Genomic DNA, 55,813 nt, shown 5'->3' with positions numbered 1-55,813 from the left:
TTCCAGCAGGTTCTCCGTCTGGAGCCGGTCCAGCAGGCCGCGCAGCCGGGGCCGTCCCTCGCTCTCGACGAGCTCCTCGTAGGTGGGGCCCTCGCCGGTGCGGGCCTGCTTCAGGCCCCACTGGCCCTTGAAGAGGGCGCCCTCGTCGAGCCAGCTCGCGTACTCCTTGAGCTGGATGCCCTTGATGACGCGGGTGCCGCGGAAGGGCGGCTCGGGGACGGGGTTGTCGGTGGCGACGTCGGAGCGGACGTGCCCCTCCTCGGGGCGCTCCTCCACGGCTGCCGGGGCGGTGGCCCGGACGCGGCGCTGCTTCAGCTCGGGCAGCTTGGCGCCGGGCACGCCCCGCTTGACGCCGATCAGAGCGTCCATCAGCCGCAGGCCCTCGAAGGCGTCGCGGGCGTAGCGGACCTCGCCCTCGTAGATCTCGTGCAGGTCCTGCTCGACGTAGGCCCGGGTCAGGGCGGCGCCGCCGAGGATGACCGGGAAGTTCGCGGCGAGGCCGCGCTGGTTCAGCTCCTCCAGGTTCTCCTTCATGATCACCGTGGACTTGACCAGGAGTCCGGACATGCCGATGACGTCGGCCCGGTGCTCCTCGGCGGCGTCCAGGATCGCGGAGACCGGCTGCTTGATGCCCAGGTTGACGACGTTGTAGCCGTTGTTGGACAGGATGATGTCGACGAGGTTCTTGCCGATGTCGTGCACGTCGCCGCGGACGGTGGCGAGCACGATGGTGCCCTTGCCGGCCTCGTCGGACTTCTCCATGTGCGGTTCGAGGTGGGCGACGGCCGACTTCATGACCTCGGCGGACTGCAGGACGAACGGCAGCTGCATCTGGCCGGAGCCGAACAGTTCGCCGACGACCTTCATGCCGTCCAGCAGGGTCTCGTTGACGATGTCCAGGGCGGGCCGCTCCTGGAGTGCCTCGTCCAGGTCCGCTTCGAGGCCGTTCTTCTCGCCGTCGATGATGCGGCGCTTGAGCCGCTCGTCCAGCGGCAGGGCGGCCAGTTCCTCGGCCTTGCCGGCCTTGAGGGACTTGGCGGTGGCGCCCTCGAAGAGCTGCATGAGCTTCTGCAGCGGGTCGTAGCCCTCGGCGCGGCGGTCGTGGATGAGGTCCAGGGCCGTGCGCACCTCCTCCTCGCTGAAGCGGGCGATGGGGAGGATCTTCGAGGCGTGCACGATGGCCGAGTCCAGGCCCGCCTTGACGCACTCGTCGAGGAAGACGGAGTTCAGCAGGATGCGGGCGGCCGGGTTGAGGCCGAAGGAGATGTTGGACAGGCCGAGCGTGGTCTGCACCTTCGGGTGGCGCCGCTTCAGCTCGCGGATGCCCTCGATGGTGGCGATGCCGTCCTTGCGGGACTCCTCCTGGCCGGTGCAGATGGTGAAGGTCAGACAGTCGACGAGGATGTCCTCCTCGTGGATGCCCCAGTTGCCGGTCAGGTCGGCGATGAGGCGTTCGGCGATCTCGACCTTCTTCTCGGCGGTGCGGGCCTGGCCCTCCTCGTCGATGGTCAGCGCGATCAGGGCCGCGCCGTGCTCCTTGGCGAGCGCCGTGACCTTGGCGAAGCGGGACTCGGGGCCGTCGCCGTCCTCGTAGTTGACCGAGTTGATCACCGCACGGCCGCCGAGCTTCTCCAGACCGGCCTGGATGACGTCGACCTCGGTGGAGTCCAGCACGATCGGCAGGGTGGAGGCGGTGGCGAAGCGGCCGGCGAGTTCCTCCATGTCGGCGACGCCGTCGCGGCCGACGTAGTCCACGCACAGGTCGAGCATGTGCGCGCCCTCGCGGATCTGGTCGCGGGCCATCTCCACGCAGTCGTCCCAGCGGCCCTCCAGCATGGCCTCGCGGAACTTCTTCGAGCCGTTGGCGTTGGTGCGCTCGCCGATGGCCAGGTAGGAGGTGTCCTGCCGGAACGGCACGGACTGGTAGAGGGAGGCCGCGCCCGGCTCGGGCTGCGGGCTGCGCTCGGTGGGCGCCACGTCCCGGACGCGTTCGACGAGCCGGCGCAGGTGCTCGGGGGTGGTGCCGCAGCAGCCGCCGACGAGGGAGAGGCCGTAGTCCTGGACGAAGGTCTGCTGGGCGTCGGCGAGGCCCTCGGGGTCGAGCGGGAAGTGCGCGCCGTCCTTGGTGAGGATCGGCAGGCCGGCGTTCGGCATGCACAGCAGGGGGATGCGCGAGTGGCGCGTCAGGTAGCGCAGGTGCTCGCTCATCTCGGCCGGGCCGGTGGAGCAGTTCAGGCCGATCATGTCGATGCCGAGGGGCTCCAGCGCGGTCAGTGCCGCGCCGATCTCGGAGCCGAGCAGCATGGTGCCGGTGGTCTCGAAGGCCATCGAGCACAGCAGCGGCACCTCGACGCCGGTGGCCTCCATGGCGCGGCGGGCGCCCAGGACGGAGGCTTTCGTCTGGAGCAGGTCCTGGGTGGTCTCCACGAGCAGGGCGTCCGCGCCGCCCGCGAGCAGGCCCTCGGCGTTGGCCTGGTAGCCGTCGCGGATCGTGGCGTAGGTGACGTGGCCGAGCGTGGGCAGCTTCGTGCCGGGGCCGACCGAGCCGAGCACCCAGCGCTGGCGGCCGTCCCGGGCCGCGTACTCGTCGGCCACCTCGCGGGCGATCCGGGCGCCCGTCTCGGACAGCTCGTGCACGCGGTCGGAGATCTCGTACTCGGCGGCGGCGGTGTGGTTGGCGCCGAAGGTGTTGGTCTCCACGCAGTCCACACCGGCGTCGAAGTACTCGGCGTGGACCGAACGGACGATGTCCGGACGCGTCACGTTGAGGATCTCGTTGCAGCCTTCGAGGTTCTCGAAGTCCTCGAGGGTGGGGTCCTGCGCCTGGAGCATGGTGCCCATGGCTCCGTCGGCCACGACCACTCGGGTGGCCAGGGCTTCTCGGAGCGCGGACACACGGGCCCGGCTGTCTGCGGAAGGGGTCGGCGGCAACGCGGCCATTTATGAGGCTCCCTCGGATGCGACGGCTGTCGGCTTTGCGGCTTCCCGGGCACCACGAGGCATCCCGGGGAAGGGCGCACCGCGCCAGCGTAACCGGGAGTGGGCTTGGATGGGCAGCGCGTCCACGGGGCGGACTCCGGTGGCGCCCGGAACGGCCCCACGGCGCCGTTCCGGCCATCGTCCGTACGGCCCGGCGGCGGCTTGCCGGCCACCGTGTGCCGTCATCATGGGCCGACCGTGTGGCGTCATCATGGGCCGACCACGTGCCGTCACCGTGTGCCGTCACCGCCCGCGCGGCCCGGCCGCGCGGTACCGGGCACCGCCGGGGCGCGGCACGACGGCACGCGGCGTGTCGGTCGCCGTGGCCGCGGAGCATGGCGGCGTGTCGGCCATCGCGACGCAACAAATGGCGACCTGCCATTAGCGAGAGGTCGTCATCGACCGGTAGTGTTCGACATTGCCGAACGAGGGCTGTGGTGACCCCTGTCGGCGGTCGAAGGGGACGGAGGCAGTACGGCGATGGCACGGAACATCCAGTCGCTCGAGCGGGCGGCCGCGATGCTGCGGCTGCTGGCGGGCGGCGAGCGGCGGCTCGGCCTGTCCGACATCGCCTCGTCGCTGGGCCTGGCCAAGGGCACCGCCCACGGCATCCTGCGCACTCTTCAGCAGGAGGGCTTCGTCGAGCAGGACGACGCCTCCGGGCGCTACCAGCTGGGCGCCGAGCTGCTGCGCCTGGGCACCACCTACCTCGACGTGCACGAGCTGCGGGCGCGCGCCCTGGTGTGGGCCGACGACCTGGCCCGTTCCAGCGGGGAGAGCGTCTACCTGGGCGTCCTGCACCAGCAGGGCGTGCTGATCGTGCACCACGTCTTCCGGCCCGACGACAGCCGGCAGGTGCTGGAGATCGGGGCCATGCAGCCGCTGCACTCCACGGCCCTGGGCAAGGTGCTGTCCGCCTACGATCCGGTGGCGCACAGCGAGGCCCTGGAGGCCGACCGCAAGGCGTTCACCGACCGGACCGTGTGCGAGCCGGAGGGCTTCGAGCACATCCTCGACGTCACGCGCGCGCGGGGGTACGCGGCGGACGTGGAGGAGACCTGGGAGGGCGTGGCCTCCATCGCCGCCCCCATCCACGACCGGCGGCGGATGCCGGTCGGCTCGGTGGGCATCACGGGCGCCGTGGAGCGCCTGTGCCGGCCCGACGACGAGGCGGCGCTGCGGCCGGAGCTCATCGCGGCGGTACGGGACTGCGCCCGCGCGGTCTCGCGAGACCTGGGCGCCGGGCGGTTCTGAGGGCACACGAGCGGACCGGGACGCCGTACGGCGTTCCGGTCCTCGGCATGTCCGCGCTCACCTGCGGCAAAGATCACTGAGCCCGGCGCGATCAGTAACGATCAGATTTTCGAGTCCACAGCTCTTGACGTGCTTGTAACGCCGAAGCAAGACTCCCGTCCATCGGTCGACATTGTCGAACAGCTACCGGCAATACGCGCTAGAGTGTGACAACGCCAGGCCGGTATCGAACTTCCCTGGACGTAGGACAAAGGAGTCGCGGGTGTCCAGCTCCGACATCTTCATCGGCGAGACCATCGGTACCGCCATACTCATCCTCCTCGGCGGCGGCGTCTGTGCCGCCGTCACGCTGAAGGCCTCCAAGGCCCGCAACGCCGGCTGGCTCGCCATCACCTTCGGGTGGGGCTTCGCGGTGCTCACGGCCGTCTACACCTCGGCGCCGCTCTCCGGTGCCCATCTGAACCCGGCCGTCACCCTCGCTCTCGCGATCAAGGACGGCGACTGGAAGAACGTTCCGGTCTACTGGGCCGGACAGGTCCTCGGCGCCATGATCGGCGCCGCCCTGGTCTGGATCGCCTACTACGGTCAGTTCCACGCCCACCTCACCGACCGCGAGATAGTCGGCGGGCCGGGCGCGCAGGACACGGCCAAGGCCGTCGAGGCCCGGGAGAAGGGCGCCGGTCCCGTGCTGGGCGTCTTCTCCACCGGCCCCGAGGTGCGGGTCGCCTGGCAGAACATCGCCACCGAGGTCATCGGCACCATCGTGCTGGTGCTCGCGGTGCTCACCCAGGGCCTGAACGACAAGGGCAACGGCCTGGGCAACCTGGGCGCCCTGATCACCGCGCTCGTCGTGGTCTCCATCGGCCTCTCCCTCGGCGGCCCCACGGGGTACGCGATCAACCCGGCCCGTGACCTCGGTCCGCGCATCGTGCACGCCCTGCTCCCCCTGCCCAACAAGGGCGGCTCCGACTGGGGCTACGCCTGGGTCCCCGTGGTGGGTCCGCTGATCGGCGGCGCCATCGCGGCGGGCATCTACAACGTCGCATTCGCCTAGGAGACCGATCCTCTCCCTTGAGCGAAACTTCCAGCACGCGCCGTACGTAAAGCCCTTTAAACCCGGAATGACCAGGAGCACACAGTGACCGACGCGCACACCGCCGGCCCCTTCATCGCCGCCATCGACCAGGGCACCACCTCCAGCCGCTGCATCGTCTTCGACCGGGACGGCCGGATCGTCTCCGTCGACCAGAAGGAGCACGAGCAGATCTTCCCGAAGCCGGGCTGGGTCGAGCACAACGCCACCGAGATCTGGACGAACGTCCAGGAGGTCGTCGCCGGAGCCATCGACAAGGCCGGCATCACCCGCGACGACATCAAGGCCATCGGCATCACCAACCAGCGCGAGACGACCGTGCTGTGGGACAAGAACACCGGTGAGCCCGTCCACAACGCCATCGTCTGGCAGGACACCCGCACCGACGCCCTCTGCCGCGAGCTCGGCCGCAACGTCGGCCAGGACCGCTTCCGCCGCGAGACGGGCCTCCCCCTCGCCTCCTACTTCGCCGGCCCCAAGGCCCGCTGGCTGCTCGACAACGTCGACGGCCTGAAGGAGCGCGCCGAGGCGGGCGACATCCTCTTCGGCACCATGGACACCTGGGTCATCTGGAACCTGACCGGTGGTGCCGACGGCGGCAAGCACGTCACCGACGTCACCAACGCCTCGCGCACCATGCTCATGAACCTGCACACCATGCAGTGGGACGAGAAAATCTGCGAGTCCATCGGCGTCCCGCAGCAGATCCTGCCCGAGATCCGCTCCTCCGCGGAGGTCTACGGCGAGATCACCGGCGGAAAGCTGGGCGACCTGCTCGGCGGCATCCCGGTCGCCTCCGCGCTCGGCGACCAGCAGGCGGCCCTGTTCGGCCAGACCTGCTTCGCCGAGGGCGAGACCAAGTCGACCTACGGCACCGGCACCTTCATGGTGATGAACACCGGTGACAAGATCATCAACTCCTACAGCGGCCTGCTGACCACGGTCGGCTACAAGATCGGCGACCAGAAGACGGTCTACGCCCTGGAGGGCTCGATCGCCGTCACCGGTTCGCTGGTGCAGTGGATGCGCGACCAGATGGGCCTGATCTCCACCGCCGCCGAGATCGAGACCCTCGCCCTGTCGGTCGAGGACAACGGCGGCGCCTACTTCGTCCCGGCCTTCTCCGGTCTGTTCGCCCCGTACTGGCGCTCCGACGCCCGCGGCGTGATCGCCGGTCTGACCCGGTACGTCACCAAGGCGCACCTCGCGCGCGCCGTCCTGGAGGCCACCGCCTGGCAGACGCGGGAGATCGCCGACGCCATGACGAAGGACTCCGGCGTGGAGCTGACCGCCCTCAAGGTCGACGGCGGCATGACCTCCAACAACCTGCTGATGCAGACCCTCGCCGACTTCGTGGACGCCCCCGTGGTGCGCCCGATGGTCGCCGAGACCACCTGCCTCGGCGCCGCCTACGCCGCCGGCCTCGCCGTCGGCTTCTGGAACAGCACCGACGACCTGCGCGCCAACTGGCGCCGGGCCGCCGAGTGGACCCCCCGCATGGACGCGGAGACCCGCGCCCGTGAGTACAAGAACTGGCTCAAGGCCGTCGAGCGGACCATGGGCTGGCTCGAGGACGAGGAGTAAGAAACAGCATGACCACCAAGTCCACCCTGCAGTCCGTGCCTGCCCTGGGGACGCACCCGGCCTCCTGCTCGAACCCGAGCCGGGCCGAGACCAGGGAGCAGCTTTCCAAGGCGTCGTACGACCTTCTCGTGATCGGCGGCGGCATCCTGGGCATCTCCACCGCCTGGCACGCCGCGCAGTCCGGCCTCAGGGTGGCTCTGGTGGACGCCGGCGACTTCGCCGGCGCCACGTCCTCCGCCTCCTCCAAGCTCCTCCACGGCGGTCTGCGCTACCTACAGACCGGTGCGGTGAAGCTGGTGGCGGAGAACCACTTCGAGCGCCGTGCGGTCTCCCGTCAGGTGGCCCCCCACCTGGCGAACCCGCTCACGTTCTACCTCCCCGTGTACAAGGGCGGGCCGCACGGCGCGGCGAAGCTCGGCGCGGGCGTCTTCGCCTACTCCGCGCTCTCCGCGTTCGGTGACGGCGTCGGCCACCTCCTGTCCCCCGCCAAGGCGGCGCAGGACGTGCCCGAGCTGCGCACCGAGAACCTCAAGGCCGTGGCCGTCTACGGCGACGACCAGATGAACGACGCCCGCATGGCGCTGATGACGGTCCGCGGGGCCGTCGAGGCGGGCGCCGTCGTCCTCAACCACGCCGAGGTGACGGGCCTGCGCTTCACGCAGGGCCGGGTCACGGGCGCGGAGCTGAAGGACCGCCTGTCCGGCGACGAGTTCGGCGTCAGCGCCCGGCTCGTGCTGAACGCGACCGGCCCGTGGGTCGACCACCTGCGCAAGATGGAGGACCCGAACGCGGCGCCGTCCATCCGCCTGTCGAAGGGCGCGCACCTGGTCCTCAAGCGCACCTCCCCCTGGAAGGCCGCGCTCGCGACCCCGATCGACAAGTACCGCATCACCTTCGCCCTCCCCTGGGAGGACATGCTGCTGCTCGGCACCACCGACGAGGAGTTCGAGGGCGACCCGGCGGACGTCTCCGTCACGGAGAAGGACATAGCCCAGATCCTCGACGAGGCCGCCTTCTCCGTCCGCGACCAGCAGCTGAACCGCGACCTCATCACCTACTCCTTCGCCGGGCTGCGGGTGCTGCCGGGCGGCCCCGGCGACACCTCCAAGGCCAAGCGCGAGACGGTGGTGACCGAGGGCCGGGGCGGCATGCTGTCCGTCGCGGGCGGCAAGTGGACCACGTTCCGCCACATCGGCCGGACGATCATGAAGAAGCTGGAGTCGCTGCCGGGCCACCCGCTGGGCGACGACTTCGAGCCGATCAGCGCGCTGCCGAAGAAGCTGCCCCTGCCCGGCATCGCCAACCCGCGCGCGGTCGCCCACCGGCTGCTCACCGACCGGCCGGCGCCCGGCCCGCGCATGGCGGCGGACACGGCCAGGCACCTGGCCACCCACTACGGTTCGCTGGCCTTCGACATCGCCCGCCTGGCCAACGAGAGCCCCGAACTCGCCGAGCGCGTCCACCCCGACGCCCCGGAGATCTGGGCGCAGGTCGTCTGGGCCCGGGACCACGAGTGGGCCGAGACGCAGGACGACGTGCTGCGCCGCCGCACGACGCTGACGATCCGCGGCCTCGCCACGGACGACGTCCGCGCCAAGGTGCAGGACCTGCTCGACAAGAAGTAGGCCCGGGCACCGGGGACCCCATCCCGGCAGGGGCGGCTCCACGCCGACGGAGCCGCCCCTGCCGCGTTCCCGCGCCCGCATAATGACCTGATACGTCGGAGGTCTTGAGGCACAGGGAGGCCCCCATGGCAGTCACCGACGAGGCGATCGAGAAGATCAAGGGGATGATCGTCTCCGGCGCGCTGCGCCCGGGCGACCGGCTGCCCAAGGAGAGCGAACTCGCCGCCGGCCTCGGGTTGTCGCGCAACTCCCTGCGGGAGGCGGTGCGCGCCCTGTCGCTGATCCGGATCCTCGACGTACGGCAGGGCGACGGCACGTACGTCACCAGCCTCGACCCGCAACTCCTGCTGGAGGCGATGAGCTTCGTCGTCGACTTCCATCGTGACGACACCGTCCTGGAGTTCCTGGCCGTACGCCGCATCCTGGAACCGGCGGCGACCGCCATGGCCGCGCTGCGCATCGGCGAGCAGCAACTGGACGCGCTCGGCGCCCAGCTGGACCGGCTCGGCGACAGCCCGTCCGTGGAGGAGCTGGTCGCCTGCGACCTGGAGTTCCACCGGGGCATCGTGCGCAGTGCGGGCAACTCCGTGCTGTGCTCGCTGCTCGACGGCATCGCGGGCCCCACGACCCGGGCCCGGATCTGGCGCGGCCTCACCCAGGAGGACGCCGTCGCCCGCACCCTGCGCGAGCACCGCGCGATCCTCGCCGCGCTGCGCGACCGGGACGCCGAGGCGGCGCGCTCCTGGGCGACCGTCCACATCGCGAGTGTGGAGCAGTGGCTGCGCTCCTCGCTGTGACCGGGGCCCCGCCGGGACCGCTCGGACCCGTCCGGGGTGTTCGGGGACGGATCGCGGGGCAGTGATGGGGTCACTCCCCCTGCAAGGGGGCTGCGGGCGCCCCCGCGGCACGCCGTAAGGTTGGGTGGTCAAGCGAGGGCACGTCGGAAGGAGGCGCTGGGTGATCGAGCTCGAGGGGGTTCCCGAGCTGGTCGACCCGGTCATGGTGGCCGCGTTCGAGGGCTGGAACGATGCCGGCGACGCCGCCTCCACCGCGGTCGCGCATCTGGACAGGGAATGGAAGGGCGAGGTGTTCGCGGCGCTGGACGCCGAGGACTACTACGACTTCCAGGTCAACCGCCCCACGGTGTTCATGGAAGCGGGCGTCCGCAAGATCACCTGGCCCACGACCAGGCTGTCGGTGGTCCGGGTCGGCGGGGAGAAGCCGCGCGACCTCGTCCTCGTGCGGGGCATCGAACCGTCCATGCGCTGGCGCTCGTTCTGCAACGAACTGCTGGGCTTCGCGCACGAACTGGGCGTGGAACTGGTGGTCGTCCTGGGCGCCCTGCTCGGTGACACCCCGCACACCCGTCCGGTTCCGATCAGCGGCACGACGTCCGACCCGGACCTGGCCCGCCGCATGGACCTGGAGGAGACCAAGTACGAGGGCCCCACGGGCATCGTCGGCGTCCTCCAGGAGGCCTGCACGCACGCGGGCGTCCCGGCCGTCTCGCTGTGGGCGGCGGTGCCGCACTACGTGTCGCAACCGCCGAACCCGAAGGCCACGATGGCCCTGCTGAACCGCCTGGAGGACCTGATCGACGTGCGCATCCCGCTGGGCGAGCTGCCCGAGGACGCGCGCGCCTGGCAGGTCGGCGTGGATCAGCTGGCCGCCGAGGACAGCGAGGTCGCCGAGTACGTCCAGTCGCTGGAGGAGGCCCGGGACACCGCCGAGCTGCCGGAGGCGTCCGGGGAGGCCATCGCCCGGGAGTTCGAGCGCTATCTGCGGCGCCACGACGGCGGCGGCCCGCCCGCGCCCGGCGGTCACGCCACGGCCGACGGCAGCGACAGCACGTCGTACCTGCGGGACAACCCCAGCGGCCGCACCCGCCCGCCGAAGCCCCCGAAGCCGGGCACGGACGACGACGAGTCGTCGGAGGACTGAGGCCACCGCACCCACACGCATCGAGGGGCGTCTCCCGGCCGGGAGACGCCCCTCGGCGTACTTCTCGCCGTGGTTACAGCGCCACGCCCAGCAGCGCGTCCACGGCCCGGGAGACGACCCCGGGTGCGCCGATGTCCGTGCCGCCGCTCCGCTCCTGGAGCTCCACCCAGCGGTCGACCGCGGCGAGCGCGGCGGGGGCGTCCAGGTCGTTCGCGAGGGCCTCGCGGATCTCGTCGACGAGCGCCTCCGCCGGCGGCCCGTCGGGCCGGGACACCGCGGCCCGCCAGCGGCCGAGCCGCGCGACGGCGTCCTGCAGGGCCTGGTCGGTGTACTCCCAGTCGGCGCGGTAGTGGTGGGCGAGCAGCGTGAGCCGGATGGCGGCCGGGTCGACGCCGTCGTGCCGGAGCTTGGAGACGAACACCAGGTTGCCCTTGGACTTGGACATCTTCTCGCCGTCCAGGGCGACCATCCCGGCGTGCACGTACGCCTTGGCCATGGGGAACTCGCCGGTGAGGGCCTGGGCGTGCGAGGCGCCCATCTCGTGGTGCGGGAAGGCGAGATCGGAGCCGCCGCCCTGGATGTCGAAGCCCATGCCCAGGTGGTCGAGGGCGATGGCCACGCACTCGATGTGCCAGCCGGGGCGGCCGCGGCCGAGCGAGCCGCCGTCCCAGCTGGGTTCGCCCTCGCGGGCCGCCATCCACAGCATCGGGTCGAGCGGGTTCTTCTTGCCGGGGCGGTCCGGGTCGCCGCCGCGCTCGGCGGACAGCAGCCGCATCGCCGCGGCGTCGAGGTTCGAGACCTTGCCGAAGTGCGGGTCGGCCTCGACGGAGAAGTAGACGTCCCCCTCCAGTTCGTAGGCCGCGCCGGCGTCCCGGAGCCGCTCGACGAGCGGGACGATCCCGGGTATGGCCTCGACGGCGCCTATGTACTGGCGCGGCGGGAGCATCCGCAGGGCCGTCATGTCCTCGCGGAAGAGGGCCGTCTCCTTCTCGGCGAGCGCGACCCAGTCGACGCCGTCACGCTGCGCCCGCTCCAGGAGCGGATCGTCGACGTCGGTGACGTTCTGGACGTAGTGAACCTGCCGCTTGGTGTCGAGCCACACGCGCTGCACGAGGTCGAACGCGTTGTAGGTCGCCGCGTGACCCAGGTGTGTGGCGTCGTAGGGGGTGATGCCACAGACGTAGATACGGGCGACGGGACCGGGGTCGAGGGTGACGAGGCCGCCGGTCGCGGTGTCGTGGATCCTCAGGTCGCGGCCCTGACCAGGCAGGGCGGGGACCTCGGAAGCGGGCCAGGCATGCATGCCATGAGCCTAACCGGACTGGAGTTTCATCTACGAATGGGAGCGGGCCACACGGCCGAGAAGGCGCTCTTGCGGTGTTCCAGGTGTCTGTGCTGCTACACGGGTGGCCAGGGAATCGCAGGCCATTCCCCGCTCGGCTCCGGGTGGGTCCCCGTGGCGAGCAGGGCGCCGACCCGCGCGCGGGTGGCGTCGATCTCGGCGCCGGTGATCAGCGGTTCGAGCCGCGCGGCGAGCGCCCCGCCCTCGGCGAGGTCCTTCCTGAGGCTCTCCAGCACGTCGGTCGCCTCCTGGGTGAGGGGCTCCCCCGCCCAGCCCCACAGCAGGGTCCGCAGCTTGTTCTCGGCGTTGAACGTGACCCCGTGGTCGATGCCGTACAGCCGCCCGTCACCGGTGGGCAGCAGGTGCCCGCCCTTGCGGTCGGCGTTGTTGATGACGGCGTCGAGGACCGCGAGCCGCCGCAGCCGCTCGTCGTCGGCGTGCACGAGCAGCGCGGTGCGTCCCTCGCCGACCTCGGCGAAGCCGATCGCCTTCCAGCCCGGCTCCGGTTCCTCGCCGTCGACCAGGGCGAGCAGTTCCGCCTCGGGGGTCACCTCGACCCACAGCTGGCACATGCCCTCGCCGTAGGGGCCGTCGCGCAGCACGGTGGGCGGCACCAGGCCCCAGCCGGTCGCCTCGGAGACCGCGTACGCGGCGACCTCGCGCTGGGCCAGCGTCCCGTCGGGGAAGTCCCACAGGGGCCGCTCCCCCGCCACCGGCTTGTAGACGCAGGCCGCGTCCTCGCCGTCGTACGACACGGTGCAGTACAGGGCCGCGTTGGAGGCCTCACGGATGCGTCCGCGTACGGTCAGTTCGCCCCGGGCGAGCAGCTCGGCGGCGTTCGCGGGTGGCGTCACGCTCCGCGGCGGTATCCGTTCTGGCGCGGACATACGTGTCCTTCCGGGTCGAGCGGGAGGCTGCACAGCGGGCACGGCGGCCGTCCGGCGTTGACGACGTCGAGGGCGCGCTTGGCGAAGGCCCTGGCCTGCGCGCCGGTGAGCCGGACCCGCAGCATCGGCGGACCGTTCTCCTCGTCCTGGAGCAGGCGCTCCTCGGCCTCGGCGAGGTCCTCCTCGGATTCCGCGTCGAGCTCCACGAGCGCCTGCGCCTCGACGATCATGAGCTGCTCGTCGCCGTCCCAGGCCAGCGCCATGGTGCCGACCCGGAACTCCTCCTCGATGGGGGTGTCCAGCGGGGCGGTGTCGGTGTCCGAGGGCGCGACCGCGGGGACGTGGGCGCTGCCGCCGCTACGGCGTACGACCTCGTCGAGCAGTTCGTCCATGCGCTCGGCGAGGGCGGCGACCTGGGTCTTCTCCAGAGCCACGCTGGTCACCCGGGAGCCGGCGGAGGCCTGGAGGAAGAACGAACGGCGCCCGGGCAGTCCGACCGTGCCGGCCACGAAACGCTCCGGATGGTCGTAGAGGAACACCTGACGGGACACGTCCTGTCTCCATTGGGATCGTGGGAACCGTGTGACCACGGCACTGCTGCGACCGCTTCACCCTACTGCGGCGAACGATCACGGTGCGCCCGCACCACCCCCGACTTCGGCCTCGCCGCCCGGCGTCTCCTCGCGCGGCACGAGGGACGCGAAGTCACCGGTGTCGCCGAGTCGCACGAGAAACGGCCGCAGCCGGGTGTAGCGGATCGCGGTGATGGAACACGGTTCCACAGAGATCCGCTGGAAGAGGTCGAGGTGAAGTCCGAGGGCGTCCGCGACGAGCGACTTGATGATGTCGCCGTGCGAGCACATCAGGTAGACGGCGTCGGCGCCGTGGTCGCGCTCCACGCGCGCGTTCCATTCGCGTACGGCCTCGGCGGCGCGGGTCTGCATGGAGCGCATCGACTCGCCCCCGGGGAACGTCGCGGCGGAGGGGTGCGCCTGCACCACCTCCATCAGGGGTTCGTCCGTGAGCTCGGCGAGTTTGCGTCCGGACCAGTCGCCGTAGTGGCACTCGCCGATGCGTTCGTCGGTGTGCGGGTTCAGGTGGGGCCGGGCCTCCAGCAGCGGCCGGACGGTCTCCTGACAGCGCTGGAGCGGGCTGGTGACGATTTCGGCGAGGGGCAGTTCGGCCAGCCGCCCGGGGAGCGCGGCGGCCTGTGCGGCGCCGCGCTCGTCGAGGGCGACGCCGGGCGTCCAGCCGGCGAGGAGTCCCTCGGTGTTGGCGGTGGAGCGTCCGTGCCTGACCAGGATCAGCGTGGGCATGCGGTCCAGCGTAGGCGCACGCGCGCGTGCGGTGTCGTTCGAGTGACGGGAGAGTTCGTTCGTGATCGTCGACTGTGCCATCTACCGCGAGGGACAGCGGACGGAAGGGCCCGAGGACCTCTCCGACGCCCTGGGCGAGGCCCGCACGGCGGGCGGGTTCGTGTGGATCGGGCTGCACGAGCCGACGGAGGACGAGTTCGACCATGTGACCCGTGAGTTCGGGCTGCATCCGCTGGCCGTCGAGGACGCCCTGAAGGCACACCAGCGGCCCAAGTTGGAGGTGTACGACGACTCGCTCTTCGTGGTGCTCAAGCCGGTGGCGTACGAGCCGCAGAGCGACACCGTCTCCTCCGGCGAGATCATGATCTTCCTGGGTGACTCGTTCGTGGTGACCGTCCGGCACGGCGAGGGTTCCCCGCTCAAGGCCGTGCGTCAGCGCCTTGAGCAGGAGCCGGAGCTGCTCGGCAAGGGCCCCACGGCCGTGCTGTACGCGGTCGCCGACGCCACCGTCGACCACTACCTGGACGTGGCGACCGAGTTGCAGACGGACCTGGAGGGCCTGGAGGCGGAGGTCTTCTCGCCGGACGGCGGGGGTTCGCGGAACACGGCGTCGCGGATCTACGACTTCAAGCGGCAGGTCCTGGAGTTCCGCCGGGCGACCGGGCCGCTGGCCCCGCCGATGAGCCGGCTGGCGGGCACGGCGTCGACCGGCTTGACCGTGCCGTTCGTGGACGACCGGGCCCGGCCGTTCTTCCGTGACGTCAGCGATCACCTCACGCGCGTGAACGAGTCCGTGGAGAACCTGGACCGGTTGGTGTCGGACATCCTCTCGGCGCATCTCGCGCAGATGAGCGTCCGGCAGAACGACGACATGCGGAAGATCTCCGCGTGGGCGGCCATGGCCGCGATCCCCACGATGTTCGCGGGGATCTACGGCATGAACTTCGAGCACATGCCCGAGCTGCGCTGGGTCTGGTCCTATCCGGCGCTGATCGTCCTGATGGCCGTCCTGGAGATCATGATCTTCCGGCTGTTCAAGCGCCGCGGCTGGTTGTAGGCGGGCCGGTTCAGGCGAACTCGGGTTCCGGGGTCGCGGGACCGCCGAGGGCGTTGCGGCGCCCGGGGGGCGTCAGGGACACCATCCGGCGCCAGCCGACCATGCGTTCGTAGGCGTACAGGGCGTGGATGCCCGCCGCCAGCACGGCCGACTTGGCCCTGGACCAGCCGAGGATGCGGCCCATGTGCGCCATCACGGCGAGACTGACGTCCCGGTAGATCCGGATCTCGGCGAGCGCGCACGCGCGCAGGGTGCGCTGGATGGTCCGGCCGTGGCCCGCGTAGGCGAAGCGCAGCAGCTCCTCGTGGCAGTAGGCGAGGTGGTTGTCCTCGTCGCCCGAGATCTGCTTGACCGCGCGGCCGATGTCGGGGTGGTCGGCGAAGTGCTTGCGCAGCAGGTCCATCTGCTCGGAGGCGCGCTGCTCGGTGACCCTGCTGTGCGAGAGGTAGGTCACGATGTCGTGGACGGTGAGCCGCTCGTCGCGTCGCAGCTGCTCGTGCGCGAGGCCGATGCCGTTCTTCTCCAGGAGCATGGTGTAGTCGGTCTCGGGCGGGACCGGGACGGGGTCGAGGCCGCGCTTCTTCATCAGGGCGTTGAAGATCCGGCCGTGCTTGTCCTCGTCGGCGCCGTGCCGGCTGATCTTGGGGGCGAGTTCTCGCTCGGCCTCGGGCACGAGGGCGGCGATCCGGGCGTTCTCCCAGCCGCCCTGGGACTCACCGCTCGCGGCGATGGAGCAGAACAGGGCGAAGGACTCGTCGTTGTCGAGGATCTCCTGGAACAGACTCTTGGCCGAAAGCATCGTGGGCACCTCTCCCGCGCGCGTGGGCGTACTGCGGCATTCCGCAGGGGTTCCGCGAAGAACGAGTCAAGTGCGGGGTGGAGGGCGCTGCAACAGGTGTGAGGGACAACTCCGCCGAATGGAGGACGCGGGGGCCGCGGGGACCGGGTCGGGCGAAGAGGCCGCTGTGCCGTAACCGCGGGCGGTCCCGGCGCGTTGTTCCGCGTGACGGCCGTGGCGGGGAAGACCCCCGAGCCCCCACCACGGCCGCTGAAACTTCCGGTCGGTTCAGGCGAGCCCGGCGCGCTCCAGGGCCTCCGTGCCGGCCCTGAGGGACGCGAGCCGCTCGTCGAGCGTGAAGCCCGCAGGTGCGAGGGACAGGGTGGTGACCCCGGCCGCGGCGTAGGCCTTCATCCGGTCCGCGATCCGGTCGACGGAGCCGAGCAGGGTCGTCTTGTCGATCAGGTCGTGCGGTACGGCGGCCGCGGCGCCCTGCTTGTCGCCGGAGAGGTACTTGCTCTGGATCTCGGCGGCTTCCCGCTCGTAGCCCATGCGCTGGGCGAGCTGGTTGTAGAAGTTCTGCTTGGGGCTGCCCATGCCGCCGACGTACAGGGCGGTGTAGGGGCGGAAGGTGTCGGCGAGCGCGGTCACGTCCTTGTCGTCGCCGACGGCGAGCGGCAGGGTCGGGCAGACGTCGAATCCGTCGAGGGTCTTGCCGGCCTTCTCGCGCCCGGCGCGCAGGTGCGTGATCGTGGTGTCCTCCAGGTGCTCGGCGGAGGGAAAGATCAGCAGGGCGCCGTCGGCGATCTCGCCGGTCTGCTCGAGGTTCTTCGGGCCGATCGCGGCGATGTACAGCGGGATGTGCTCGCGCTGCGGGTGCACGGTGAGCTTGATGGGCTTGCCCGGGCCGCCGGGCAGGGGCAGCGTCCAGTGCTGCCCCTCGTAGGACAGGCGCTCGCGGGTCATGGCCTTGCGGACGATCTCGACGTACTCGCGGGTGCGGGCGAGCGGCTTGTCGAACTTGACGCCGTACCACCCCTCGGAGACCTGCGGGCCGGAGACGCCGAGGCCGAGGCGGAAGCGGCCGCCGGAGAGGGAGTCGAGGGTGGCGGCGGTCATGGCCGTCATCGCGGGCTGGCGGGCCGGGATCTGGAAGATGGCCGAACCGACGTCGATGCGCTCGGTCTGGGCGGCGACCCAGCTCAGCACGGTGGCGGCGTCGGAGCCGTAGGCCTCGGCGGCCCAGCAGACGGCGTAGCCGAGCCGGTCGGCCTCCTGGGCGACGGCCAGGTTGTCCGCGTCCATTCCGGCACCCCAGTAGCCGAGGTTGATACCGAGCTGCATGCCACATCCCCTTACTGATCAGTAACGTGCCTGTGCGGGCACCCTAGCGCGCGAGCCGGGGAGAGGTACACGGCCCGCGTCGGCACAGTGTCCACGGCGTGATCGAGCTGAAGAAGGTCGGCAACGTGACCCTCGTCGGGGTCGGCGGCGACGCCACGGTCGCGATCCCGTACTCCTACCCTCTCGGCGCGGCAGGCTGCGTCCCGGGCGTCGTGAGCCGGACGGCGGGCGCGAACAAGGGGCTTCAGGTGTCGGACGGCACGTGCTGACCGAGGACGACGGGCCGCGGCCGGGCCTGGGCGACCGACCGGCCACCCCCGGAAATCCGTCGACCGCGGCCACCCACACACAGGTTCTGGCCAGTAATCTCGGCGTTCATGGAGCAGAGGCATCTCGGCCGCACCGGCCTTCGTGTGTCCCGCATCGGGCTCGGCACCCTGACCTGGGGTCGGGACACCGACGAGCACGACGCCGCGGACCTGATGAAGACCTTCTGGGAAGCGGGCGGAACCCTCGTCGACACCGCGGACGTGTACGGGGACGGCGAGGCCGAGTATCTGCTCGGCAGGCTCATGGAAGGCCTGGTCCCTCGCCGGGACCTGGTCGTGTCGACCAAGGCCGGCAGTGTGCCGGACCCCGACCGCCGCTTCGACGGCTCCCGCGGCCATCTGCTCTCCGCGCTGGACGCCTCGCTCTCCCGGCTCGGCACGGACTACGTCGACCTGTGGCACGTGCACGCCTTCGACCCGGAGACCCCGCTGGAGGAGACCCTCCAGGCGCTCGACCTGGCGGTCTCCAGCGGGCGTGCGCGCTACGCGGCCGTCTCCAACTTCTGTGGCTGGCAGCTGGCCAAGGCCGCGACCTGGCAGCTGGCGGCCCCGGGCGTCCGGACCCGGCTGGCCGGGACGCAGTTGGAGTACTCCCTGCTCCAGCGCGGTGTCGAGCGGGAGGTGCTGCCGGCCGCGATGGACCTGGGGATAGGACTGCTGCCCTCCTCGCCGCTCGGGCGCGGAGTGCTGACGGGCAAGTACCGGGGCGACTCGATGCCGCCGGATTCCCGCGGTGCCTCCGAGCATCTGGCGCCCTTCGTCGCGCCGTACCTCGACGACACGGCGAGCCGCATCGTGGACGCGGTGGCGACCGCGGCCGACGGGCTCGCCGTGACGCCGCTCCAGGTGGCCCTGGCGTGGGTGCGCGACCGGCCCGGTGTCACCGCCCCGATCGTCGGCGCGCGCAACGCGCAGCAGCTCACGGCGGCGTTGTCAGTGGAGACCCTTAGTCTTCCTGACGAGATCTGCCGGGCGCTCGACGATGTGTCGGCGCCCGTGCACCGCTATCCCGATCACGACTGGAGCACGCTGTGAGCACGGAGCCCGAGACCACGGAGGACACCGAGCCGGGGACGCCGGGCGCCGAGGCCACACGGGCCGCAGAGGCCGACAGGACCGGGAGTGGAGGCGGCGACGACGCCGATCCAGGTCGGACGCCGGACACCGTCGGCGGTGACGCGGAGGCCGGGCAGGCGGCCGGGCCGGAGAGCCGTGACGCGGAGGCCGGGCAGGCGGCCGGGTCGGAGAGCCGTGACGCGGAGGCCGGGCAGGCGGCCGGGTCGGAGAGCCGTGACGCGGAGGCCGGGCAGGCGGCCGGAGCGGAGGGCGACGAGCCGGAGGCCGGGCAGGCGGCCGGAGCGGAGGGCGACGAGCCGGAGGCCGGGCAGGCGGCCGGAACGGAGGGCCGCGACGCCGGTGGCGGTACCGCTGACGGCGGGCAGGTCTCCGAGGCGGAGGCGGAGCTTCGGGCGCAGCAGGTCGAGCGGGAGCGCATCGAGCAGCGCAAGGCCGAGAAGAAGGGGCCGATCCGCAGCGGCACCAAGCTGAGCGGCAAGGCCGCCGATCTGCTCGCGGCCGTACGGGCCGTCGAGAGCGGCGAGAAGTCGGGGGCCCCGGTGTTCGAAGAGCCCCGGCCCACACCCCACCGCGCGGCCCCCGAGCCGGAGCGGCGGCCGCAGCCGGTGCCGCCCGAGCCGGTCGCCGCGCGGACGGCACCCGCACCGGAGGCGGTCCAGGCCGTCCGGCGGGTGCTCGGCGAGGGCGGTGCCCCGGAGGCGCTCGCGCCCCAGGTCGCCGCGGCCCTGGGTGAGGGCGCGGACGAGCAGTTGCGCGCCGACCCCTGGCAGTTGCTGCGGATCCCCGGCGTGCGCCCCGAGCAGGCCGACGGTTTCGCGCGGGCACTCCTCGGCGCCGAGTGCGGCCCGGACGACGAACGGCGGGGCCGGGCCGTCACCGGCTGGCTCCTGGAGCAGGCCGCGCTGGCCGGGCACACCGCCCTGGAGATGCCGGCGCTCCTCGCCGCCCTGGCGCAGCGAGGCGTGCCGGCACCCGACGGTGCCGTACAGGAAGCCATCGCGGAGGGCGAGGCCCTGGTCTTCCAGGATGCCCTGGAGGAGACCGGCGCCCCGGCCCGGGCAGACGCGGAGGAGGCGCAGGAGGACGAGGAACGTCCGGTGCGGATCCTGGTGGGTCTGGAGCGGTACGCGCTGGCGGAGGAGAGCCTGGCCGACGGCCTGGCCCGCCTGGTCAACTCGACGCCCAAGCAGGACGGTTCGGCAGCCGACTGGGAGCGGGCCGCCGCGGCCGCCCAGGGGTCCACCGCGGAGCTGATCCGTGCGGTGGCCGGTCAGGGTCTGGTGCTGCACACCGGCGGGGAGGCGTCCCTGGCCGAGCCGGCGGCGCTGCTGGATGCCGCGCGGGCGCTCGGGCTGCGGGCCTGGGCGGCCACGCACGGCCCGATCGGCCGCGCCCGTTTCGCGGCCCTGCTGCGACGCACCGGTGGGCCCGTGGGCGAGTCGGCAGACGCCTCCCGGCAGCCCGGCCCACCCGCCGGGGACGCACCGGACCGGCCCGTGACGGGCGACGGCCCGTCGGACACCGGCCTCCCCGTCGCCACCGTCTCCGGGCTCCTCGCCGGCCGCGAGGGTCCCGGCCGGGACGCGGACGGTGCCCTCGATCTCGATCTGCTCGTCGTGCTCGACGCACCCCAGCTGGACGTCGAGACGGCGGCTCTGCTGACCGAGTCGATGCCGGACGGGGCGCGCCTGGTCCTGTCGGGCGATCCGGCGGTGTTGTGGTCGGTGGGTCCGGGCCGGGTGTTCGCGGATCTGCTCGCGGCGCGGATCTGCCCCCAGGTGGCCTCGCGGCGGCCGGACCCCGGGCCGCTGGGCGAGCTGGTCTCCGGTGTCGGCATCGGCGAGCTGAACCAGGTCGAGGCCCCAGGCAAGGAGATCGTGATCGTGCCGGTGCGGGACGCGGGCGAGGCCGTGCACCGGACGGTGCAGCTCGTCGTGGACTCGGTGCCGCGGGCGATCGGCGTGCCGGCCGCGGAGACGCAGGTGATCACCCCCGGGCACGGCGGGGCCGTGGGGACGCGGGTGCTGAACGCCGCGTTGAAGGAACGGCTCAATCCGGGCCCGGGCCGCTTCGGCGGCTTCGACCCCGGTGACCGGATCGTCTACTCCCCCGTTCCCGGCCGTGCGCTGCCGGGACGTGTGGTGACCGCGGACGCCGAGGGACTGCACCTGTGGTGCGAGGGCGAGACCGCCGTCGTCCCGAAGGAGCGGGTGGAGCAGGCCGTACGGCACGGATGGGCGCTGACCGCGCACCAAGCCGTGGGGAGCCGGTGGCCCGCGGTGGTCGTGGTGCTGCCCGGCGACGCGGCACAGGCGCTCAGCCGGCCCTGGGTGTACACGGCGTTCGGACGGGCCGACCGGCATCTGTCGGTGGTGCACGGGGTGGAGCAGGCGCTGCCCCGTGCCGTGGCCGAGGTTCCGGCGAAGCCGCGCACGACCCGGCTTCCGGTGCTGCTCGCGCCGCAGATCAGCGGCGCCTGCGGGGGGGGGGGGTCAGGAGCCCTGGCCCCTGACCCCCACCCCCGTGGTCGCCGGCGTGTGCGCTCAGCGGCGGTCCGCGTCCAGCGGCTCCAGGTCCTCGTCCTCGTCCAGTCCGCCGGCGAGGGCCCCGCCGAAAACGACGCCTTCCTCGCCGTCGTCGTCCTCGTCGTCCTCGTCATCGTCGTCGATCTCGTCGTCGATCTCGTCGTCGAAGACGGCGCTGACGTCGAAGCGGCAGACCACCTGCTGCGGGTCGACCTGCTCGAACGGCGCCTCCAGCCACTCGCCGGGATCGGCCGGTTCGTCCGCCGCCGTCACCCAGAGCGTGGAGTCGCCCTCCTCCAGCCCGAACTCCTTGTGCCGGGAGGCGATCTCATCGGGCTCGAACTCCCCGAAGAGCAGCCCGAGTGCCCCGTGCACCGTCCCGGAGGCCGGAGAGCCCTCGTCCCCCTCCGCGGCCTCGATCCGCTCCGCCTGGGCGAGCAGGCGCTGCGGTTCGGCGACGGCGTAGTCACGACGGATCAGCACGCTCAGCGCGTTCGGTTCCTCCGGTCCGGTGTACGGGGGCAGCGCGTCCTCGGCGCCCGGGATCTCGAAGGGTGTGACCTCGTCGTAGCGGTCGTAGAGCAGTTCGTCGTACACCTCTGCGGCCGCGGCCAGCTGGTTGAACGCCTCGTAGACGGCCGGGTCGTCCTCCCCCGACCTGCGTTCGACGGCGGCCAGGTGGCGGTCGAGCGCGGTCTTCACCGCCTCGGCGGCGGCGCGTACCTCGGCAGCGGTGGGCTGCGCAGCATCAGACATAGTGCAGACGCTATCCGTACCGGGGCCCAGCCCGCACAATAGATGCGATGCCGGAATACGAATTTGTCGACGTGTACGTGCCGCGCGGGGTCTCCCGCAAGGAGACGGCACGTCTGCTGACGGACCACGCGGAGTACGGACACTGGGAGTTGTACCGTCTGAGCCTGCTGCGTGACGGCAGCCGCAGGGTGCGGTTGCGCCGACGGATCATCCGCCAGGTGCGGGCCACGTGGTGAGCGACGACGGAGCACGGGAAGACGACCCATGACGGAGCGGGCCCCGCGTCGGCGGGGCCCGCTCCGTTGTGCGGGGGAGGTCAGGCCGAGGCGCGCGCCTTGCGGTAGAGGATCGCGCCCGCGAGCAGCGCGCCGGCGCCGGCCGGCAGGACCAGGCCGAGCGGCAGGTCGCTGCCGGTGCTGGCGAGCTGGGCCTCACCGTCGGGCTGGGTGACGAACTGGCCGCCCGGCTGGTTGCCGTGCGAGGAGCCGCCCGGGGTCTCGCCGGAGGTGGAGGGCGGGGTCCCCGGGGTGCCGGGGTGGCCCGGGGTGCCGGGGTGGCCCGGCACCCCGGGGTTGCCCGGCTCACCAGGGTTGCCCGGGGTACCAGGGTTGCCCGGGTTCTCAGGGTTACCGGGGTTGCCGGGGTGGCCGGGATGACCAGGGCTGCCGGGGTTGCCCGGGCCGCCGGGTCCGCCCGGGGTTTCGTGGCCGCCGCCGGGCGGGGTGCCGTGGTGGCCGCCGCCGTTCGAGCAGTCGTTGCCCGTGCTGGGGTTGCCGACGCCGATGACGTCGACGCTGTTGCCGCAGACGTTCACCGGCACGTGGACCGGCGCCTGGACGTGGTTGCCCGAGCCGACGCCGGGTGAGCCGCCGGCGTGCCCGCCCGCGTGCGAGCCGCCGTGAGCGCCCTGACCGCCGTGACCGCCCTGGCCGCCGTGTTCGCCGTATCCCCCCGACGACGAGCCACCGCCCTTGTTGGCGCAGGAGTTGCCCACCGACGGGTTGAGGACTCCGACGACGTTGACGGTGTTCCCGCACACGTTGACCGGCGCGTACACCGGCGCCTGCACGGAGTTCCCGGACAGCACGCCGGGTGAGCCCGACGCCGCGCCCTGGGCGCCCGAGTCGGCGTGCGCGGAGCCGCCCGCGGCGGCGATCACGCCGGTCGCGGCCGCCACGGTCATCAGACCCTTGCGGGTAGCCTGTCGCATTTACTGAATACCTGCCTTCGACCCTGTCTTGAATTCTTCTCGAATTCCCCGAAAGAAGCGTTCGGTCCCGGAGCGCATGGCACGCGCTCCGGGACCGATGGCTCTGGACTCCCCTCAGTGAGGGGAAAGCATCACTTGTTGATGCAGGTGTTGCCGAAGGCGGGGTTCAGCAGCCCGATCACGGAGACCGTGTTGCCGCAGACGTTCACCGGGACGTGAACGGGCACCTGGACAACGTTGCCGGACAGGACGCCCGGGGAGTGCACGGCGGCACCCTGAGCACCCGAGTCGGCGACGGCCAGGCCCGCGCCCGCGAGAACCAGCCCACCGGTGGCAGCCGCAGCAGCGACGACCTTCTTGATCATTATTCCTCCTAGTTGGCAAAGCGACCCATCTTGCGATCGCATTACCTGTAACGAGGAGGGAGTAATGAGGCTACGAGCTTATGGTCGCATTCACTCTTCCCAGTCGATCCCGCACGCGCGACCGAATATCGCCCGTTGGCGGGGCCGGTTCAGGACAGGTCGATGAAACGGTCGAGCACGCGCACGCCGAACTGCAGGCCCTCCACCGGCACCCGCTCGTCCACGCCGTGGAACATGCCGGCGAAGTCCAGCTCCGGCGGCAGCTTCAGCGGCACGAAGCCGAAGCCCCGGATGCCCAGGTCGTCGAAGGACTTGGCGTCCGTCCCGCCGGAGAGCATGTAGGGGATCGCCTTGGCGGTCGGATCCTCCGCCAGCAGTGCGGACTGCATCGCCCCCACCAGCGCCCCGTCGAAGGTGGTCTCCACGGCCTTGTCGGCGTGCACGTCCTCGCGGCGCACGTTCGGGCCGAGGATCCGGTCGAGGTCGGCGAGGAACTCCTCCTCGTGGCCGGGCAGGAACCGTCCGTCGACGTGCGCGGTCGCCTCGCCGGGGATGACGTTGACCTTGTAACCGGCGCCGAGCTGCGTCGGATTGGCCGTGTTGCTCAGGGTCGCGCCGATGAACTTGGCGATGCCGCCGAGCCTGACGAGGGTCGACTCCATGTCCTCCGGGTCGAGCTCGGTGCCGAGCGCGTCACCGAGCTCGTCGAGGAAGGCGCGGGTGGTCTTGGTGACACGTACCGGGAACTTGTGCCGCCCGAGCCGCGCGACGGCCTCCGACAGCTCGGTGATCGCGTTGTCCCGGTGGATCATCGATCCGTGTCCGGCGGTGCCGGCCACGGTGAGCTTCATCCAGTGCATGCCCTTCTCGGCCGTCTGGATCATGTAGAGCCGCCGCTGCTCGCTGACGGTGAACGAGAACCCGCCCACCTCGCTGATCGCCTCGGTGACGCCCTCGAACAGCTCGGGGTGCTCGCGCACGAGGTGCTTGGCTCCGTAGGTGCCGCCCGCCTCCTCGTCGGCGAGGAAGGCGAGGACGATGTCGCGCGGGGGCTTGCGCCCGCTGCGCAGCCGGTCGCGGACGACCGCCAGGGTCATCGCGTCCATGTCCTTCATGTCGACGGCCCCGCGGCCCCACACGCACCCGTCGGCGACCTCGCCGGAGAAGGGGTGGTGGGTCCAGTCGTCGGCGTTGGCCGGGACGACGTCGGTGTGGCCGTGGATGAGGAGCGCGGGCCGGGAGGGGTCCTCGCCCTCGATCCGGGCCACCGTGGAGGCGCGGCCCGGGTGGGACTCGAAGATCTGGGGGTCGAGCCCGACCTCGGCGAGCTTCTCGGCGACGTACTCGGCCGCCTTGCGCTCACCGGGACCCGAGTGGTCGCCGTAGTTGCTGGTGTCGATCTGGATCAGCTCGCGGCAGAGGTCCACGACCTCGTCCTCGCCGGTGACGCTCCTGGCCGTGTCCGTCTCGCTCACGTGCTTCCTCCCGGTGTCACTGCTGGTGGGTCCCTCTCATCCTCTCTCTCCCCGGTCCGCGCCCCAAGAGCGCTCCCCGCCCGTCACATGCCGTTCACGCCCCGCCGGGGTGCGGACAGGGGGTGATCGGCCACCCCGGAAAGCCTGGTAATGTTTACGTCGTCGCCGCGGGGAGAACCCACGCGACAGACACCTTGTCCGGGTGGCGGAATGGCAGACGCGCTAGCTTGAGGTGCTAGTGCCCTTTATCGGGCGTGGGGGTTCAAGTCCCCCCTCGGACACATGAACTGAGGGCCGTGACCGCGAGGTCACGGCCCTCGGGCGTTTCCGCGAAGAGGTGACCATGACCAGGCGTTCCTGCCCGTGCGGGCTCCCCGAGGCGTACGAGGCGTGCTGCGGCCGGTTCCATTCCGGGGCCACTGCCGCGCCGACCGCCGAGGCGTTGATGCGGTCGCGGTACTGCGCGTTCGTGAAGGGGGACGTGGCGTATCTGCTGCGGACCTGGCACCCGCGGACGCGGCCCGGGCGGCTGGAGCTGGATCCGGGGATGCGGTGGACCGGACTGGAGGTGCTGGGGACGAGCGAGGGGTCCGCGTTCCACACCACCGGCACCGTGGAGTTCCGGGCATCGTACCGGGGCGGGTCGCTGCACGAGCGGAGCCGGTTCGAGCGGGTCGCCGGGGACTGGGTGTACGTCGAAGGGGAGTTTCCGGCGTAGCCGCGCCCCCTGTGACGGCGTCGCGGCTACGGCGCCAGGATGTCGAGTTCCTGGAGGGCTCCGACCGTGATCTCGCGGGTGAGTCGCTCCGCCTGGGCGGAGTCGCCCCCGCGGACCGCCTCGGCGACCTGGACGTGCAGGGTGACGGCGGCCGGGTCGGGGTCCTCGAACATCACGTCGTGCTGGGTGCGGCCGGTCAGGACCTCCGCGACGACGTCGCCGAGGCGGGCGAACATCTCGTTGCCGGAGGCCTCCAGGATGACGCGGTGGAAGGCGACGTCGTGCATCAGGTAGCCCTCCAGCTTGTGGCCGCGTGAGTGGGCGACCATGCCGAGGGCGCATTCGGTGAGCTGGGCGCACTGCTCGGCCGTGGCGTGCCGCGCGGCGAGGCCGGCCGCGACCGGTTCGATCGCCGAGCGCAGCACCGTGAGGGACCGCAGCTGCCGGGGCCGGTCCGCGCCGGCCAGGCGCCAGCGGATGACCTGCGGGTCGTAGACGTTCCACTCGGACTTCGGGCGGACGGTCACGCCGACGCGGCGGCGGGACTCGACCAGGTACATGGACTCCAACACGCGGACGGCCTCGCGCATCACGGAGCGCGACACGTCGAAACGCTGGGCGAGCTCGTCGGTGCGCAGGACACTGCCCGGCGGGTACTCACCCGCCGTGATCTCGGGGCCGAGGGTGTCCAGTACATGGCCGTGCAGCCCCCGGCCCGGTGTGCTCATGCACTCAGCGTACGGGGTAGATCACGGAGACAAAAAGTCAGACTTATTGATGACGACCTCTTGAATTAGTCGTACCTAATGGGTTTCAGTTGCGTCGACATCACGTGTCGACCTCGGACAGCAGACAGTGAGGCAGCGATGAACACCCCCCACGTCGTCGTGGTCATGGGCGTAGCGGGCACCGGCAAGACCACCATCGGTCCCCTGCTCGCGGCCCGGATCGGCGTCCCCTACGCCGAGGGCGACGACTTCCACCCGCAGGCCAACATCGCCAAGATGTCGGCCGGCACCCCGCTCACCGACGAGGACCGCCTGCCGTGGCTCGACGCCATCGGCGCGTGGGCGCACGGCCGGGCGGGGCTCGGTGGGGTGGTCAGCTGCTCGGCGCTGAAGCGGTCGTACCGCGACCGGCTGCGGGCCGCCGCACCCGGCGTGGTCTTCGTGCACCTCGCCGGTGACCGCGCGCTGATCGAGAACCGGATGTCGCACCGGCAGGGGCACTTCATGCCCACGGCGCTGCTCGACTCCCAGTTCGCCACGCTCCAGCCCCTGGAGGCGGACGAGGCGGGCGTCGAGGTGAACGTCTCGGGCAGTCCGGAGGAGATCACCCGACGGGCGGCGCTCGCCCTGGAGGACCTCCCCGACCCCGTGCAGTAGTCCCAGCCGGCCGTTTTCCTCCCCTACTCCCCCAACGCAAAGGGAACCCACACCCGTGACCAGACTCAGCGTCGAGATGCTGGCAGCGGACGCACCCGAGCCGATCACCTCGGCCGGCCACGCCCAGCTGGGCATCGCCGTCCTGGCGGGCATCGCCGTCATCGTCCTGCTCATCACCAAGTTCAAGCTGCACGCGTTCCTGTCCCTGACCATCGGGTCACTGGCGCTCGGGGCAATCGCCGGGGCACCGCTGGACAAGGTGCTCGTCAGTTTCAGCACGGGCCTCGGCACCACCGTCGCAGGGGTCGGCGTGCTGATCGCCCTCGGGGCGATCCTGGGCAAGATGCTCGCCGACTCCGGGGGCGCCGACCAGATCGTCGACACCATCCTGGCCAAGGCCGGCGGGCGGTCGATGCCGTGGGCGATGGTGCTGATCGCCTCCGTGATCGGACTTCCGCTGTTCTTCGAGGTCGGCATCGTGCTGCTGATCCCGGTCGTGCTGATGGTCGCCAAGCGCGGCAACTACTCGCTGATGCGCATCGGCATCCCGGCGCTCGCGGGCCTGTCCGTGATGCACGGCCTGGTGCCGCCGCACCCCGGCCCGCTGGTCGCGATCGACGCCGTCGGGGCCGACCTCGGCGTGACGCTGGCGCTCGGCGTCCTCGTCGCCATACCCACCGTGATCATCGCCGGTCCGGTGTTCTCGAAGTACGCCGCCCGCTGGGTCGACGTGCCCGCCCCCGAGAAGATGATCCCGCAGCGCCCGTCCGAGGAGCTCGACAGGCGTCCCGGCTTCGGTGCCACGCTGTTCACCGTGCTGCTGCCGGTGATCCTCATGCTGGCCAAGGCGCTGGTCGACATCGTCGTGGACGACCCGGAGAACCGGGTGCAGCGCGTCTTCGACGTGATCGGCGCCCCGATGATCGCCCTGCTCACCTCGGTGCTGGTCGGCATCTTCACGCTGCTGCGGCCCGCCGGGTTCTCCAAGGAGCGGATCTCGCCGCTCGTGGAGAAGAGCCTCATGCCGATCGCGGGCATCCTGCTGATCGTCGGTGCGGGCGGCGGTTTCAAGCAGACGCTGATCGACACCGGGGTGGGCCAGATGGTCCTGGACATCTCCGAGGACTGGGCCATCCCCGCGCTGCTGCTGGCCTGGCTGATCGCGGTGGTGATCCGCCTCGCGACGGGTTCGGCCACCGTGGCCACGGTCTCGGCGGCCGGTCTGGTCGCCCCGCTCGCGGCCGACATGTCCACCACGCACGCCGCCCTGCTCGTCCTCGCCATCGGCGCCGGCTCGCTCTTCTTCAGCCATGTCAACGACGCCGGGTTCTGGATGGTGAAGGAGTACTTCGGGCTGAGCGTCGGCCAGAACATCAAGACCTGGTCCGTCATGGAGACGATCATCTCGGTGGTCGCCGGCGGTCTGGTCCTGCTGTTGTCCCTCGTGATCTAGGAGTACGGCGATGACGGCTCATCCCCTCTTCGACATCGGCGGCCGCACCGCGCTGGTGACCGGCTCCAGCCGGGGCATCGGTCTGGCGCTCGCGCGCGGTCTGGCGGAGGCCGGCTGCACGGTCGTGCTGAACGGGCGCGACGAGGGCCGGCTCGCCGAGGCCGCCGCCGGGTTGCCCGGCGACCGGGTGCACACGGCCGCGTTCGACGTCACCGACGGATCATCGGTGGCCTCGGGGGTCGCCGAGATCGAGGAGCGGGTGGGCCCGCTGGACATCCTGGTCAACAACGCGGGCATGCAACTGCGTGCCCCGCTGCTGGACTTCCGGGAGTCCGACTGGCACCGGATCCTGGACACCAACCTGACCAGTGCCTTCCTGGTCGGCCGGGAGGCGGCGCGCCGGATGACGGAACGCGGCCACGGGAAGATCATCAACATCTGCTCGCTGCAGAGCGAGGTGGCCCGCCCCGGGATCGCGCCGTACGCGGCCACCAAGGGCGCGCTGAAGATGCTCACCAAGGGCATGTGCGCGGACTGGGGTCCCTACGGGGTCCAGGTCAACGGGCTGGGGCCGGGCTACATCGAGACCGAGCTGACCCGGCCGCTGGTGGAGGACGAGGAGTTCAGCGCCTGGGTGCGGCGGCGCACCCCGGCCGGGCGCTGGGGGCGTACGCAGGACCTGGTGGGCGGGGTGCTGTTCCTCGCCTCCCCCGCGGCGGACTTCGTCAGCGGGCAGGTGCTGTACGTGGACGGCGGTATGACGAGCGTGCTGTGACCTGCCGGGAGGCTGCGTGATGCGGGGTTGTGTGATCCACGGTCGGCGTGATCTGCGGGTGGTGGAACTGCCGGTGCCGCGGCCGGGACCGGGGCAGGCGCTGGTCGCCGTGCGGTACGGCGGGGTGTGCGGGTCCGATCTGCACTACTGGCGGCACGGCGGGGTCGGTGACTTCCGGCTGCGGGAGCCGATGGTGCTCGGGCACGAGGTCGTGGGGACGGTCGTGGAGTACGGCCCCGGCGCCGCGGGTCCGTCTCCCGGTACCGAGGTCGCCGTGCATCCGGCCACTCCGTGCGGGGTGTGTCCGGAGTGTGCGGCCGGGCGGCGCAACGTCTGTCGCGACACCCGGTACCTGGGGAGCGCGGCGCGTTTTCCGCATGTGCAGGGGGGTTTCGCGGAGCGGGTGGTGGTGCCCGCCGGGCAGGTGCGGGCGCTGCCGGACGGGCTGGAGCTGCGGCGCGCGGCGCTGGCCGAGCCCCTGGCGGTCGCCGTGCACGCGGTGCGGCGGGCCGGGGAGGTGGCGGGGCGGCATGTGCTGGTGACGGGCGCCGGGCCGATCGGGTGCCTGGTGGTCGCGGCGGCGAAGGCGGCGGGTGCCGCGCAGGTGACGGTGTCGGATCTGCTGCCCGAGGCACTGGAGTACGGGCGGATCGCCGGGGCGGGGACGGTGGTGCGCGCCGACGACCCCGATGACGCCGGGTGGCCCGGCGAGGTCGACGTGGCCGTCGAGGCGTCCGGGGTGGCCGCGGGGCTCGACACGTGCCTGCGGCGGGTGCGGCGGGGTGGGGTCGTCGTGCAGCTGGGGATGCTGCCGGCGGGGCACAGTCCGTTCGCCGGGAACCTGGTGGTGAGCCGGGAGGTCGAGCTGCGGGGGGCGTTTCGTTTCGACGGTGAGTTCGATGAGGCGTTGGCTTTGCTGGGTGGGGTGGGGGTGTTCGACGGGCTGATCAGTGCGGTGGTTCCCGTGGGGGAGGCCGAGTCGGCGTTCGCGCTGGCCGCTGATCGGAGTCGGTCCTGCAAGGTGCTGCTGGATTTCGCGGCTTCGTCGTGACGGGTTCGTCGTCGTTGGCGGGTGCGGGTGTGTTGGCGGTGTTCGCGCAGTTCCCCGCGCCCCTGAGGCGAGTGGCTTGGGGTGTGTTGTCTTGTGCGGGTGCGTTGGGGTTGTTCGCGCAGTTCCCCGCGCCCCTGAGGCGAGTGGCTTGGGGTGTGTTGTCCTGTGCGGGTGCGTTGCGGTGTTCGCGCAGTTCCCCGCGCCCCTGAAGGGTTGTGCGGGTGCGTTGCGGTGTTCGCGCAGTTCCCCGCGCCCCTGAAGGGTTGTGCGGGTGCGTTGCGGTGTTCGTGCAGTTCCTCGCGTCGCTGAAGACTCAAGGGCGCCACAAGGGGTGCTCTCGGTCTGCCCACTCTCTGCTCACCCTGCCCGTGCGCATGCCTCTTCTGGATTCCGGGTCTGCCAGGGCCATGCCGATGTGGCCGGCCAGGACGATGCCGATGGTGAGGGCCAGCCAGTCGTGGACGAAGGTGGCGCTGGTGCGCCAGAGCAGGGGGGTGAGGTGGGTGAACCACATCATCAGGCCCGTGGCGAGCATGACCAGCGTGGCGCCGGCGATCCAGGCGGCGTAGAGCTTCTGTCCGGCGTTGAACTTGGCCGCGGGACGCGACGCGGGGCGTTTGTCGCGGTGCAGGGCGGCGCGCAGCCAAGCGCGGTCGTGCGGGCCGAAGCGGTTGAGGCGGCCGAGGTCGGCGCGGAACGCCCGGGAGGCGAGGCCGGCCAGGACGGGGACGGGCAGGGCGAGGCCGGACCACTGGTGCACGGTGACGATCAGGTCGCGGCGGCCGACGAGTTCGGCGAGCTGCGGGACGTAGAGGCAGGCGGCCGTGGCGACGCAGACGCCCATCAGCGCGGCCGTGGTGCGGTGGATCCAGCGCTGTGCGGTGCTGAAGCGCCGGACCTTCGCCATGGTCGGGGGCGTGTCAGCTCGTAGGGTCATCGTCCCGTCCGTTCGAGCGGCCCACCCAGGCGTCGACGTCGTAGCCGCGCTCCTCCCAGTAGCCCGGCCGGACCTCGTCGGTGACGGTGATGCCGGAGAGCCACTTGGCGGACTTGTAGAAGTACATGGGGGCCACGTAGAGGCGGACCGGGCCGCCGTGGGAGTGGCCGAGGTCCTTGTCCTGCATGCGCAGGGCGACCAGGACGTCCGCGCGGCGGGCCTGGGCGAGGGTGAGGCTCTCGCTGTACGTGCCGTCGAAGCAGGTGAAGCGGATGGCCCTGGCCGTGGGGCGGACCCGGGCGGCGTCCAGGATCCGGGACAGGCGTACGCCCTCGAAGGGGGTGTCGGGGACGCGCCAGCCCGTGACGCACTGGACGTCGCGGACCATGCGGGTCTGGGGCAGGGCCCTGAGGTCGTCGAGGGTGTAGGTCGCGGGGCGCTCGACCAGGCCGTCCACGGTGAGGCGGTAACTGCCGGCGTTCTTGCGCGGGACGGACGAGGCGACCGAGTAGTAGCGGAAGCCGCCGCCGTTAGGGAGCAGGCCGGTCAGGCCGGTGGGGTCCTTGTCGGCCGCGCCGCCGAGGAAGCGCTCCAGGCCGCGTTGCAGCGGGGGCGCGGCGACCACGCCCGCGGCACCCAGAGCGAGGGTGCCGAGGAAGACACGGCGGCCGATCGGGGTGCCCCGCTCTTCGGGGTGCTCGTCATTCACACCCGGGTGTACGTCGTCGTTCACGTATTCATTCGAACACCCGCGGTCCCGGTACGACAGGGATCGCGGGTGCCCGTCAGACTTCCGTCACCACTTCTTGGGCGGGGCGCGTCAGGAGGAGGCCGCCTTGTCGAGCTGGAACGCCTCGTTGCCGAGGCCGATCCGGGCGTGCTTCTCGGGGGCACGGGCGCGCAGCACCAGGCCGAGGGCCACGCCGGCGAGCGCGGCGAGGCCGATGATGCCGGGCAGCACCCAGCTCAGTGAGGAGTCGGGGCCGGCGCCGACCAGCACCTCGAAGTCCTTCACCGTGTAGGCGGCGATCACCAGCAGGGCGAGGCCCGCCAGGGCGGAGGTGACCAGCCGCCAGGCCTGGGCGCCGGCGGCGCCGCGGCGGACGAAGAAGACGACGACCGACAGGGACGCCACCGCCATCAGCACGATCACGCCGAGGGCGCCGATGTTGCCGAACCAGGTGAACAGGTGCAGGACGGGTGCGGTGGGGTCGCCGACCGGCTTGTCGTCGGTGATCGCGAAGGCGGCCACGACCAGCACGGCCACGACGGTCTGGAGCAGCGAGCCGGTGCCCGGGGCGCCGCTGCTGCCGCTGGTGCGGCCGAAGGCGGCGGGCAGCAGGCCTTCGCGGCCCATGGCGAAGGCGTAGCGGGCGACGACGTTGTGGAAGCTGAGCAGGGCGGCGAACATGCCGGTGACGAAGAGGACGTGCAACAGGTCCGTGAAGGTGCCGCCGAGGCGGGACTCGGTGAGGAAGAACAGCAGCCCGGCGCTCTGCTTTCGGGCCGCCCCGACGATGGCGCCGGGGCCGGTGGCGACGGTGAGGGCCCAGCTGCTCAGCGCGAAGAAGACGGCGACGCCGCCGACGGCGAGGAACATCACGCGCGGCACCAGGACGTGCGGCCGGCTGGTCTCCTCGGCGTAGACGGGGGCCTGCTCGAAGCCGAGGAACGCGGCGATGCAGAAGCACAGCGCGGTGCCGACACCGGCGCCGGTGAGGGTGTCGGGGTTGAAGGCGTGCAGCGACACGCCCTCCGTGCCGGGGTCGGTCAGGGCCGCGACGTCGAAGATCACGACCAGGAGCACCTCGATGACGAGCAGCACACCGAGGACGCGGGCGTTGACGTCGATCTTGAGCCAGCCGAGCAGTCCGACGGCGAGCGCGGCCACGAGCGCCGGTATCCACCAGGCGATCTCCACATCGGCGTAGGTGGCGAGGAGCCCGGAGACCTCGAAGCCGAAGATGCCGTAGATGCCGACCTGGAGCGCGTTGTAGGCGACGAGGGCCACCAGCGCCGCGCCCGCGCCCGCGGTGGCGCCGAGACCGCGGGATATGTAGGCGTAGAAGGCGCCCGCGTTGTGGACGTGGCGGCTCATCTCGGCGTATCCGACGCTGAAGAGGATCAGGACGACGCCGAGAAGGACGAAGAGCAGCGGCTGGCCGACGATGCCCATCACCGCGTATGTGGTGGGCATGACACCCGCGACGACCATGAGGGGGGCGGTCGCCGCGAGGACGGAAAGGAGCAGTCCGCCGGTGCCGAGCCGGTCGGCCCGCAGGGCGCGCTCCTGCCCCTTGAACGTACTGATGCCGCCGGGGGCGGACGGGCTCGTTCTCGAACTGTCGGTGGTCATCGGGGGAGCGTCCTCACTGTCGGGGCGGGGGGTCAGGCCGTGCCGAGCGCGGCGGCGCGGGCGGCGGTGAAGGCGGTGTGCGGGTCCCGGTCCGGGTACGACCAGGGAGCAGGTGTGGCGTACCGGCCGATCCGGTGGAAGAGGGCGGCGGCCTCGGCGCCCCGCCCCTCGCAGAACTTGGCGTGGGCGAGGAAGTTCAGGTCGATCAGCCGCCGGGGGTGCCCCTCCAGCTCCCACTCCAGCCACCAGTCGAAGGCGGCCTTCATGACCTGCCGGGCGCGGCGGCCCGCCCAGTGGCCGGAGGCCGCCGGGTCGGCCGTCTCGTGCCCGGCGGCGGCCAGCACGCGGTAGCGCTCGGCGTGCGCGATCACCGGCAGGATCGCGAGCGGTGAGTCGGCGGGTGCCTGTTCGGCGGCCCAGTTGGCGAAGTCGTAGACCTCGTGCAGCGGGTCCGGGCCGGCCTCGGTGCGGCGGCCGGCGAGCCGGGCGACCATCAGATGGTGGGCGTGGTGGTGGTCGGAGTACCGGCCGCGGACCGCCTCGAAGCCGCGGACGGCGTCCTGGTCGCCGCCGAGCGCGCACTCCAGCATGAGCAGGCCGAGCCAGGGAGTGGGGTCGGCGGGGGCCAGGTCCGCGGCGGTCCGGCACGCCTCACGGGCGCGGTCGGGCTTGGCCTTGCCGTGCAGGGCGCGCCTGACCTGGGCGAGCGCGAGCAGGACGGAGGCGTCGGCGGACTCGGGTTCGGCGAGCAGCCACTCCCGGGCCCACGCGGCGCAGGAGGGCTCGCGGGCGAGGACGGTGACCCGGTGGCCGCGCCGGTCCCAGTCGTCCCCGGTGTGCACCAGCAGGGAACGGGCGTTCTGCCAGCGGCCCTGCGCCAGTGCGGCACGCGCGGTCATGAGGTCCGCGTCGTCGAGGGCCTCGTCGAAGGCGTGCGCCGCACGTCTGCGGCCACGGCCGAGGGGAGGCGGGGGTGGGGGCACCGCGGGACTTCCTCACGCGCTCTTCTGGTGTTTCGGCTCACGGCGGCAGAGGAGCGCGTGTGTGCGCTTCGCCATGAACTGATCACACACAGCCAACCCTCAGCCAACGGTTGCCGTCAAGAGCCGTAGGTGCCTTACACGCGTCAACTGGCGTGAATCGTGAGGGGCTTGTGATGCACGAGGCCTGTGGGGCCGGCGTGAATGGCATCCGTTTTATCCGTTACGTCCAATGTGATGCAGGTCATAGCGCGGCCCGGAGCCGCCCCTCACGATGGCATGACGTACGGGCGCGCCGGGTGGCGCCGGCCGGTACAGTCGGCCCCTACGCAACCGTGACCCGACCTGACGATCGAGGTACACCGCGTGTCGGTTCTAGTTCTGGCGCTCGCCCTGGGTGCCGCCTGCTGTCTCGGCTTCGGCTTCGTGCTGCAGCAGAACGCGGCCCAGCGGGCACCGTTGAGCGACTTCCTCTCCTTCCGCCTGCTGATCGACCTCGTGAAGGTGCCCCGCTGGCTCGGCGGCATCGCGCTGATGGTGGTCGGCATGGGGCTGGGCGCGGCCGCCCTGGGACAGGGTGAGCTCTCCCTGGTCGAACCGCTGCTGGCGACGAACCTGCTGTTCGCGCTCGCGCTCTCCCGCAGACAGAGCCGGCAGCCGCTGGGCCGCCAGGGCTGGGCGGGCCTCGTGCTGCTGGCCGGCGGAGTGACCGCGTTCATCGTGGCGGGCCGGCCGGAGGGCGGGGCCGCGACGGCCGGCCCCGTGCGCCAGTGGGTGATCATCGGGGTCATGATCGGCCTCGCCCTGCTGCTCACGACCCGCGGCAAACGGTCCCGGCTGAGCTCCGGCCCGGTGCTGCTGGCCCTCGCCGCCGGGCTGCTGTACGGCGTGCAGGACGCGCTGACCCGGGTCAGCGGGCAGAAGGTCTCCGACGGCGGCTTCGCCGAGCTGCTCACCGGCTGGGAGCCGTACGCGGTGCTCGCGCTGGGCGTCACGGGGCTGGTCCTGGTGCAGAGCGCGTTCGAGACCGCCTCCCTGCGCAAGTCGCTGCCCGCCCTGACCGCGGCGCAGCCCCTCGCCGGGATCGTCTGCGGCGTCGGGTTCCTCGGCGACCGGCTGCGCACCGACGCGATGGCCCTGAGCTGGGAGGCCGGTGGTCTGCTGGCCGTGGTCGCCGGGATCGTGCTGCTCGGCATGCACCCGGCGATGCCGTGCGGGGCCCCCGAGCGCGCCCGGGTGACCGCCCCCGCGGTGAGCCCGGCCTCGCCCTGACGTGCCCCGCCGCGCGGTGCTCGCGTGCCCTGCTTGGATGAGGGCATGAGCGCTGCTGACGAGATCCTCGACGTCGTCGACGACAACGACCGGGTCGTCGGGCGGGCCCCGCGCGGCGAGGTCTACGCCCGGGGCCTGCGCCACCGCTGTGTGTTCATCCAGGCCCGCGACGCAGGGGGCCGGATCTTCGTGCACCGGCGCACCGCGACCAAGCTGGTCTTCCCCTCCCTGTACGACATGTTCGTCGGCGGGGTCGTCGGCGCGGGCGAGTCCTACGACGCGGCGGCCCTGCGGGAGGCCGAGGAGGAACTGGGCGTGACCGGCCTGCCCCGGCCGCGGCACCTCTTCACGTTCCTCTACGACGACGGCTCCGGCCGGAGCTGGTGGTCGGCGGTCTACGAGGTGCGCTGCGAGCTCCCCGTGCGGCCCCAGGCCGAGGAGGTGGCCTGGCACGCCTTCCTGCCCGACGCCGAGGTCGAGCGGCGGCTGGGCGACTGGGAGTGGGTGCCGGACGGGCTGGCCGCGTACGAGCGGCTCAAGGCGTTCGGGGCGGCGGGCGCAACCGGGCGGGACGGGGCTCCCGGGTAGGGTCGCGCACGTGATCGAGTTCGTACGGAACGTCCGGTTGTGGTTCGCGCCCGCGGAGATCCGGGAGGACGGCCAGACGCCCGACTACCGGTTCTCGCTGGCGAACGAACGCACCTTCCTGGCCTGGGTGCGCACCGCGCTCGCGCTGATCGGCGGCGGCTTCGCGGTGGACCAGTTCCTGCCGGACCTGCGCTGGGCCTGGCGTGCCGGGCTGGCGCTCGCGCTGCTGGCCGCGGGCGTGCTGTGCTCCCTGCGGGCGGTCAACCACTGGGTGCGCTGCGAGCGGGCCATGCGCCGGGGTGAGGACCTGCCGGTCTCCCGGTTCCCGGCGGTGCTGAGTCTCGTCGTCGCGGTCGTGGCCGTCGCCATGGTCGTGGTGGTGGTCGTGGGGTGGGAGGGGTGAGCGGGCCCGTCCCCGGGCGGCGGGACCCCGGCCGTGATCCCGGGCTGCAGCCCGAGCGGACCCGGCTCGCGTGGCGGCGTACGACGCTGTCGGGCACGGTCGTCGCGGTGCTGGCGGTGAAGGCGGCGCTGCACGGCGGGACCTCCGCGACCGGGATCGTCGTCTGTGCCGTGTGCTGTGTGCTCTGGCTGGGCTTCCTGAGCGTCGCCCACCGGCGCATCCGCACCCTCGCGACGACCCCGAGTCCCGCGGCGTTCACCCCACGGCACGCGGCGGCCGCGGTGCTGTGCACGGTGGCGATGGCGGTGTGCGGAGCGGCCCTCGTGCTCTGACTCGGTCCGGCGCACCGTCCCGCTCGGACGTCGGCCCCAAGCGCGTTGAAGACGTCGGTCCCACGCGTTGAAGTCGTCAGTCCCACGCGTTGAAGAGGACCCCACCCACGGGGCTCATTCTGCCCGGGAGATGCCCGGCCGAGGTCTCGGGTGCGCCGCGAGGACTCTAGGACGGTGTCTCGCCCTCGCTCTCCCAGTCCACCGTCACGACGATCTTGCCGCGGGTGCGGCCCTCCTCGTTCAGGCGGTGAGCGTCGGCCGCCCGTTCCAGGGGGAACACCTCGTCGACGTGCACGCTGATCACGCCCTGTTCGGCGAGGTCGGACAGGTGCTGGAGGTCCTGGGCGTCGGGGCGGACGAAGTAGTAGCGGCCGCCGTAGGTCACGACGTCGTTGTCGGCGATCGAGGTCAGGCGGCCCTCGGGCGCCAGCAGGTTCGCCGACACCTTCAGGGCGTCGCCGCCGACGGTGTCGAACACCGCGTCCACACCCTCCGGGGCCAGTCCCCGCACCCGCTCGCCCAGGCCCTCGCCGTACACCACCGGCTCCCCGCCCAGGCCCCGCACGAAGTCGTGGTTGGACTCGCTCGCCGTACCGATGACCCGGGCGCCGAGGTGGACGGCGAGCTGGACGGCGATCGAGCCGACGCCTCCGGCCGCGGCGTGCACCAGCACGGTCTCGCCCCGCCTCACCCGCAGCACCTTCGACAGCACCTGGTGAGCGGTGAGGCCGGCCAGCGGCAGCCCGGCCGCCTGCTCGAAGGAGAGGTTGCGCGGCTTGCGCGCGAGCGTGCGCACGGGTGCGGCCACGTACTCGGCGAAGGTGCCGCGGGAGAGGAAGTCCTCACGGACGTAGCCGATGACCTCGTCCCCGACGCCGAACTCCGGGACGGCCACACCCGGCCGCACGACCACGCCCGAGACGTCCCAGCCGGGCACCACGGGGAACACGGGGTCGAGGATGCCGTCGAGGTACCCCTCGCGGCACTTCCAGTCGACGGGGTTCACGGCCGCCGCCCGCACCTTGACCAGCACCGCGTCCGGGCCGACCTTCGGATCACGGACCTCCCCGAACGCCAGTACCTCGGGACCGCCGTACCGTGAGTAGCTGATGGCCTTCATGGCTCCGACCTTCCGGGGTCGCCGCACGACACGCAAGCCGGATGACCTGAACGAAGCGGGCGGGGACCTCCCCGGGCTCCTCGCGGGAGAAGGGGTCGGCCTATCGTGGCTCCGATCACGTTTCGGTCCGGCTCTGGACGACATACCGACCGGTCGGCATCATAAGGCGGAGACCTGTTCACCTGCCCGTAGGAGCCACGTATGAGCCCCGACCACCCGCCCGGACTCGACCTCGAACGGTTGCGCGACCTGCTCGAGCGCGAGCGGCCCGGTCTGGTGAACGGCCCGCTGTCCGGCCGGCTGATCGAGGGCGGACGGTCGAACCTCACCTACGCGCTCTCCGACGGCACGTCCCGGTGGGTCGTGCGCCGCCCCCCGCTCGGCCACGTCCTGGCCACCGCGCACGACATGAAGCGCGAGCACCGGGTGATCAGCGCGCTGCACCCGACCGCCGTACCGGTCCCGCAGCCGGTGCTGCTGTGCGAGGACGAGGAGGTGCTCGGAGCGCCCTTCTACGTCATGGAGTTCGTCGACGGCACGCCCTACCGCACCGCCGACCAGCTCGCCCCGATCGGTGCGGAGCGGACCCGGGGTGCGGTGCTGAACCTCGTCGACACGCTGGTGGAGCTGCACGCGGTCGACCCGGGCGAGGTGGGTCTCGCCGACTTCGGACGGCCCGAGGGCTTCCTGGACCGGCAGCTGCGGCGCTGGGGCAAGCAGCTGGACGCCTCCCGCAACCGCGACCTGGACGGCATCGACGAGCTGCACGCCGCCCTCGGGCGCGAACTGCCCCACTCCCCCGCCCCGGCCGTCGTGCACGGCGACTACCGGCTCGACAACGTGCTGATCGGCGCGGACGACCGGATCAAGGCGATCCTCGACTGGGAGATGTCGACGCTGGGCGACCCGCTCACCGACCTCGGTCTGCTGGTGATGTACAGCATGCCGCTCGGCATGCCCGACTCCCCCGTCTCCACCACCGCCGAGGCGCCCGGGCACCCGGCCCCGTCGGAACTCATCGAGCGGTACGCCGCGCGGTCGGGGCGCGACGTCTCCGCGGTCGCCTGGTACACGGCCTTCGCCTGGTTCAAGCTCGCCGTGATCCTCGAGGGCATCCACTACCGCTACACCCTGGGCCAGACGGTCGGGCGCGGCTTCGACCGCATCGGCGACCTCGTCCCCGTCTTCGTCCGGCACGGACTGACCACGCTCCACGCAGGCCTCCAGGAGGGCTGATCCACATGGACTTCGCTTTCGACGCGCGCACCGAAGAGCTGCGCGCCAAACTCCTCGCCTTCATGGACGAGCACGTCTACCCGGCCGAGGCCGTCGCGCACGAGCAGCGGGAGCGGCTCGACTCGCCGTGGGAGACCGTGCCCGTGGTCGAGGAACTGAAGGCCGAGGCCCGCAGGCAGGGCCTGTGGAACCTCTTCCTGCCGGACTCCGAGTACGGGGCGGGGCTCACCAACCTCCAGTACGCTCCGCTCGCCGAGATCATGGGCCGCTCCCCGCAGCTGGCGCCGACGGTGACGAACTGCGCGGCGCCCGACACCGGGAACATGGAGGTGCTCACCCAGTTCGGCGACGAGCAGCAGCGCAAGCAGTGGCTGGAGCCGCTGCTGGCCGGCGAGATCCGCTCGGCGTTCGCGATGACCGAGCCGGACGTGGCCTCCTCGGACGCCACCAACATCACCACGCACATCGAGCGGGACGGCGACGAGTACGTCATCACCGGCCGCAAGTGGTACATCTCCGGGGCGATGCACCCCGACTGCAAGATCTTCATCGTGATGGGCAAGACCGACCCCGGCGGGGAGGACATCCGCCGCCAGCAGTCGATGGTGCTGGTGCCGCGCGACACCCCCGGCGTCACGATCAAGCGGGCCATGCAGGTCTTCGGGTACGAGGACCACTACCACGGCGGCCACGCCGAGGTGATCTTCGACCACGCGCGCGTGCCGGTGTCGAACCTGATCGGCGAGGAGGGCGGCGGCTTCGCCATCGCGCAGGCGCGACTCGGCCCCGGGCGCATCCACCACTGCATGCGGCTGATCGGCATGGCGGAGCGGGCCATCGAGCTGATGTGCCGGCGGGCGGTGTCCCGGAACGCGTTCGGCAAGTCGCTGGCGCAGCAGGGCGTGGTCCACAACTGGATCGCGGACGCCCGGGTGACGGTGGAACAGTTGCGGCTGCTGGTGCTGAAGACCGCGTGGCTGATGGACACGGTGGGCAATCGAGGCGCGCACACCGAGATCCAGTCGATCAAGATCGCCACGCCGCGGGCGGTGGTGGACATCCTCGACCGCGCGATCCAGCTGCACGGTGCCGGTGGGGTCAGCCAGGACTTCCCGCTGGCGGAGCTGTACGCGGGGGCGCGGACGCTGATGATCGCGGACGGGCCGGACGAGGTGCACCAGCGGTCGCTGGCGCGGCGGGAGCTGAAGCGGTACCTGTGACGCGGCGCGGGCGGCGGGGGTGCGTACCTCCGCCGCTCCGCTTCCCCCGGCCTCTACTCCCCGGCCTCTACTCCCCGGCCTCTACTCCCCGGCCTCTACTCCCCGGCTTCGAGGAGGGGCCGCCCCTCTTGAAGAGGGCCCGCCTCTGTTGTGAGCGAGGTGTGAAACATCGCACGGTCTCATGACCGGCCGTAGGGGTACGAAGGCCGTTTCGGGTGGTTTCGCACGCTGAAGCCGCTCCTTGTCGCACTGGGGGCGAGTCCGGTGGTTGCACCACACACCCGGACTGCGGGACTGTGCACCGAGACAGTCCACGTTCGTCTTCGCAGAGTGAGGTGTGGGTCACGCGTAGGGGCCCCCGTACATGACTTCTTCCCCGGCCAGGCCCCGCACCGGTGCGCTGAGCACCGTGAGCGTCGCCGCCGCCCCCTGCCCGGTGGTGGTGCTGGACGCGGACGGCCACGTCGTGGAACTCAACGACGCGGCCCTCGCCCTGTTGCCCGCCGCCCGTGCCGGGCAGCCGCTGGTCTCCCCTGCCTGGCTGGCCACCGCCGACCGCACCCGGCCGGAGCCCGTCGCCGGGGAGGTGGGCGACCGGTCGTTCTCGGCGCACCCGTCCCTCCTGGCGGACGGCCGGACGGTGTGGTGGCTGCTGGAGGAGACCGCCTACCGCTCGGCGCTCGCGGAGCTGGAGGCCGAGCGGAGCCGCACCCGCTTCCTCACCGACGCCTCCAGCGCGCTGCTGGCCTCGCTGAACCTGGAGCGGTCCATGGAGGTGACGGCACGCCTCGCCACCGCGCACCTGGCCGACGCTGCGCTGGTCATCGCCCCCACCTCCGCAAGGACCCTGTCGAGGGTCTCCTGCGACCACCGGGGCGCGCTGACGCGCAGCATCCTGACCGAGGCACCGGACACCGTGCCGGGCCTCGCCGAGGCGCTGCGGGGCTTCCCTCCGGTGCCCTCGCGGTGGATAGACCCGGCGACCGCCCCGGACTGGCTGGTCCCGCCGGGCTTCGGCGAGGTCGGCTCGCTGGTGATCACACCGCTCCCGGGCCTGGGCGTTCCGGCCGGGGCGCTGGTCCTGCTGCGCCGGGCGCAGCAGGACGCGTTCACCGAGGCGGAGGAGTCACTGGCCGGGCTGTTCGCCGCCCGGGCCGGTGCGGCGATGTCGGCCGCCCGCCTCTACGCGGAACAGAACTCGATCTCCGACACCCTCATGCGCGAGCTCCTGCCGCCCACCCTGCGGCAGACGGAGGGCGTGGAGTTCGCGGGCGGCTACCGGGCCAGCGAGGACACCGAACGCATCGGTGGCGACTTCTACGACGTCCACCCGCCCACCGAGGACTCCCCCGAGACCTTCGCGGTGCTGGGCGACGTGGCCGGCAAGGGGCTGGAAGCGGCGGTGCTGACCGGCAAGATCCGCAACGCCCTGCACGCGCTGCTGCCGATGGCCGAGGACCACGCCCGGATGCTGCGCCTGGTGAACAACGCCATGCGGACCAGCCACCACACCCGGTTCGCCACGCTCGTGATGGCGTCGGTGCACCGGGAGGAGCGCGAGGTCGTGCTGCGGCTCACGTCGGCCGGGCATCCCGCGCCGCTGATCATCCGGCGGGACGGCACCGTGGAGGAGGCCGACACGCGCGGCACCCTCATCGGCGTCCTGCCGACCGTCACCTCCCGCACCGCGCGGGTCCGCCTCGCCCCCGGGGAGACCTGCCTGCTGTTCACCGACGGTGTCACCGAGGCCCGGGGCGGCCCGCTGGGCGACACCATGTTCGGCGACCGGCGCCTCAGACGCGCCGCGGCCGAGTGCGCCGGCATGCCGGCGGAGGCGGTGGTGGAACGCGTCCAGATGGTCACCTCGCAGTGGATCGGCGACGGACGCCACGACGACATCGCGGTCCTGGCCATCACCGCACCCCGCGGCGCCCACCTCAGCGCGGTGGACGGCGCGACCCGGGGCAGGTACACCGCATGACCGGGCATCTCACCGCACACACGGACGGGCCGGGCCGCCACGACGTGGACGGCAGCCTCGCCGCACCGCCCCGTGACGACGACGGGGCGGTTCCCTGGGCGGACAAGCTGTGGACGGCCGTCCGGGCGGCGGACGAGTACGCGGCCGTCGACGTCGTCACCGACGCCCTGGCCGCGGGACTGGGCCCCGAGTCGGTGCTGCTGGACGTGATCGGCGCGGTGCAGCGCAAGGTCGGCGCCGAGTGGGCGGCCAACCGCATGAGCGTGGCCGACGAGCACGCCGCCACCGCCATCAACGACCGGGTCATCGCCGTCCTGCCGGCCCGGCGCCCGGCGGACAGCCGGGGCCGGATCACGGTCGCCTGCGTGGACCAGGAGTGGCACGCCCTGCCCGCGCGGCTGGTGTCCGAGACGCTGCGGCTGCGCGGCTGGCAGGTGGACTACCTCGGGGCGCAGGTCCCCACCGCCCACCTGATCGGCCACATCCACCGCACCGGACCGGACGCGGTGTGCCTGTCGAGCTCGCTGCCCACCCGGCTGCCTCTCGCGCACAGCGCCATCACCGCCGTCCAGGCCGCCGGCACCCCGGTCATGGCCGGTGGCCTCGCCTTCGGTGCCGACGGACGCTACGCCCGCCTGCTGGGCGCCGACGCGTGGGCTCCCGACGCGCGCGCGGCCGCCGACCGGCTGGCTGCCGGTCCCCTGAGCCGGCCGACGCCCGCCCACCAGGCGGCCGACGACCTGCCGCATCTGCGCGACCAGGAATACACGCTCGTCGCGAAGTCCTCGACCCGTCTGGTGCGCGACACCTTCGGGTCGCTGGAGCAGCGCTTCCCCGCGATGCGGGACTACAGCGACGAGCAGCGTGAGCGCACCGCCGAGGACATCGCCCACATCGTCGCCTTCCTGACGGCCGCGCTGTACGTGGACGCCGACGACGTCTTCGGCGACTTCCTCGTCTGGACCGCCGAGGTGCTCAGCGCACGCGGCGTGCCGGCGCGCTCGCTGCTGCCCTGCCTGGACCTGCTGAAGGAGCAGCTGCACGACTTCCCCCGCGCCTGCCGGCTCCTGGACGCCGGGCGCACCGCGCTCACCCCTCGCCCCTGACCCCAACCTGCTGGACGAAACACGTGACCTCCTCCCTCGGCTCCGGCCCGCACACCGTGCGGCTGGCTCTCACCGGCGATCTGGACTACGACACCTGCGCGGAACTGCTCCAGCGGGTGCGGGCGGCTCTGGAGGGCCGCGTGGACGTCGGGGAACTGCGCCTGGACTGCGGGCGGCTGGGGCTGGTCGACTCCATGGGGCTGTCGACCCTGCTGCAGATCCACCGCGTCGCCTGCCGGGACGGCATCGCCTTCCACCTGGACGAGGTCGGCCCGGCGCTGCGGCGCCTGCTGGAACTCACCGGCACCTACGAGTACCTGACGACGCCCCAGCAGTCCCGGCAGCGGTCCGAGCCGTCGGCGGAGAGCAGCCACGGCCGTACCTGAGCCGGGGCGCCGGGGGTGTCACGGGCGCAGGGCGCGCAGCAGCAGATCGGCCAGGTGGTCGGCGACCTGCTGGGGGGTGAGGGGACCGTCGGGGCGGTACCACGTCGACAGGTGGTGGACCGAGCCGAAGTGGTAGTCGACCACCAGATCCGCCGGGGTCGCCCTGGAGAAGACGCCGGACTCCTGGCCCTCCTCGACGAGCGCGCGGAACCGCTCGTGGTAGCGGCGCCGCTCGGAGCGGACCTGCTTGTTCTTCTCGGGGCTGAGGTGGTGCATGGAGCGCCAGAAGATCATCGCGTCGTCGAGGTTGTCGATGGTCGTCACCACGACGTCCGCGGCCGCGGCCCGCAGCCGCTGCTCGACCGGCTCGTCGGCACCGGCCACGGCGTCCAGCCGCTCCTGCTGGATGCGCAGCACCCGCGCGTACACCTCGTGCAGCAGGTCGTCCTTGGAACCGAAGTAGTGGTACAGCGCACCCTTGGTGACACCGGCCGCCTCGACGATCTCCTGCACCGAGGTGCGGTCGTAGCCCTGATCGGCGAAGAGCCGGGTGGCGGCGGCCAGGAGCCGCTGAGGCACGGGCGTGCCGTCCGAGTCCGTGGTCCTGGGCACTGCCGCCACCTGCCTTTCCGTTCTGCTGTCAGTTGCCTTGCGTGCGGGAACGCAGTTCCCGCCGGAGGATCTTCCCACTGGCCGTCTTCGGCAAGTCCGGCAGGATCTCCACCTGACGCGGATATTTGTAGGCGGCCAGTCTCTCCTTGCAGTAGGCGGCGAGTGCATCCGGGTCCGTGTCGGCGTCCGGGCGCAGGCTGATGTAGGCCTTGACGGTCTCCCCGCGGTAGCCGTCGGGCACGCCGACCACGGCCGCCTCGCGCACCGCGGGGTGCGTGTAGAGGACGTCCTCGACCTCGCGCGGCCACACCTTGAAGCCGGACGCGTTGATCATGTCCTTCTTGCGGTCGACGACGTACAGCCAGCCCTGTTCGTCCATGAAGCCGATGTCGCCGGTGTGCAGTTCGCCGCCGGGAAAGGTCTCGGCGGTGGCGTCGGGGCGGCGCCAGTAGCCGGGCACGACCTGCGGGCCGCTGACGACGATCTCGCCCTGCTCGCCGAAGGGCACCTCCCGGCCGGTGTCGTCGACGATCCGGACCACCGTGTCGGGGCCGGGCAGTCCCACGGCGAGGGTCCCGGACACCGGGTCGACCGGTGCTTCCAGCCCGGGGGGCACGGAGGCGCAGGGCGCGGTGCACTCGGTCAGCCCGTAGCCGTTGCGGATGTACGGGCCGAAGCCCGCCCGGAACTTCTCCACGAGCGCCGGGGGCAGCGGGGCGCCGCCGGAGGAGATCACCCGGAAGGAGGAGAAGTGGTCCCGGGTGACGGCGGGGTGCGCGGCCAGGGCCATGAAGGCCGTGGACGGGCCGACGGTGTAGTGCGGCCGGTGCTCGGCGAAGGCGTCGAGCACCGCCCCGGCCTCGAAGCGGTAGGCCAGCGCGAGCGTGCCCCCGCTGGTCAGGCAGGCACCGAACTGGCAGACCATTCCGGTGATGTGGAACAGCGGCGCCAGGGCGAAGTAGACGGGCCGCTCGGGCAGCCCCAGGCCGGTGCGCTGCCGCTCGGAGTTGTACATGATGTTGCGGTGCGTGTTGGTGGCGCCCTTGGGGGTGCCGCTGGTGCCCGAGGTGTAGCTGATCAGCGCGATGTCGCCCGGGTCCGGGTCCCGGTCCTGCGGCGCCTTGTGCCCGGCCCGTGCCACGGTCACCAGGTCGTCGGCGTCCGGGGCCTGCGGCAGCCGCTCGAAGGTCAGCACCCGCGCGTCGCCGCGGCTCTGGAAGTCCAGCTCGCACGCGGTGAGGACGATCCGCACGGGCGAGTCGGCGGCCGTCTCGCGCAGGTACGACTCCCAGGCCCGGTCCGAGCAGATCAGCGCGGCGACCTCGCCGTCCTCCAGGACGTGCGCCACCTCACCCGACTTGTACATCGGGTTGACGGGCACGACGACCGCGCCCGCCTTCCAGGCTCCCAGCACGGCGAGCACGAAGTGCGGGGAGTTCTGCAGCAGCACCGCGACCCGGTCGCCGCGCCCCAGACCGCGCTGCGCGAGGTGCCCGGCGACGGAGTCGCTGAGCTCGTCGACCTCCCGGTAGGTCAGCCGGCCGTCGAAGTAGGCCAGGAAGTCGCTCCCGGGCGACTCGGCCACGGCCCGGCGCAGGGCGTGCACGAGGGAGTCCGGAGGGCTGATCGCGCCCTTCTGGGCGTCGCTGAGCAGGGCGAGCCAGGGCTTGGCGGCGTAGGGGGACGTGGTCACCGGCCGGCCTCCCACTGCTGCTGGATGCGGTTCATGCCGGACAGCCACCGGTCGGGGTCGCCGGCCCTGGCCTGGTGGTAGGCGGCGACCTCGGGGTGCGGCAGGATCAGGAACCTGTCCTGCGCGATGCCCTTGAGCAGGGCGTCCGCCACGTCCTCCGGCTCTATCGCGGTCGGCCGGAGCACGAGGTCGCCGGCGCTGCCGGTGGCGGCCAGCATGTCGGTGCGCACGCCCTGCGGGCAGACGGCGTGGACCTTCACGCCCCGGTGCCGGTAGGTCAGCGAGAGCCACTCGGCGAAGGCGAGCGCGCCGTGCTTGGTGACGGCGTAGGGAGCCGCCCCGATCATGGTGAGGAGCCCGGCGGCGGACACGGTGGACACGAACCGGCCGCTGCCGCGCTCCAGCCAGGCGGGGAGCAGTTCCTGCGCGGCCCGCACATGGGCCATGACGTTCACGTCCCAGGACAGGGCCCAGGCCTTCTCGTCCAGCGGGAGCCCGGGGTCGATGCCGTCGGCGGCGACGCCGGCGTTGGCGCAGTACACGTCGACCGTCCCGCCGAGTGCGTCGCGGGCGTCGCCGACGATCGCCGAGGCGTCACCGGGCACGGCGATGCCCCCGATGTCGTCCGCGACCTGCTTGGCCCGCTCGGCGTCGAGGTCGTTGACGACGACCTTGGCCCCTTCGGCGGCGAACCGCCGGGCGAGCGCGGCCCCGATCCCGCCTCCGGCCCCCGTGACAACGACTTTGGCCTCTTGAAAGGCTCCCACCATCGGTCTCCTCAGTCGCGGCTCAGCTACGGCGTCAGACTAACCGGTCGGTATGTACCAGGGAAGAGGCGCCGCCCACGCCCTCGAAAGGGGCGCGGGGAACGCCCTGCAAGGGCCGCGGGGAACGGCGCGACAAGCCACAGCCGGCCCGCGGCCTCCCCACAGCCCCCGGAAGCGCATACCGTGCCCAAGCCGACCGTCCCCGCTCAAGGAGGTCACCGTATGCGCCCTTCCAGACGAGCCGTCATCACCACCGCCACGGCCGCAGCCGTGTCCGCAACCTCCACCGCAGCCGCCGCCCAGCGCCGCGGGCGACTGCGCACCGGCTTCGAACGCCTCGCCCAGGACGGCTACGCCCTGCTCGACGGCCGGAAGGTCGGCATCGTCACCAACCCCACCGGCGTCACCCGCGACGCCCGCCACATCGTCGACGTCATGCACGCCGACGCCCGCGTCGACCTCACCGCCGTCTTCGGCCCGGAACACGGTTTCCGCGGCACCGCCCAGGCCGGCGGCTCCGAGGGCCGCTACGACGACCCGGCGACCGGCCTGCCCGTCTACGACACCTACCTCAAGAGCGGCCGTCCGCTCGCGGACGTCTTCACCGCGTCCGGCGTCGACACGGTCGTCTTCGACATCCAGGACGTCGGCGCCCGCTTCTACACGTACATCTGGACGCTGTACGACTGCATGGAGGCCGCCGGGCTCGCCGGCAAGCGGTTCGTCGTGCTGGACCGGCCGAACCCGGTGACCGGCCGCGCGGCCCTCGGCCCCGTCCTGCACAAGGAGTTCGCCACGTTCGTCGGGCGGCAGCCGATCTCCCAGGCCCACGGGATGACCGTCGCCGAGCTGGCGCGGCTGTTCAACGAGGAGTTCCTGACCGAGCCCGTGCCGCTGGAGACCGTGACGATGTCGGGCTGGAGGCGCTCGGAGTTCTACGACGCCTCCGGGCTGCCCTGGGTGCCGCCCAGCCCGAACATGCCGACGCCGGAAACGGCCCTGGTGTACTCGGGGACGTGTCTGTTCGAGGGCACCAACCTGTCGGAGGGGCGCGGCACGACCCGGCCGTTCGAGCTGCTGGGGGCGGAGGGCGTCGACCGGCGCTGGGCGGCCGCGGCGAACGAACTCGCCCTGCCCGGGGTCCGGTTCCGGGAGGCGTACTTCGCACCGACCTTCTCGAAGTTCCAGGGCAGGACGGTCGGTGGTGTGCAGCTCCATGTGCACGACCGGGCCGCGTTCGACCCCGTCCGCACGGGGATCGCCCTGCTCGTCACCGCGAAGCGGGTCTGGAGCGGTTTCGCCTGGCGGCCGGACCACTGGATCGACAAGCTCACCGGCTCCACGCGCGTGCGCACGATGATCGACGCGGGCGCGGGCCCCGACGAGGTGGTGGCCGGCTGGCAGGAGGAGCTGGCGGGCTTCCGGGGGATGCGCCGGAAGTACCTCCTCTACCGCTGAGGTTCCGCCGCCGAGGCATCCGCGACCGAGGCCGGTGCGCCGTGACGTATGGCCAAGCTCCGCCGTTGGCAGGACGATGCGCCCACAGCGTGGCGTCACCCGGGGACCAGGGGGCCTGTCATGGCGGATCCGGCGATGAGCGTGACTCCTTACTGGGAGCTGGTCTTCGACGCGGACGGGGACCCGGACGGCCGTCGGCGCGACCGGCTCCTGGCCGGAGTGGCCGAGCGGGGTGTGCGCGATCTGATCGTCTTCGCGCACGGCTGGAACAACGACCGCTCCGGGGCGACCCGCCTCTACGACCGCTTCTTCGCACCCGTCCCGCGGCTGGCCCCGACGGCCCGGGTCGGTTACGTCGGGGTGCTGTGGCCGGCGATGTTCACCGGGTCCTCGGCGGCGGCCTGCGAGGAGTTCGCGCGGGTCCTGGGGGAATTCGAAGGATCCGGGCCGCGAAAGGCATTCAGGATCCCCGACCCCTGGGACGGCGCCCACGAACTGCTGCGGCAGGCGACGTACTACGCGATGAAGCGGCGGGCGGGGACCGTCGGTGAGCGGGGGCTCGGCCGGGTCGTCGGGCAGCTCGCGAAGGCGGCCCCGGGGGTGCGGGTGCATCTGGTCGGGCACAGCTTCGGCGCGCGGCTGGTGTCGTTCGCGCTGCGGGGTCTTCCTGAGGGCGTGCGCACGGTGAAGTCGGTGACGCTGCTCCAAGGGGCGTTCTCGCACTACGCGTTCGCGGCCCGGCTGCCGCACGACGCCCGGGCCGGAGGGGTGCTCCAGGGGCAGCAGAACCGCGTCGACGGGCCCGTGGTGTGCTGCCACTCACGGCACGACACGGCGCTGAGCACGATGTACCCGCCGGCGTCGCGGATGGCGGGCGACAGCCGGTCGGCCGCCGAGGGGGCCGTCGGGCGGGTGCTGGGCGCCATGTGGGGCGCGATGGGCCATGACGGGGTGCGGGCGGTGCCGGGCACCCGCGCGTACCCCCTCGGCGGGGCACTGCGGGCGAAGCTGCCCGCCTCGGGGTGCGTGAACGTCGACGCGGCGGCCGTGGTCAGACGCGGCGGGCCGCCGGCCGGCGCGCACAGCGACATCCTGCACGAGGAGCTGGTCCGGCTGGTGCCGGCGGCGGGCCGCGTGCGCTGACCCGCCGCCGGCCGGTGCGTCACCGGTGCGAGGTGAACTCCACGACCTGCTGGTAGGTCGGCCGGTTCTGCCAGCTGATCCTTCCGTGCTTGATGCCGCCGAGGGTGCGGTGGTTGATCGAGTCGGCGCACCACTGGTCGCCCGCCGCGCACACGTCGTCGCCGGGGTAGACCTGGGCCGCGGTCTTTCCGGCCGCCTGCTTCAGGGTGCCGATGAGGGTGTCCCGGCAGGCGCCGAGGTCGCCGTCGCCGCAGTAGGTGCGGGCCAGCGGCCCCTTCACCTGCTCACCGAGCACCGAGCGGATGTCCTTGTCGACGTAGCTCCACCAGCCGTACTGGAAGGAGCTTCCCGCGTGGGAGCCGGTCGGGCCGTGCGCGGCCGACGGGGACTCGTCGACGGGGAGGTTGGCGGTGACGGCCGTGTAGAGGTCGCTGCCGAGGCCCGGTTCGAACTCGGCTTTGACCAGGAGCGGCCACCAGGCGTCCAGGATGCGGATCGCGTCGGCGTCGGCGTACTTCTTCGAACCTGCGGCGGTCTCCGTGCGCTTGCCGCCGGCGGCGACCCAGGCCTGGAGTCTGCCGACGGCGGCCGACGCGGCCGGGTCGGTGACGGGCGAGCTCGTGACGACCTTCAGGAGCTTCGGCAGGACGTCCTCGGCCCGCAGGTCCGCCAGCGCGGCGTCGGCCATGGCCTTCACCAGGGCGGCCCGGGTCACCCCGCCCTGCTGGACCAGCTTCTTCACCCGGTCCTCCAGGAGGTTGCCGCGGTGCACCGAGCCGTTGCCCCAGGGCGCGGTCGTGTAGTCCCTGGCCTGCTTGTTGTTCCAGGAGACGTAGTAGTCCTGGTCGGTGGAGTGGGGGTGGGCCGACGGCGGCGTGTAGTCGGCCGTGTTGGTCACCGGGTCCCAGCCGCGCCACTCGTACGCCGGCCGTGCCCACGCCGGGAACTCGGCGTCGACGCCGCTCGCGCGCACCGGGTTGTCGCCGCTGTTGTAGTACGCCGTGTGCTCGGCGTCGGCGTAGAACCAGTTGAAGGTGTAGTTGATGTGCTGCACGGCCTTCTGGAAGGAGTCCGGGCCCTTGACGTGGTCCGGGTCGTTCAGCATCTGGAAGCCGATGATGGAGTCGGCCTCGTGCAGGAAGGACGAGCGCAGGGTGGTGTAGGCGACCTTCTTGCCGCCGACCGTCGCCCGGTACTCGACGGGGCCGTACTTCGTGCGCCAGACGCGCATGGTGTACGAGCCGGCCGCCGTGCCGTCGGCGGTGGTGGGCTTCCAGGCGTTCTTCTGCTCGATCTTCTCCATCGGTGTGCAGGTGCCGCGGTACAGGTAGTGGTGGTCGTCCTGGCACAGTTCCACGGCGTAGGAGTCGATGATGTCCTGGCCCGAGGTCGTGGCGCTCCACGCGTAGTCCTGGCCGCGGCCGAGTTCGACGTACATGCTCAGGCCGGCGAAGGAGGCGCCGCGGGCGCTGATGCCCGGGCCCTGGATCTCCTGGAGCAGGAGCAGCTGGGGGGCGAAGTAGCCGGTCTGGGGGCCGAACGCGGCGACGGGGTGGCCGCTCGCGGTGTGCTTGCCGCTGACGACGAGGGCGTTGGACATGCCGCGCCTCGCCGACGACGTGGCGGCCTTCACCGCCGCGCCGGAGGCGCCGGTCGCGCCGGTCGTCGTGGCGCTGCCGGTGCGGTCGTACACGAGCGGCTCCGGCTCCACCGAGCCCGCGTCGGGCAGTGCGGCGCCCTGCGGGTCGGCGGGCTTGGTCGCGTACGGGAAGCTGCCGTCCCGCTGGGTGAGGACGGCCTCCGGGTCGTTGCGCATCCGGAAGGACTCCCAGACCTCGGTGCCCTCGGTGACGCCGTACTTCTCCTGGGCGGCCAGCAGCGAGAGGGCGTTGTTCACCTCGCCGCCGCCGCCGGAGCCGAACAGCGCGCCGATGACCGAGGCCAGCGCGACCAGGTCGGTGATCTTGAAGTGCTCGATGGTACCGGCGTTGGTGACTGAGTCCTTGTGCCCGGTGAGTACGTACTCACCGGGGAAGTAGCGCCCTCTGTCGGAGGCGTCGATGTAGCTGTTGATGCCGTCGAGGTAGGCCTCGACGTCGGCGAGTGCCTGCTGTCCGCGTTCGCCGTTGGTGGCGACGGCGTTGTCGATCTGCGCCCGCAGATCGGCCTCGCTGTAGGGGGCGTGCCGCCAGAACTGCTGCTCCAGGCCCTGGTTGGAGGGCGCACCGCCCGCGAAGGAGGTGAGCTGACCGCGCCCGACGTGCCGGAAGACGTCCATCAGCCACAGCCGGTCCTGGGCTGCCGCGTAGCCGGCGCCGAACTCGGTGCCGTAGCGGGTGGTGCCGGTGATGTGCGGCACGCCGGTCTTCTTGTCGCGGACGATCGTCACGTCGCCGCGTCCGGCCGGTTTGAGGCTGGAGGCGACCTGGTCGGCGGGGGCTCCGAAGGCGGCGTCGTTGAAGAAGGTGTTGATCGTGGCGTTGGTGAGGGCGGGGTAGCCCTTGGCGAGGTCGGCGTAGGGGCCGAGCTGGTCCTCGGCGTGCTCGGGCTGGGTGCCGAAGGCCTGGTTGAGGAGGATCTGGGCGAGGGTGGCGTTGCCGTTCTGACCGGGCGGGAGGATGTCCGAACACTGGGTGCCGCAGTGGTCGTTCGCCGCGGCGGTGGCCTGCGGGGTCGCTGTTTCCGCTGCGGCAGCCGGGGCAAGCGGCGACAAGAGACCTGCGATCAGGGCGCATACCGATGCTGTTGTCAGGAACCCGGGGATTCCGCTGGGAGTTCTCATTCTGTCGAGAACGGTGCGTGGGGCACGCCGTGGCATGGGGGCTCCTCCCGACGGGGGTGGGCGGGATGTTACCGCCGGTATCCCCCGGCTTGAAGATGAACAGGCGTCACTTTTCGAAGACGGCACAACGGACACAGGGATCACGGCAGTCGACACGCGAGCCCCTTCGGGCCGCTTATGGAGGCCATTTGAAATCGGATGGAGCCGATTCGCTTGTCGATACGTCTATTCGGCGACGTCCGTACGACGACGCCGAAGTGACCGGATTACAGGTGCAGGTGTGACGGAGGTGCAGGACGATGGCCGGTTTCCGGAGTCTGGCGAGACAGGTCCGCGATCCGCGGTGCGATCTGGCCTTGCGACGCTATTCGCTGCGCAAGTGCCTTGAGAGGTTCGCGCCTTACGGACACAGGGCGACCTGGGACCATCTGTGCTCCCGGGCGGGGTTCGGTCCCGAGGACCGCTCCCCCGATCCGGTGCGGCTCGTGGCCGCACTGGACGAACTGGAGGAGGCGCGGGCGGTCTGGCTGGCCTACGAGGTCGAGTTCGCCGAGCGCCGCAAGAAGGAGAAGCACGACGGGCTGCGCAGGCCGGGCAGTGTGGACGACTGGCACCGGCTGACCTGGGGCGGCTTCGGTGTGGCGTGGTGCGACGATCCGGCGGTCCATCCCCGTGAACCGCTGGCCGAGGTGCTGCGCCGGCTGATCGCCGCGCTGGAGCGCGAGCCGGGCTCGCAATGTCCGGTGTGCGACGGGGAGCGGCTCGTCTGGAGGTACGACCTGGACCACGAGCCCTCGTCCGGTCCGGTCTGCACGGACTGCGGAATCCTGGTGCCGCGCCCCGTGCTCACGCCGGAGTCCCTGGCGTACGCCCGGCGGACGAGGATGCTGGTGTCGGCTTGACGGATGCGGGTGCGCGGGGGGTGCGCCGGGGATGCCGCACCCCCGACTGCCGGTGGTGACTGGCACCATCGACGGCATGATGCAGGTGTGCTTGAACGGTTCACGGACGGCCGCTGACGGAGTGGCCGTGCCGCTGACACCCGAGTCGATCGCCGACTCGGCCGCCGCGGCCGTCGCCGCCGGGGCGACGGACATCCACGTCCACCCCAAGACACCCTGCGGCCGGGACACGCTGTCGCCGCGGGTGCTGGCACAGACGCTGTCGGCGCTCCGGGGGCGGGTGGCGGTGCCGGTGGGTGTGACCACGGGCGCGTGGGCGGAGCCCGACCCCGCGGCCCGGCTGGAGCGGATCCGCGACTGGACCGTGCTGCCCGACCACGCCTCGGTCAACTGGCACGAGCCGGGGGCCGAGGAGACGGCCGCGCTGCTCATGGAGCTCGGGGTCGGGGTGGAGGCCGGCCTCTGGTCGGGCACGGACGGGGCGGAGCGGTTCGCGGCCTCGCCGCTCGGGCCGAAGGTGCTGAGGGTCCTGGCGGAGGTGACGGACACGGACCCGTCGCTCGCGCTCGCCTCCGCACAGGGACTGCTGTCCGCCGTGGGGTCCGCGCACGGCCGCCCGGTGCTGCTGCACGGGGAGGACGGGGGCGCGTGGCCAGTGCTGCGACTGGCGGGCCGGCTGGGCCTGGCCACGCGGATCGGACTGGAGGACGTCCTGGTCCTTCCGGACGGAGAGCGGGCGGGGTCGAACGCCCACCTGGTCGCGGCCGGACTGGCGGAGTACGGGGCGGGCCAGGCGGGTGTTACCCGCGACCGCCCCGGCCGACCATCAGGCGGGAACCCGTGAGGCGTTCACCGAAGGCGTCGTCGGGGTTGGACAGGACGCAGGTGTCGAGGGAGAGGCAGCCGCAGCCGATGCAGTCGGTCAGGTGATCCCGAAGACGGTTCAGCTGCTTGATGCGTTCCTCCAGTTCGGTGCGCCAGACCTCGGAGAGGTGGGCCCAGTCCTCCCGGGTGGGCGTGCGCCCCTCTGGGAGTTCCGAGAGCGCCTCGCGGATCGTCGCCAGCGGGATGCCGACCCGCTGCGCGGCCCTGATGAACGCGACCCGGCGCAGCGTGTCGCGGGCGTAGCGGCGCTGGTTGCCCGAGGTCCGGCGGCTGCTGATCAGGCCCTTGGACTCGTAGAAGTGCAGGGCGGAGACGGCGGCGCCGCTGCGCGCCGCGAGCTGGCCGACGGTGAGCTCATGGATCTTCTCTGGAATCCGATGCACCCCGCGAACCCTACCGAGTCCGTTGACACAGCCCCGGCGGCCGACCATGCTAAGCAGTCGCTTAGACATATCAGCGCGCAGAGTCCCTGGACACGAGAGGCCTGGAAGAACATGGCAGAGCCGAGGATCTTCACGTCCGTCGACGACCTGAAGTCGGCGGTGGGCGAACAGCTGGGGTACACCGACTGGCTCGACATCGACCAGAAGCGGATCGACCTCTTCGCCGAGGCCACCGGTGACCACCAGTGGATCCACGTCGACGCCGAGAAGGCCGCCGCGGGTCCCTTCGGCACCACCATCGCGCACGGCTATCTGACCCTGTCCCTGCTGCCCCTCTTCGGACCGCAGCTGATCGCCGTCGAGGGCGTCAAGATGGGCGTCAACTACGGCACGAACAAGGTGCGTTTCCCCGCCCCCGTCCCGGTCGGCTCCCGGCTGCGCGCCACGGCCGCCATCAGCGCCGTCGACGAGGTGCCGGGCGGCGTCCAGGTGGCCGTCGCCTTCAGCGTCGAGCGCGAGGGCGGCGACAAGCCGGTCTGCGTCGCCGAGTCCGTGGCGCGCTACTACTTCTGAGCCCGGACTCCCGGACTCCCGGCCTCAGGCCGCCGGGTCGCGGGCCCCGACCATCCGCAGGACGAGGTCGGCGTACAGATCGCCGACCTCCTCCGGCGTACGGGGCCCGCCGACGCTGAACCACCGCGCCACGTCGATGCAGAGGGACAGCACGGCCAGCGTCGTGCCGTGCACGTCGATGACGTCGAACTCGCCCGACTCCACGCCCTCCTCGATGATCCGGCGCACCTCGCCGTCGACCTCGCGGCGCAGCGCGAGGATCTCGGCGCGGGCGTCGGGCCCGAGCGAGTCGAGTTCGTACTGCACGACCCGCGCGGTGGTACGGCCGCCCGCGTGCCAGCGCACGAAGGAGCTGACCGCGTCGGCGAGCCGCTCGGTG

The 55,813-nt window shown here is 71.9% G+C and carries 51 protein-coding genes, 1 tRNA gene and 2 pseudogenes (2 of these 54 cut by a window edge); 31 read left to right on the top strand and 23 right to left on the bottom strand.

The features are described 5' to 3' along the window. A protein-coding gene (gene metH / locus ACFV20_RS08825; protein WP_385654064.1) for a methionine synthase crosses the window boundary here: on the bottom strand, nucleotides 1-2,940 show its 5' portion. 576 nt of this gene lie to the left of the window's left edge; only the first 2,940 of its 3,516 coding nucleotides appear in the window; its start codon is at nucleotides 2,938-2,940; its stop codon lies beyond the left edge, outside the window. Nucleotides 2,941-3,459: 519 nt separating this feature from the next. On the opposite strand from metH, the gene ACFV20_RS08820 reads away from it, so the two are divergent. The 6 genes from ACFV20_RS08820 to ACFV20_RS08795 all read left to right on the top strand — a co-directional run bounded on the left by ACFV20_RS08820 (nucleotide 3,460) and on the right by ACFV20_RS08795 (nucleotide 10,476). Then, a complete protein-coding gene (locus ACFV20_RS08820) occupies nucleotides 3,460-4,233 on the top strand; it encodes an IclR family transcriptional regulator (protein WP_053673928.1) in 774 nt (257 codons plus the stop codon). Nucleotides 4,234-4,495: 262 nt separating this feature from the next. Further along, nucleotides 4,496-5,287, top strand: coding sequence for an MIP/aquaporin family protein (locus ACFV20_RS08815; RefSeq protein WP_385654061.1), 792 nt, complete (start codon nucleotides 4,496-4,498; stop codon nucleotides 5,285-5,287). An 84-nt stretch (nucleotides 5,288-5,371) separates the two neighbouring features. Further along, a complete protein-coding gene (glpK, locus tag ACFV20_RS08810; RefSeq protein ID WP_385654058.1) occupies nucleotides 5,372-6,910 on the top strand; it encodes a glycerol kinase GlpK in 1,539 nt (512 codons plus the stop codon). An 8-nt stretch (nucleotides 6,911-6,918) separates the two neighbouring features. Continuing rightward, nucleotides 6,919-8,535 carry an FAD-dependent oxidoreductase gene (locus ACFV20_RS08805; RefSeq protein ID WP_385654056.1) on the top strand — a complete coding sequence of 539 codons (1,617 nt, stop codon included), beginning with the start codon at nucleotides 6,919-6,921 and terminating at the stop codon, nucleotides 8,533-8,535. 125 nt (nucleotides 8,536-8,660) lie between these two features. Further along, nucleotides 8,661-9,332, top strand: coding sequence for a FadR/GntR family transcriptional regulator (locus tag ACFV20_RS08800; protein WP_385654055.1), 672 nt, complete (start codon nucleotides 8,661-8,663; stop codon nucleotides 9,330-9,332). A 160-nt stretch (nucleotides 9,333-9,492) separates the two neighbouring features. Next, on the top strand, nucleotides 9,493-10,476 hold the full coding sequence (locus ACFV20_RS08795) for a PAC2 family protein (RefSeq protein WP_234849449.1): 984 nt from the start codon (nucleotides 9,493-9,495) through the stop codon (nucleotides 10,474-10,476). 73 nt (nucleotides 10,477-10,549) lie between these two features. Here the strand turns inward: ACFV20_RS08795 and mshC are convergent, their stop codons facing one another. From mshC to ACFV20_RS08775, 4 genes are all read right to left on the bottom strand, one after another. Further along, entirely contained in the window at nucleotides 10,550-11,779 is a 1,230-nt protein-coding gene (gene mshC, locus ACFV20_RS08790) for a cysteine--1-D-myo-inosityl 2-amino-2-deoxy-alpha-D-glucopyranoside ligase (protein WP_385654052.1), read from the bottom strand. 95 nt (nucleotides 11,780-11,874) lie between these two features. Then, nucleotides 11,875-12,705 carry an SCO1664 family protein gene (locus ACFV20_RS08785; protein ID WP_385654049.1) on the bottom strand — a complete coding sequence of 277 codons (831 nt, stop codon included), beginning with the start codon at nucleotides 12,703-12,705 and terminating at the stop codon, nucleotides 11,875-11,877. Beyond that, nucleotides 12,669-13,256: a DUF3090 domain-containing protein gene (locus tag ACFV20_RS08780; protein WP_033311881.1), complete on the bottom strand. Its 588-nt coding sequence runs from the start codon at nucleotides 13,254-13,256 to the stop codon at nucleotides 12,669-12,671. The genes ACFV20_RS08785 and ACFV20_RS08780 overlap by 37 nt, the downstream gene beginning before the upstream one ends. 78 nt (nucleotides 13,257-13,334) lie before the next feature. After that, entirely contained in the window at nucleotides 13,335-14,021 is a 687-nt protein-coding gene (locus ACFV20_RS08775) for a histidine phosphatase family protein (protein WP_385654048.1), read from the bottom strand. 61 nt (nucleotides 14,022-14,082) lie between these two features. Here ACFV20_RS08775 and corA point away from each other — a divergent pair, with 61 nt between their 5' ends. Next, on the top strand, nucleotides 14,083-15,078 hold the full coding sequence (gene corA, locus ACFV20_RS08770; protein ID WP_385654046.1) for a magnesium/cobalt transporter CorA: 996 nt from the start codon (nucleotides 14,083-14,085) through the stop codon (nucleotides 15,076-15,078). Between the two features lie 10 nt (nucleotides 15,079-15,088). On the opposite strand, the gene ACFV20_RS08765 is transcribed toward corA, so the two are convergent. Both ACFV20_RS08765 and ACFV20_RS08760 read right to left on the bottom strand, forming a co-directional pair. After that, the gene (locus ACFV20_RS08765; RefSeq protein ID WP_385654044.1) at nucleotides 15,089-15,877 is read right to left on the bottom strand and encodes a ferritin-like domain-containing protein; all 789 of its coding nucleotides are present in this window, start codon (nucleotides 15,875-15,877) and stop codon (nucleotides 15,089-15,091) included. Nucleotides 15,878-16,144: 267 nt separating this feature from the next. Next, the gene (locus ACFV20_RS08760; RefSeq protein WP_385654041.1) at nucleotides 16,145-17,200 is read right to left on the bottom strand and encodes an LLM class F420-dependent oxidoreductase; all 1,056 of its coding nucleotides are present in this window, start codon (nucleotides 17,198-17,200) and stop codon (nucleotides 16,145-16,147) included. 149 nt (nucleotides 17,201-17,349) lie between these two features. Between ACFV20_RS08760 and ACFV20_RS08755 the strand changes: the two are divergent. From ACFV20_RS08755 to ACFV20_RS08745, 3 genes and pseudogenes are all read left to right on the top strand, one after another. Then, nucleotides 17,350-17,466: pseudogene (locus ACFV20_RS08755) on the top strand (pectate lyase); the annotation flags it as partial. A 111-nt stretch (nucleotides 17,467-17,577) separates the two neighbouring features. Then, entirely contained in the window at nucleotides 17,578-18,564 is a 987-nt protein-coding gene (locus ACFV20_RS08750) for an aldo/keto reductase (protein ID WP_385654039.1), read from the top strand. Then, nucleotides 18,561-21,083: pseudogene (locus ACFV20_RS08745) on the top strand (helix-hairpin-helix domain-containing protein); the annotation flags it as partial. The gene ACFV20_RS08750 and the pseudogene ACFV20_RS08745, both read left to right, overlap by 4 nt. A 66-nt stretch (nucleotides 21,084-21,149) precedes the next feature. Here the strand turns inward: ACFV20_RS08745 and ACFV20_RS08740 are convergent. After that, nucleotides 21,150-21,887 (bottom strand): hypothetical protein, encoded by a 738-nt coding sequence (locus tag ACFV20_RS08740; RefSeq protein WP_385654314.1) that lies wholly within the window; start codon nucleotides 21,885-21,887, stop codon nucleotides 21,150-21,152. Nucleotides 21,888-21,934: 47 nt separating this feature from the next. On the opposite strand from ACFV20_RS08740, the gene ACFV20_RS08735 reads away from it, so the two are divergent. Continuing rightward, nucleotides 21,935-22,123, top strand: coding sequence for a DUF5703 family protein (locus tag ACFV20_RS08735; protein ID WP_030244084.1), 189 nt, complete (start codon nucleotides 21,935-21,937; stop codon nucleotides 22,121-22,123). Nucleotides 22,124-22,203: 80 nt separating this feature from the next. Here the strand turns inward: ACFV20_RS08735 and ACFV20_RS08730 are convergent, their stop codons facing one another. The 3 genes from ACFV20_RS08730 to ACFV20_RS08720 all read right to left on the bottom strand — a co-directional run bounded on the left by ACFV20_RS08730 (nucleotide 22,204) and on the right by ACFV20_RS08720 (nucleotide 24,937). After that, nucleotides 22,204-23,097: a chaplin family protein gene (locus tag ACFV20_RS08730; RefSeq protein WP_385654036.1), complete on the bottom strand. Its 894-nt coding sequence runs from the start codon at nucleotides 23,095-23,097 to the stop codon at nucleotides 22,204-22,206. A 131-nt stretch (nucleotides 23,098-23,228) separates the two neighbouring features. Further along, complete coding sequence (chpH, locus tag ACFV20_RS08725) at nucleotides 23,229-23,462, bottom strand: chaplin ChpH (protein WP_030608446.1); 234 nt, start codon at nucleotides 23,460-23,462, stop codon at nucleotides 23,229-23,231. A gap of 149 nt (nucleotides 23,463-23,611) precedes the next feature. Then, nucleotides 23,612-24,937 (bottom strand): M20/M25/M40 family metallo-hydrolase, encoded by a 1,326-nt coding sequence (locus tag ACFV20_RS08720; RefSeq protein ID WP_385654032.1) that lies wholly within the window; start codon nucleotides 24,935-24,937, stop codon nucleotides 23,612-23,614. Nucleotides 24,938-25,133: 196 nt separating this feature from the next. Here ACFV20_RS08720 and ACFV20_RS08715 point away from each other — a divergent pair. Further along, nucleotides 25,134-25,218: transfer RNA gene (locus ACFV20_RS08715), tRNA-Leu, on the top strand. A gap of 62 nt (nucleotides 25,219-25,280) precedes the next feature. Further along, nucleotides 25,281-25,655 (top strand): YchJ family protein, encoded by a 375-nt coding sequence (locus tag ACFV20_RS08710; protein WP_385654029.1) that lies wholly within the window; start codon nucleotides 25,281-25,283, stop codon nucleotides 25,653-25,655. 26 nt (nucleotides 25,656-25,681) lie between these two features. On the opposite strand, the gene ACFV20_RS08705 is transcribed toward ACFV20_RS08710, so the two are convergent. Further along, on the bottom strand, nucleotides 25,682-26,383 hold the full coding sequence (locus ACFV20_RS08705; protein WP_385654026.1) for a FadR/GntR family transcriptional regulator: 702 nt from the start codon (nucleotides 26,381-26,383) through the stop codon (nucleotides 25,682-25,684). A gap of 138 nt (nucleotides 26,384-26,521) precedes the next feature. Between ACFV20_RS08705 and ACFV20_RS08700 the strand changes: the two genes are divergently transcribed. The 4 genes from ACFV20_RS08700 to ACFV20_RS08685 are packed head-to-tail and all read left to right on the top strand — an operon-like array spanning nucleotide 26,522 to nucleotide 30,319. Then, on the top strand, nucleotides 26,522-27,040 hold the full coding sequence (locus ACFV20_RS08700; protein WP_385654023.1) for a gluconokinase: 519 nt from the start codon (nucleotides 26,522-26,524) through the stop codon (nucleotides 27,038-27,040). A 55-nt stretch (nucleotides 27,041-27,095) separates the two neighbouring features. Next, a complete protein-coding gene (locus tag ACFV20_RS08695; RefSeq protein WP_385654020.1) occupies nucleotides 27,096-28,493 on the top strand; it encodes a GntP family permease in 1,398 nt (465 codons plus the stop codon). Between the two features lie 10 nt (nucleotides 28,494-28,503). Continuing rightward, complete coding sequence (locus ACFV20_RS08690) at nucleotides 28,504-29,268, top strand: SDR family oxidoreductase (RefSeq protein ID WP_385654018.1); 765 nt, start codon at nucleotides 28,504-28,506, stop codon at nucleotides 29,266-29,268. A 19-nt stretch (nucleotides 29,269-29,287) separates the two neighbouring features. Continuing rightward, nucleotides 29,288-30,319 carry an L-idonate 5-dehydrogenase gene (locus ACFV20_RS08685; RefSeq protein ID WP_385654016.1) on the top strand — a complete coding sequence of 344 codons (1,032 nt, stop codon included), beginning with the start codon at nucleotides 29,288-29,290 and terminating at the stop codon, nucleotides 30,317-30,319. Nucleotides 30,320-30,632: 313 nt separating this feature from the next. Here the strand turns inward: ACFV20_RS08685 and ACFV20_RS08680 are convergent, their stop codons facing one another. From ACFV20_RS08680 to ACFV20_RS08665, 4 genes are all read right to left on the bottom strand, one after another. Continuing rightward, the gene (locus ACFV20_RS08680; RefSeq protein ID WP_385654014.1) at nucleotides 30,633-31,256 is read right to left on the bottom strand and encodes a cytochrome b/b6 domain-containing protein; all 624 of its coding nucleotides are present in this window, start codon (nucleotides 31,254-31,256) and stop codon (nucleotides 30,633-30,635) included. Then, nucleotides 31,240-31,965 (bottom strand): molybdopterin-dependent oxidoreductase, encoded by a 726-nt coding sequence (locus ACFV20_RS08675; RefSeq protein WP_385654312.1) that lies wholly within the window; start codon nucleotides 31,963-31,965, stop codon nucleotides 31,240-31,242. The genes ACFV20_RS08680 and ACFV20_RS08675 overlap by 17 nt, the downstream gene beginning before the upstream one ends. Nucleotides 31,966-32,076: 111 nt before the next feature. Continuing rightward, the gene (locus tag ACFV20_RS08670) at nucleotides 32,077-33,612 is read right to left on the bottom strand and encodes an APC family permease (protein ID WP_385654012.1); all 1,536 of its coding nucleotides are present in this window, start codon (nucleotides 33,610-33,612) and stop codon (nucleotides 32,077-32,079) included. Between the two features lie 32 nt (nucleotides 33,613-33,644). Beyond that, nucleotides 33,645-34,595 (bottom strand): hypothetical protein, encoded by a 951-nt coding sequence (locus ACFV20_RS08665; RefSeq protein ID WP_385654010.1) that lies wholly within the window; start codon nucleotides 34,593-34,595, stop codon nucleotides 33,645-33,647. Between the two features lie 363 nt (nucleotides 34,596-34,958). On the opposite strand from ACFV20_RS08665, the gene ACFV20_RS08660 reads away from it, so the two are divergent. From ACFV20_RS08660 to ACFV20_RS08645, 4 genes are read left to right on the top strand one after another with little or no spacing between them, the layout of a single operon-like run. Continuing rightward, on the top strand, nucleotides 34,959-35,864 hold the full coding sequence (locus tag ACFV20_RS08660; protein ID WP_385654008.1) for a DMT family transporter: 906 nt from the start codon (nucleotides 34,959-34,961) through the stop codon (nucleotides 35,862-35,864). A 45-nt stretch (nucleotides 35,865-35,909) separates the two neighbouring features. Next, entirely contained in the window at nucleotides 35,910-36,452 is a 543-nt protein-coding gene (locus ACFV20_RS08655; RefSeq protein ID WP_385654006.1) for an NUDIX domain-containing protein, read from the top strand. Between the two features lie 10 nt (nucleotides 36,453-36,462). After that, entirely contained in the window at nucleotides 36,463-36,855 is a 393-nt protein-coding gene (locus ACFV20_RS08650) for a YidH family protein (RefSeq protein WP_385654004.1), read from the top strand. Next, nucleotides 36,852-37,187 carry a DUF202 domain-containing protein gene (locus ACFV20_RS08645; protein WP_385654002.1) on the top strand — a complete coding sequence of 112 codons (336 nt, stop codon included), beginning with the start codon at nucleotides 36,852-36,854 and terminating at the stop codon, nucleotides 37,185-37,187. Before ACFV20_RS08650 ends, ACFV20_RS08645 begins: the two co-directional genes overlap by 4 nt. A gap of 166 nt (nucleotides 37,188-37,353) precedes the next feature. On the opposite strand, the gene ACFV20_RS08640 is transcribed toward ACFV20_RS08645, so the two are convergent. Next, nucleotides 37,354-38,307, bottom strand: a complete 954-nt coding sequence (locus ACFV20_RS08640) for an NADP-dependent oxidoreductase (RefSeq protein WP_385653999.1) — start codon at nucleotides 38,305-38,307, stop codon at nucleotides 37,354-37,356. 201 nt (nucleotides 38,308-38,508) lie between these two features. Here ACFV20_RS08640 and ACFV20_RS08635 point away from each other — a divergent pair, with 201 nt between their 5' ends. The 5 genes from ACFV20_RS08635 (at nucleotide 38,509) to ACFV20_RS08615 (ending at nucleotide 44,236) form a co-directional block, all read left to right on the top strand. After that, on the top strand, nucleotides 38,509-39,543 hold the full coding sequence (locus tag ACFV20_RS08635) for a phosphotransferase family protein (protein WP_385653996.1): 1,035 nt from the start codon (nucleotides 38,509-38,511) through the stop codon (nucleotides 39,541-39,543). 5 nt (nucleotides 39,544-39,548) lie between these two features. After that, nucleotides 39,549-40,763 carry an acyl-CoA dehydrogenase gene (locus tag ACFV20_RS08630; RefSeq protein ID WP_385653994.1) on the top strand — a complete coding sequence of 405 codons (1,215 nt, stop codon included), beginning with the start codon at nucleotides 39,549-39,551 and terminating at the stop codon, nucleotides 40,761-40,763. Between the two features lie 364 nt (nucleotides 40,764-41,127). Further along, entirely contained in the window at nucleotides 41,128-42,744 is a 1,617-nt protein-coding gene (locus ACFV20_RS08625; RefSeq protein WP_385653992.1) for a PP2C family protein-serine/threonine phosphatase, read from the top strand. Next, a complete protein-coding gene (locus ACFV20_RS08620; RefSeq protein ID WP_385653990.1) occupies nucleotides 42,741-43,850 on the top strand; it encodes a B12-binding domain-containing protein in 1,110 nt (369 codons plus the stop codon). The genes ACFV20_RS08625 and ACFV20_RS08620 overlap by 4 nt, the downstream gene beginning before the upstream one ends. Before the next feature lie 23 nt (nucleotides 43,851-43,873). Then, nucleotides 43,874-44,236: an STAS domain-containing protein gene (locus tag ACFV20_RS08615; protein ID WP_385653988.1), complete on the top strand. Its 363-nt coding sequence runs from the start codon at nucleotides 43,874-43,876 to the stop codon at nucleotides 44,234-44,236. Nucleotides 44,237-44,254: 18 nt separating this feature from the next. Here ACFV20_RS08615 and ACFV20_RS08610 read toward each other — a convergent pair whose 3' ends face one another. The 3 genes from ACFV20_RS08610 to ACFV20_RS08600 are packed head-to-tail and all read right to left on the bottom strand — an operon-like array spanning nucleotide 44,255 to nucleotide 47,311. After that, a complete protein-coding gene (locus tag ACFV20_RS08610; protein WP_385653985.1) occupies nucleotides 44,255-44,848 on the bottom strand; it encodes a TetR/AcrR family transcriptional regulator in 594 nt (197 codons plus the stop codon). Between the two features lie 28 nt (nucleotides 44,849-44,876). Next, a complete protein-coding gene (locus tag ACFV20_RS08605; RefSeq protein WP_385653983.1) occupies nucleotides 44,877-46,541 on the bottom strand; it encodes a class I adenylate-forming enzyme family protein in 1,665 nt (554 codons plus the stop codon). Then, nucleotides 46,538-47,311 (bottom strand): SDR family oxidoreductase, encoded by a 774-nt coding sequence (locus tag ACFV20_RS08600; RefSeq protein WP_385653982.1) that lies wholly within the window; start codon nucleotides 47,309-47,311, stop codon nucleotides 46,538-46,540. The genes ACFV20_RS08605 and ACFV20_RS08600 overlap by 4 nt, the downstream gene beginning before the upstream one ends. Before the next feature lie 219 nt (nucleotides 47,312-47,530). Between ACFV20_RS08600 and ACFV20_RS08595 the strand changes: the two genes are divergently transcribed. After that, nucleotides 47,531-48,766 (top strand): exo-beta-N-acetylmuramidase NamZ domain-containing protein, encoded by a 1,236-nt coding sequence (locus tag ACFV20_RS08595; protein ID WP_385653979.1) that lies wholly within the window; start codon nucleotides 47,531-47,533, stop codon nucleotides 48,764-48,766. A gap of 120 nt (nucleotides 48,767-48,886) precedes the next feature. After that, entirely contained in the window at nucleotides 48,887-49,909 is a 1,023-nt protein-coding gene (locus ACFV20_RS08590; protein ID WP_385653976.1) for a serine-threonine protein kinase, read from the top strand. Between the two features lie 19 nt (nucleotides 49,910-49,928). On the opposite strand, the gene ACFV20_RS08585 is transcribed toward ACFV20_RS08590, so the two are convergent. Continuing rightward, nucleotides 49,929-52,727 carry a penicillin acylase family protein gene (locus ACFV20_RS08585; RefSeq protein WP_385653975.1) on the bottom strand — a complete coding sequence of 933 codons (2,799 nt, stop codon included), beginning with the start codon at nucleotides 52,725-52,727 and terminating at the stop codon, nucleotides 49,929-49,931. 263 nt (nucleotides 52,728-52,990) lie between these two features. On the opposite strand from ACFV20_RS08585, the gene ACFV20_RS08580 reads away from it, so the two are divergent. Continuing rightward, nucleotides 52,991-53,593, top strand: a complete 603-nt coding sequence (locus ACFV20_RS08580; protein WP_385653971.1) for a hypothetical protein — start codon at nucleotides 52,991-52,993, stop codon at nucleotides 53,591-53,593. Between the two features lie 76 nt (nucleotides 53,594-53,669). Then, the gene (locus ACFV20_RS08575; RefSeq protein ID WP_385653968.1) at nucleotides 53,670-54,437 is read left to right on the top strand and encodes a 3-keto-5-aminohexanoate cleavage protein; all 768 of its coding nucleotides are present in this window, start codon (nucleotides 53,670-53,672) and stop codon (nucleotides 54,435-54,437) included. Here the strand turns inward: ACFV20_RS08575 and soxR are convergent. After that, the gene (gene soxR, locus ACFV20_RS08570) at nucleotides 54,394-54,861 is read right to left on the bottom strand and encodes a redox-sensitive transcriptional activator SoxR (protein WP_385653966.1); all 468 of its coding nucleotides are present in this window, start codon (nucleotides 54,859-54,861) and stop codon (nucleotides 54,394-54,396) included. The genes ACFV20_RS08575 and soxR overlap by 44 nt on opposite strands. 111 nt (nucleotides 54,862-54,972) lie before the next feature. On the opposite strand from soxR, the gene ACFV20_RS08565 reads away from it, so the two are divergent. Further along, complete coding sequence (locus ACFV20_RS08565) at nucleotides 54,973-55,434, top strand: MaoC family dehydratase (protein ID WP_385653964.1); 462 nt, start codon at nucleotides 54,973-54,975, stop codon at nucleotides 55,432-55,434. Between the two features lie 24 nt (nucleotides 55,435-55,458). Here ACFV20_RS08565 and ACFV20_RS08560 read toward each other — a convergent pair whose 3' ends face one another. Next, nucleotides 55,459-55,813, bottom strand: partial view of a TetR/AcrR family transcriptional regulator gene (locus tag ACFV20_RS08560; protein WP_385653961.1) — the 3' portion only. The gene runs 281 nt beyond the window's last position; only the last 355 of its 636 coding nucleotides appear in the window; its start codon lies off the right edge, out of view; it ends in the stop codon at nucleotides 55,459-55,461.

This window comes from Streptomyces sp. NPDC059696, assembly GCF_042733745.1.
Classification (GTDB): Bacteria; Actinomycetota; Actinomycetes; order Streptomycetales; family Streptomycetaceae; genus Streptomyces.
This window is presented reverse-complemented; position numbering and strand designations above follow the sequence as displayed.

Coding starts and splice junctions, on each gene's coding strand:
- ACFV20_RS08820 (WP_053673928.1), top strand. CDS start 3,460: ATGGCACGGAACATCCAGTCGCTCGAGCGGGCGGCCGCGATGCTGCGG.
- ACFV20_RS08805 (WP_385654056.1), top strand. CDS start 6,919: ATGACCACCAAGTCCACCCTGCAGTCCGTGCCTGCCCTGGGGACGCAC.
- ACFV20_RS08800 (WP_385654055.1), top strand. CDS start 8,661: ATGGCAGTCACCGACGAGGCGATCGAGAAGATCAAGGGGATGATCGTC.
- mshC (WP_385654052.1), bottom strand. CDS start 11,779: ATGCATGCCTGGCCCGCTTCCGAGGTCCCCGCCCTGCCTGGTCAGGGC.
- ACFV20_RS08785 (WP_385654049.1), bottom strand. CDS start 12,705: ATGTCCGCGCCAGAACGGATACCGCCGCGGAGCGTGACGCCACCCGCG.
- ACFV20_RS08775 (WP_385654048.1), bottom strand. CDS start 14,021: ATGCCCACGCTGATCCTGGTCAGGCACGGACGCTCCACCGCCAACACC.
- ACFV20_RS08765 (WP_385654044.1), bottom strand. CDS start 15,877: ATGCTTTCGGCCAAGAGTCTGTTCCAGGAGATCCTCGACAACGACGAG.
- ACFV20_RS08760 (WP_385654041.1), bottom strand. CDS start 17,200: ATGCAGCTCGGTATCAACCTCGGCTACTGGGGTGCCGGAATGGACGCG.
- ACFV20_RS08750 (WP_385654039.1), top strand. CDS start 17,578: ATGGAGCAGAGGCATCTCGGCCGCACCGGCCTTCGTGTGTCCCGCATC.
- ACFV20_RS08740 (WP_385654314.1), bottom strand. CDS start 21,887: ATGTCTGATGCTGCGCAGCCCACCGCTGCCGAGGTACGCGCCGCCGCC.
- ACFV20_RS08735 (WP_030244084.1), top strand. CDS start 21,935: ATGCCGGAATACGAATTTGTCGACGTGTACGTGCCGCGCGGGGTCTCC.
- ACFV20_RS08730 (WP_385654036.1), bottom strand. CDS start 23,097: ATGCGACAGGCTACCCGCAAGGGTCTGATGACCGTGGCGGCCGCGACC.
- chpH (WP_030608446.1), bottom strand. CDS start 23,462: ATGATCAAGAAGGTCGTCGCTGCTGCGGCTGCCACCGGTGGGCTGGTT.
- ACFV20_RS08710 (WP_385654029.1), top strand. CDS start 25,281: ATGACCAGGCGTTCCTGCCCGTGCGGGCTCCCCGAGGCGTACGAGGCG.
- ACFV20_RS08705 (WP_385654026.1), bottom strand. CDS start 26,383: ATGAGCACACCGGGCCGGGGGCTGCACGGCCATGTACTGGACACCCTC.
- ACFV20_RS08700 (WP_385654023.1), top strand. CDS start 26,522: ATGAACACCCCCCACGTCGTCGTGGTCATGGGCGTAGCGGGCACCGGC.
- ACFV20_RS08690 (WP_385654018.1), top strand. CDS start 28,504: ATGACGGCTCATCCCCTCTTCGACATCGGCGGCCGCACCGCGCTGGTG.
- ACFV20_RS08685 (WP_385654016.1), top strand. CDS start 29,288: ATGCGGGGTTGTGTGATCCACGGTCGGCGTGATCTGCGGGTGGTGGAA.
- ACFV20_RS08680 (WP_385654014.1), bottom strand. CDS start 31,256: ATGACCCTACGAGCTGACACGCCCCCGACCATGGCGAAGGTCCGGCGC.
- ACFV20_RS08670 (WP_385654012.1), bottom strand. CDS start 33,612: ATGACCACCGACAGTTCGAGAACGAGCCCGTCCGCCCCCGGCGGCATC.
- ACFV20_RS08655 (WP_385654006.1), top strand. CDS start 35,910: ATGAGCGCTGCTGACGAGATCCTCGACGTCGTCGACGACAACGACCGG.
- ACFV20_RS08640 (WP_385653999.1), bottom strand. CDS start 38,307: ATGAAGGCCATCAGCTACTCACGGTACGGCGGTCCCGAGGTACTGGCG.
- ACFV20_RS08635 (WP_385653996.1), top strand. CDS start 38,509: ATGAGCCCCGACCACCCGCCCGGACTCGACCTCGAACGGTTGCGCGAC.
- ACFV20_RS08630 (WP_385653994.1), top strand. CDS start 39,549: ATGGACTTCGCTTTCGACGCGCGCACCGAAGAGCTGCGCGCCAAACTC.
- ACFV20_RS08625 (WP_385653992.1), top strand. CDS start 41,128: ATGACTTCTTCCCCGGCCAGGCCCCGCACCGGTGCGCTGAGCACCGTG.
- ACFV20_RS08620 (WP_385653990.1), top strand. CDS start 42,741: ATGACCGGGCATCTCACCGCACACACGGACGGGCCGGGCCGCCACGAC.
- ACFV20_RS08600 (WP_385653982.1), bottom strand. CDS start 47,311: ATGGTGGGAGCCTTTCAAGAGGCCAAAGTCGTTGTCACGGGGGCCGGA.
- ACFV20_RS08595 (WP_385653979.1), top strand. CDS start 47,531: ATGCGCCCTTCCAGACGAGCCGTCATCACCACCGCCACGGCCGCAGCC.
- ACFV20_RS08590 (WP_385653976.1), top strand. CDS start 48,887: ATGGCGGATCCGGCGATGAGCGTGACTCCTTACTGGGAGCTGGTCTTC.
- ACFV20_RS08585 (WP_385653975.1), bottom strand. CDS start 52,727: ATGCCACGGCGTGCCCCACGCACCGTTCTCGACAGAATGAGAACTCCC.
- ACFV20_RS08580 (WP_385653971.1), top strand. CDS start 52,991: ATGGCCGGTTTCCGGAGTCTGGCGAGACAGGTCCGCGATCCGCGGTGC.
- ACFV20_RS08575 (WP_385653968.1), top strand. CDS start 53,670: ATGATGCAGGTGTGCTTGAACGGTTCACGGACGGCCGCTGACGGAGTG.
- ACFV20_RS08565 (WP_385653964.1), top strand. CDS start 54,973: ATGGCAGAGCCGAGGATCTTCACGTCCGTCGACGACCTGAAGTCGGCG.